The 57,671-nt window shown below is 55.5% G+C and carries 39 protein-coding genes (2 of these 39 running past the window's edge); 24 read left to right on the top strand and 15 right to left on the bottom strand.

Annotated features, from left to right (window positions below):
• From J2I47_RS09005 to J2I47_RS08990, 4 genes are all read right to left on the bottom strand, one after another.
• A protein-coding gene (locus tag J2I47_RS09005) for a SusC/RagA family TonB-linked outer membrane protein (RefSeq protein WP_207364227.1) crosses the window boundary here: on the bottom strand, window positions 1-2,758 show its 5' portion. 335 nt of this gene lie to the left of the window's left edge; the window shows 2,758 of its 3,093 coding nt (coding positions 1-2,758); its start codon is at window positions 2,756-2,758; the stop codon falls past the left edge of the window.
• Window positions 2,759-2,965: 207 nt separating this feature from the next.
• Window positions 2,966-3,658, bottom strand: a complete 693-nt coding sequence (locus J2I47_RS09000; protein WP_207364226.1) for a TIGR04283 family arsenosugar biosynthesis glycosyltransferase — start codon at window positions 3,656-3,658, stop codon at window positions 2,966-2,968.
• Window positions 3,659-3,850: 192 nt separating this feature from the next.
• Window positions 3,851-4,642 carry a ferritin-like domain-containing protein gene (locus tag J2I47_RS08995; RefSeq protein ID WP_207364225.1) on the bottom strand — a complete coding sequence of 264 codons (792 nt, stop codon included), beginning with the start codon at window positions 4,640-4,642 and terminating at the stop codon, window positions 3,851-3,853.
• A 28-nt stretch (window positions 4,643-4,670) separates the two neighbouring features.
• Window positions 4,671-5,411: a ferritin-like domain-containing protein gene (locus J2I47_RS08990; protein ID WP_207364224.1), complete on the bottom strand. Its 741-nt coding sequence runs from the start codon at window positions 5,409-5,411 to the stop codon at window positions 4,671-4,673.
• A gap of 414 nt (window positions 5,412-5,825) precedes the next feature.
• Between J2I47_RS08990 and J2I47_RS08985 the strand changes: the two genes are divergently transcribed.
• From J2I47_RS08985 to J2I47_RS08975, 3 genes are all read left to right on the top strand, one after another.
• Window positions 5,826-8,867 (top strand): SusC/RagA family TonB-linked outer membrane protein, encoded by a 3,042-nt coding sequence (locus J2I47_RS08985; RefSeq protein WP_207364223.1) that lies wholly within the window; start codon window positions 5,826-5,828, stop codon window positions 8,865-8,867.
• A gap of 93 nt (window positions 8,868-8,960) precedes the next feature.
• Window positions 8,961-10,646 carry a RagB/SusD family nutrient uptake outer membrane protein gene (locus J2I47_RS08980; protein ID WP_207364222.1) on the top strand — a complete coding sequence of 562 codons (1,686 nt, stop codon included), beginning with the start codon at window positions 8,961-8,963 and terminating at the stop codon, window positions 10,644-10,646.
• A 96-nt stretch (window positions 10,647-10,742) separates the two neighbouring features.
• Window positions 10,743-13,427 carry a YncE family protein gene (locus J2I47_RS08975; RefSeq protein ID WP_207364221.1) on the top strand — a complete coding sequence of 895 codons (2,685 nt, stop codon included), beginning with the start codon at window positions 10,743-10,745 and terminating at the stop codon, window positions 13,425-13,427.
• Between the two features lie 58 nt (window positions 13,428-13,485).
• Here J2I47_RS08975 and J2I47_RS08970 read toward each other — a convergent pair whose 3' ends face one another.
• The gene (locus J2I47_RS08970) at window positions 13,486-14,928 is read right to left on the bottom strand and encodes a DASH family cryptochrome (RefSeq protein ID WP_207364220.1); all 1,443 of its coding nucleotides are present in this window, start codon (window positions 14,926-14,928) and stop codon (window positions 13,486-13,488) included.
• 173 nt (window positions 14,929-15,101) lie between these two features.
• Between J2I47_RS08970 and J2I47_RS08965 the strand changes: the two genes are divergently transcribed.
• Entirely contained in the window at window positions 15,102-16,463 is a 1,362-nt protein-coding gene (locus tag J2I47_RS08965) for an OmpA family protein (protein ID WP_207364219.1), read from the top strand.
• A 130-nt stretch (window positions 16,464-16,593) separates the two neighbouring features.
• Here J2I47_RS08965 and J2I47_RS08960 read toward each other — a convergent pair whose 3' ends face one another.
• Entirely contained in the window at window positions 16,594-18,501 is a 1,908-nt protein-coding gene (locus tag J2I47_RS08960; RefSeq protein ID WP_207364218.1) for an amidophosphoribosyltransferase, read from the bottom strand.
• A 273-nt stretch (window positions 18,502-18,774) separates the two neighbouring features.
• Between J2I47_RS08960 and prfA the strand changes: the two genes are divergently transcribed.
• Together prfA and J2I47_RS08950 are read left to right on the top strand one after the other, a co-directional pair.
• Window positions 18,775-19,848 (top strand): peptide chain release factor 1, encoded by a 1,074-nt coding sequence (gene prfA, locus J2I47_RS08955; RefSeq protein WP_207364217.1) that lies wholly within the window; start codon window positions 18,775-18,777, stop codon window positions 19,846-19,848.
• A 46-nt stretch (window positions 19,849-19,894) separates the two neighbouring features.
• Window positions 19,895-20,683: a hypothetical protein gene (locus J2I47_RS08950; RefSeq protein ID WP_207364216.1), complete on the top strand. Its 789-nt coding sequence runs from the start codon at window positions 19,895-19,897 to the stop codon at window positions 20,681-20,683.
• Between the two features lie 117 nt (window positions 20,684-20,800).
• Here the strand turns inward: J2I47_RS08950 and J2I47_RS08945 are convergent, their stop codons facing one another.
• Window positions 20,801-23,776 (bottom strand): TonB-dependent receptor, encoded by a 2,976-nt coding sequence (locus tag J2I47_RS08945; protein ID WP_207364215.1) that lies wholly within the window; start codon window positions 23,774-23,776, stop codon window positions 20,801-20,803.
• 169 nt (window positions 23,777-23,945) lie between these two features.
• Here J2I47_RS08945 and J2I47_RS08940 point away from each other — a divergent pair, with 169 nt between their 5' ends.
• The 4 genes from J2I47_RS08940 to J2I47_RS08925 all read left to right on the top strand — a co-directional run bounded on the left by J2I47_RS08940 (window position 23,946) and on the right by J2I47_RS08925 (window position 27,065).
• The gene (locus J2I47_RS08940) at window positions 23,946-24,725 is read left to right on the top strand and encodes a DUF547 domain-containing protein (RefSeq protein WP_207364214.1); all 780 of its coding nucleotides are present in this window, start codon (window positions 23,946-23,948) and stop codon (window positions 24,723-24,725) included.
• 332 nt (window positions 24,726-25,057) lie between these two features.
• The gene (locus J2I47_RS08935; protein WP_207364213.1) at window positions 25,058-25,648 is read left to right on the top strand and encodes a LemA family protein; all 591 of its coding nucleotides are present in this window, start codon (window positions 25,058-25,060) and stop codon (window positions 25,646-25,648) included.
• Between the two features lie 132 nt (window positions 25,649-25,780).
• Window positions 25,781-26,206, top strand: a complete 426-nt coding sequence (locus tag J2I47_RS08930) for a TPM domain-containing protein (RefSeq protein WP_207364212.1) — start codon at window positions 25,781-25,783, stop codon at window positions 26,204-26,206.
• A 37-nt stretch (window positions 26,207-26,243) separates the two neighbouring features.
• Entirely contained in the window at window positions 26,244-27,065 is an 822-nt protein-coding gene (locus J2I47_RS08925; RefSeq protein ID WP_374759901.1) for a TPM domain-containing protein, read from the top strand.
• A gap of 81 nt (window positions 27,066-27,146) precedes the next feature.
• Here J2I47_RS08925 and J2I47_RS08920 read toward each other — a convergent pair whose 3' ends face one another.
• Together J2I47_RS08920 and J2I47_RS08915 are read right to left on the bottom strand one after the other, a co-directional pair.
• Window positions 27,147-28,712: a SusD/RagB family nutrient-binding outer membrane lipoprotein gene (locus J2I47_RS08920; protein WP_207364210.1), complete on the bottom strand. Its 1,566-nt coding sequence runs from the start codon at window positions 28,710-28,712 to the stop codon at window positions 27,147-27,149.
• Between the two features lie 93 nt (window positions 28,713-28,805).
• Window positions 28,806-31,844, bottom strand: coding sequence for a SusC/RagA family TonB-linked outer membrane protein (locus tag J2I47_RS08915; protein WP_207364209.1), 3,039 nt, complete (start codon window positions 31,842-31,844; stop codon window positions 28,806-28,808).
• Between the two features lie 683 nt (window positions 31,845-32,527).
• Between J2I47_RS08915 and J2I47_RS08910 the strand changes: the two genes are divergently transcribed.
• From J2I47_RS08910 to J2I47_RS08865, 10 genes are all read left to right on the top strand, one after another.
• Window positions 32,528-33,898: a neutral/alkaline ceramidase family protein gene (locus tag J2I47_RS08910; RefSeq protein ID WP_207364208.1), complete on the top strand. Its 1,371-nt coding sequence runs from the start codon at window positions 32,528-32,530 to the stop codon at window positions 33,896-33,898.
• A 1-nt stretch (window position 33,899) separates the two neighbouring features.
• Window positions 33,900-34,709, top strand: coding sequence for an MOSC domain-containing protein (locus J2I47_RS08905; protein ID WP_207364207.1), 810 nt, complete (start codon window positions 33,900-33,902; stop codon window positions 34,707-34,709).
• Window positions 34,710-34,749: 40 nt separating this feature from the next.
• A complete protein-coding gene (locus tag J2I47_RS08900; protein WP_207364206.1) occupies window positions 34,750-36,039 on the top strand; it encodes a sugar MFS transporter in 1,290 nt (429 codons plus the stop codon).
• Window positions 36,040-36,065: 26 nt separating this feature from the next.
• Entirely contained in the window at window positions 36,066-37,475 is a 1,410-nt protein-coding gene (locus J2I47_RS08895; protein WP_207364205.1) for a glycoside hydrolase family 27 protein, read from the top strand.
• A gap of 11 nt (window positions 37,476-37,486) precedes the next feature.
• The gene (locus tag J2I47_RS08890) at window positions 37,487-37,879 is read left to right on the top strand and encodes a RidA family protein (protein ID WP_207364204.1); all 393 of its coding nucleotides are present in this window, start codon (window positions 37,487-37,489) and stop codon (window positions 37,877-37,879) included.
• A 1-nt stretch (window position 37,880) separates the two neighbouring features.
• Complete coding sequence (locus tag J2I47_RS08885; protein WP_207364203.1) at window positions 37,881-39,185, top strand: aspartate aminotransferase family protein; 1,305 nt, start codon at window positions 37,881-37,883, stop codon at window positions 39,183-39,185.
• A gap of 16 nt (window positions 39,186-39,201) precedes the next feature.
• Window positions 39,202-40,203 (top strand): 3-hydroxyacyl-CoA dehydrogenase family protein, encoded by a 1,002-nt coding sequence (locus J2I47_RS08880; protein WP_207364202.1) that lies wholly within the window; start codon window positions 39,202-39,204, stop codon window positions 40,201-40,203.
• An 80-nt stretch (window positions 40,204-40,283) separates the two neighbouring features.
• Entirely contained in the window at window positions 40,284-41,786 is a 1,503-nt protein-coding gene (locus tag J2I47_RS08875; protein WP_207364201.1) for an Ig-like domain-containing protein, read from the top strand.
• Window positions 41,787-41,816: 30 nt separating this feature from the next.
• Window positions 41,817-42,872, top strand: coding sequence for an NHL repeat-containing protein (locus J2I47_RS08870; protein WP_207364200.1), 1,056 nt, complete (start codon window positions 41,817-41,819; stop codon window positions 42,870-42,872).
• Window positions 42,873-42,883: 11 nt separating this feature from the next.
• Window positions 42,884-43,987, top strand: a complete 1,104-nt coding sequence (locus J2I47_RS08865) for a dipeptidase (RefSeq protein WP_207364199.1) — start codon at window positions 42,884-42,886, stop codon at window positions 43,985-43,987.
• A 180-nt stretch (window positions 43,988-44,167) separates the two neighbouring features.
• Here J2I47_RS08865 and J2I47_RS08860 read toward each other — a convergent pair whose 3' ends face one another.
• Entirely contained in the window at window positions 44,168-45,055 is an 888-nt protein-coding gene (locus tag J2I47_RS08860) for an AraC family transcriptional regulator (RefSeq protein WP_207364198.1), read from the bottom strand.
• Window positions 45,056-45,387: 332 nt separating this feature from the next.
• Here J2I47_RS08860 and J2I47_RS08855 point away from each other — a divergent pair, with 332 nt between their 5' ends.
• Together J2I47_RS08855 and J2I47_RS08850 are read left to right on the top strand one after the other, a co-directional pair.
• On the top strand, window positions 45,388-47,919 hold the full coding sequence (locus J2I47_RS08855) for a M1 family metallopeptidase (RefSeq protein ID WP_207364305.1): 2,532 nt from the start codon (window positions 45,388-45,390) through the stop codon (window positions 47,917-47,919).
• 179 nt (window positions 47,920-48,098) lie between these two features.
• Window positions 48,099-48,938 (top strand): bacteriorhodopsin, encoded by an 840-nt coding sequence (locus tag J2I47_RS08850; protein WP_207364197.1) that lies wholly within the window; start codon window positions 48,099-48,101, stop codon window positions 48,936-48,938.
• Between the two features lie 64 nt (window positions 48,939-49,002).
• Here J2I47_RS08850 and J2I47_RS08845 read toward each other — a convergent pair whose 3' ends face one another.
• The 3 genes from J2I47_RS08845 to J2I47_RS08835 form a co-directional block, all read right to left on the bottom strand.
• A complete protein-coding gene (locus J2I47_RS08845) occupies window positions 49,003-49,839 on the bottom strand; it encodes an NAD(P)H-binding protein (RefSeq protein ID WP_207364196.1) in 837 nt (278 codons plus the stop codon).
• Complete coding sequence (locus J2I47_RS08840) at window positions 49,820-50,620, bottom strand: transglutaminase family protein (protein WP_207364195.1); 801 nt, start codon at window positions 50,618-50,620, stop codon at window positions 49,820-49,822. Before J2I47_RS08840 ends, J2I47_RS08845 begins: the two co-directional genes overlap by 20 nt.
• A gap of 211 nt (window positions 50,621-50,831) precedes the next feature.
• A complete protein-coding gene (locus tag J2I47_RS08835) occupies window positions 50,832-52,901 on the bottom strand; it encodes a M13 family metallopeptidase (protein WP_207364194.1) in 2,070 nt (689 codons plus the stop codon).
• An 80-nt stretch (window positions 52,902-52,981) separates the two neighbouring features.
• Here J2I47_RS08835 and J2I47_RS08830 point away from each other — a divergent pair, with 80 nt between their 5' ends.
• Both J2I47_RS08830 and J2I47_RS08825 read left to right on the top strand, forming a co-directional pair.
• Complete coding sequence (locus J2I47_RS08830) at window positions 52,982-53,563, top strand: hypothetical protein (RefSeq protein ID WP_207364193.1); 582 nt, start codon at window positions 52,982-52,984, stop codon at window positions 53,561-53,563.
• Window positions 53,564-53,752: 189 nt separating this feature from the next.
• Window positions 53,753-54,727: a hypothetical protein gene (locus J2I47_RS08825; RefSeq protein WP_207364192.1), complete on the top strand. Its 975-nt coding sequence runs from the start codon at window positions 53,753-53,755 to the stop codon at window positions 54,725-54,727.
• Here J2I47_RS08825 and J2I47_RS08820 read toward each other — a convergent pair.
• Complete coding sequence (locus J2I47_RS08820) at window positions 54,717-56,240, bottom strand: DUF1501 domain-containing protein (RefSeq protein ID WP_207364191.1); 1,524 nt, start codon at window positions 56,238-56,240, stop codon at window positions 54,717-54,719. The two genes, J2I47_RS08825 and J2I47_RS08820, sit on opposite strands and share 11 nt — an antisense overlap.
• A 171-nt stretch (window positions 56,241-56,411) precedes the next feature.
• Window positions 56,412-57,671, bottom strand: the 3' portion of a protein-coding gene (locus tag J2I47_RS08815) for a DUF1800 domain-containing protein (protein WP_207364190.1). Its footprint extends 387 nt past the window's final position; only the last 1,260 of its 1,647 coding nucleotides appear in the window; its start codon lies beyond the right edge, outside the window — the gene reads right to left on this strand; its stop codon occupies window positions 56,412-56,414.

The raw sequence follows: 57,671 nt of genomic DNA, 5'->3' as shown, positions 1-57,671 counted from the left end.
TGGGTGTAGGCGTGGCTGTGTTTTCCAGCCCATCTTTCAGCACCCCCCGGAACACGCGCGGCGTTTCGCGATCTAGTGTATTGCGGCTCAGACCCAGGTTGTACAAAAATGATTCGGTACCATTATATACATCGCCACCTTTGCGAATATCGAGCAATACGCTCAGGGTCAAGGCCTTGTAGGTAAGCGTATTCAGGAAGCCCATCACAAAATCGGGGTTGCGGTCGCCCACAATGCGCCAAACGGTTTCGGTTAGGGGCAGGCCTGTGAGCGGGCTTACCAGAATGTCGCCGTTGTTGTTGCGCACGTAGGTGTTGCCTGTCATGGTCGTCAGCGGCGACCCCAGCCGTACGCCATTACGTACGTTGCCCGACGCCCAGGTGTCGGAGTTGTAGTATTCCTGCAAATCGTTGGGCAGGGTTTCGAGCTTACTGTTGGTCTTGGCGAAATTCAGCGTCGTAAACCATGAGAAGTTGGGCCGACGAACGGGTTCGCCCGTCAGCGAAATTTCCACGCCTTCATTGTAGAGGCTGCCACCATTGATCGTTTTCAGAATAAAGCCGGTGCCGTAGCTGATACGCAGGTTCTGGATGATCTGGTCGCGGCTGGTAGTCTTGTAATAGGCCGCGTCGATACCCAACCGGCCGTTGAAAAACTTGGTTTCAAAGCCCGTTTCAAACGAGTTGACTTTTTCTGGCTTCAGATAAGGATTGGGAGCTGTGAAGCCATAGCTGAATCCACCACCTGTGGTAGTCTGGCTTTCGTAGGCTGCTGATGTACCGTATACCGGCGCTTCCTTGCCTACCTGCGCCATCGAAATACGGAATTTGCCGTAGCTCAGCGCCCGCTTAAGGCCACTGTCGGGAATAAGGTCGGTGAATACAAAGCCCAGGGAGGCTGAAGGGTAGAAGAACGACCGGTTGGCCGCTGGAAACGTGCTTGACCAGTCATTACGGCCCGTTACGGTCAAAAACAGCAGGTCGTTATAGCCCACTGTCACGTCGCCGAAGGCACCAATCAGCCGCCGTTGCGTCAGCGTCGAGAGCGATTTCTGGGTGAGCGGATCAGTATTATTGATCGACGTAAACTCCGGGTTTTGGAATTTTTCGCCCCGCGTGGCCAGTACGTTTGTTTCATTATCGTAGAGTGCTTGTCCTACCCGGAAAGAGGTACTCAGTTTGCCAAACTGCTTTTTAGCCGTTAGGAAATACTGACCTGTAAACACGCGCCCGTTGTCGGTAGCCTGATCCAGCGCACCAGCAATAACGCCACCCGCCCGGTTCGATTCGGGGTGGTATTTGATAAGGTAGTTGGCCGAGTACACGTCCAGCCCCACACGACCCGTGAAGGTCAGCCAGTCAGCAAAATTATAATTCAGACCAATGTTAGTAATAGCCCGGTTGATGCGATCACGCAGTTGGTTTTTATTGACATCGAAATAAGGATTCTCAATTTCCGAATTACCGGTAGTCACTTTCCTGCGCAGGCCTGTTACCGGGTCGATGTACTGGCTCATGTTGTCGTCGGCAGGCCAGGCCAGCATACCCAGCAAGAAGCTGTTTACGCCCTTCGACACTTTTACGTTGTCGGTGTTGATATACTGAATCGTTGATTCAAGCGAGAACTTATCGTTGAGCTTAGCCGTACCCCCCAGCGTCACGTTCAACCGCTTCAGGTTTGTGGTTGGGATCACGCCCTTGCTGTCCAGATACCCTACCGACAAACGGTAAGTGTACTTGTCGGTGCCTCCATCAAAAGCGAGATTATGCCGTTGCCCAATACCGGTGCGCAAAAAGCCTTCGGCGTTATTGTAGAGTGTGTCGGCTTCGGTGTAGCGCGGGCCGAAGGCGTTGAAGCTGCTGTTTTGCGTCACGCCGTTGTTGCCCTGCCCATAGATACGTTGCGTTTGTGGCAGCGGGCCAGTTTTTTGCACCGTCACGGCCGTACTGTAACTAATACGCCCCTGCCCGGCGCGGCCCTTTTTGGTGGTGATAATAATGGCGCCGTTAGCAGCGTCCACGCCGTAAAGAGCGGCAGCTTCAGGGCCTTTTAACACCGTAATTGTTTCAATATCATTTGGGTTAATATCCTGCGCCCGGTTCGAAAAATCGACAGTACGATTCTCGAATGACGTACCCGAATTTTTAGAGGCCACAAAGCTGTTGCTGGCAGCGGTGTTGTTGCTGATGGGCATGCCGTCGATCACGTACAGTGGCTGGTTGTTGCTGCTGATGGAGTTTACGCCTCGAATCAGCACCGACGACGACGAGCCGGGCATACCGCTGGACGTAGCCACTTGTAAACCGGCCACGCGGCCTTGTAATGCGTTGATATAATTGTCACGCTGCGAAGCGGCCAATTCATCACCTTTTACCTGCGCCACGGCATAACCCAGTTGGCGACTTTCGCGCTTGATACCCAGGGCCGTTACGACCACTTCGTTCAGGTTGCCTGCGTCGGGGGCCAGGCTCACGTCGATCACGTCGGCGTTGCCTACCAGTTTATCCTGCGATTTGCTGCCGATGAAACTAAACCGGAGCGTTTGCCCGGCGGCGGCCTGAATCCGATAATTACCCTCGGCGTCGGCGGTGGTGCCGCGCGAACTGCCCAATACAACCACGCTGGCACCGGGCACAGGGGCGTTGTTGTCGGCGGATGTTACTTTGCCCCTGATCTCGCGGTTTTGTGCCAGCGCCAATCCCAATGAGAGGCCCAGCATCACCACAAGCAGGAGGCATCGACGTAGCGATTGCTCCATAATTGATGAAGATTGGTTGATAGTTCTATTTTGCTTTGGCAGCAAAATTGCCGAGAAGCCCCGCTGATTGAAAGGATTTGGCCGAGAATATTAAATTATTCTTATAAATCGTAGAAAATTATCAGGTATAAATACAATAGCCTTACATAAGTTTAAGTATAAGTCGTTAGCACACACGCAAGGTCGCCAGCGCGGAACCAACCCGTACTACCGTAACAAACGTTTATAAGTACGCGCAATATGGATTGGCTGTACGTGGCAACTAAACAACATCACGGCCAGCAGGTTGGCCAATTGTACCCGCAGCCAGCCGTTTCGCTGGTATTTGCGTGCCGACACAATCACGTTTTTGGGTATAATCACAAACGGAGCGGAAATCGCTTCGATGCGGCGGATCATGTCGAAGTCTTCCATGATTACATACCGCTCATCGAATCCATTGAGTTGCTTGAACAGCGACCGCTTCATAAAAAGCGTTTGGTCACCCCCCCGACTGGCCGCGCCCCCAAACCGGGTAGCATAGCTGTTGAGCCGTAGCAGCCAGGGTAAGTCGGCATCGAACCGAAACCGGTATCGCCCCGCGCTGTAGCCATTAACCAGCGCATTGTGAATATCGACCACAAAATCGGGGTGCAGGCGCACATCGGCATGCACAAAGTAGAGTATATCGCCGGTGGCATGCCGGGCCCCCATGTTCATCTGTGCGGCACGTCCCGATTGGGGCGAATTGAGCACCGTAGCTTCCGCCCGCCGGGCAATAGCCACTGTATCGTCGGTGCTGCCGCCATCAACAACAATGACCTCTGCTACGTGTTCACCACCAAACGCACGGGCGTCGGCAACTACCTGGGCAATGGTGGTGGCTTCGTTTCGGGTGGGAATGATGACGCTGATGCGCATGGGAGAGGTGAGTGTATGGTGTTGAGTAGCTAGCGTATAATGCCTAGATACGAAGAAAGAGCAGGGGAATGAAACAACGAGTGAGAAACAGCAGATGGATAGCAATATAGACCGCTAATCATCAACCACCCCTGCTCATTGCTTCACCCCCCTGCTCTCTTCTGATTCCGGGTATCGGCAATCAACCCAGCATTACTTCGCCAGGAATGCGCCGGCAATAGCCAGCACCTGATCTTTTGACAGCGGCTCATCAAACGCTTCGGTTACTTCAGCGCGTGATTTACCCGTCAGACCAATGATCTCAATACCCAATTGGTGCGTGGTGTTTTCACCATCATAAATAGGCTGTGGCAGACCCGTAGCCTGGTTGTCGTTGATCCAGCCCTTGTTGCCGCGCACCATCCGGATACGGGCAGCGTGGCGAGCTTCAACCGAGTGGATATTCAGTGCCGCCTCCAAAATAGCGGGGGCATTGCGCAAATTACCAGCCTGACCTTTGTAGGCGCGAACACCCGTGTCTTCAAACGCCTGTGACACAGCCGCGTAGGTCTGGAAATTCGAGAATACATCTGGGAACGCCCCGCCCGCCGTGAAGTCGAACCTAGGCATGGCAATGGCCTGGCTACCCAATACCGATTTCAGCAGCCGCACGTGTGCATTTTCATGCTTACGAATTTGGGCAAACATTTCGCGGTATTCCATCGGTACCATCAGTGATGAACTGGCAGCACCCCGGTTGTAGAAATCCGATTCGGCATATTCCAGCAACAGGGCAAAATTCAGCACGTCGACTACGTTGCCGGGCAGACCTGATCCTTGGCCGTAGGCACTGGTTAGGGCCGAAGCCATCACCATAGGAGCCGCCGCTGCAACAGCTTTGCGGGTTAATGAACTAAACAAACCCCGGCGCGACACATGGGCCAGGCGGTCTGTGATTTCGCCGTCGACAGATTCGAGGTCGTTAAGGATATTTTGCAGATTCATCTGAATGTTTCTTTTAAAGGTTGAGCAATTAGGCCATTAAGCCCGATGTGATGGTTTCCTGGATAAATGGAGCCACTTTAGCCAGCACGGCACCTGGGTTCAGCGAACGCTCAAGGCCATTGCCATCAATTGGGGTATCACCCGCAAAGGCATTGCCGTTGGGGAATTGCAGTTCGCTCAGTACCGATGCGTGACGCGCCTCTACCGACACAATTTTGCCCGCCGTGATCAGATACGCCTCCGTTTGCAGAAACTTGCCGGCACCGTTATAGGCCGAAACACCCGTGTCTTCGAATTGACGAGCCACGTCAATTACCACCGAACGCTGGTTGAAGTTGATGCCGCTGAAATCGGGCGTCAGGCCCGGAATAGCTGCAGAACCCAGGGCTGCTTTGAAAAAGTCGCGGTGAATTTGCTCATGCGCGCGCAGGTCGTTGAACAATTGGCGCTCGTAGGCCGTCATCCCCGAATACGGGTTTTTCAGGACCATCTCGTAATAGGCTGCTTCGAGCTGCTCCAGGGCATAGGCGTAGTTCAAAATACCCAGTTCGCCCGAACCCAGATTAACCGTGATGCCGTTGCTTATCCGGGCACCAGCGTATTTCGACAGGTCGTTGGTGGGTGTCTTCGACACTACCTCGTCGGGTGCTGAGCAGGATGCCAGCACACTCCCAATCACGGCCACACCGCCCGCGTAACGCAGGAACGACCGACGGCCAAGCCCATCTGCCCGGCTTGGTGACTCAGATACTAAGTTAAGTTTTTCCATAATCGTAGGAACTAGTTTGCAGGTTAGCCCCGTCCGTTTGTTCGGACGAAGCAGAGGGTATACGCTTCTGGCAGACGTTTGGATTTTTTTATCGAGCAAAAAGCCGGGTTTTTTTTATATAACTATTTCGCGGTCCGGTTGCACCACTATAAGCACAAACTCACCTTTAGGTAGGCAATGGTATATACAAGTCTTCACGCTGGCGTAACACTGTCACTTACTTCTAGCGGAAAACAATAGTATTTTTCGGGGTACCCACACTTTGCGCATTGGGCCTCAAGACGTTAGCTGTTTCTGTGGAACCGTTCAGAGTCCGCATTACAACCCCTTTGTTACCATTCTTTTAAATACTGCGCCGATCGTTTGTCGGGTGGTATGTAGTTAGACCTTTGCCCCATTAATCAACACCCGGTTATGAAGCATCTCTATCTGTTCAGCGCACCGCGGCTGGCCTTGTCCATCTGGTGCACACTAGTTGGCTGCCTGGCCATTGCGGGCTCACCCGTTTTTGGGAAACCGTATCCGGCAGACTTCCCGCATGTATTACCTGTGGTCATTGATCGCACCGTTAGCGGCCGTGTCACCGACGCCACCACCAACGAGGCTCTTGCGGGCTGCACCGTGCTGCTGAAAGGCTCCAGCAAGGGCACCACCACCGACGCCAACGGCGATTTCCGCCTCGTTATTCCCGACGACAAACCGGCTACGCTCGTGATTGGCTTCATTGGGTTTGTGCAGCAGGAAATTGTAGTGGGTGCGCAAACGACTATCAATGTGTCGCTGAAGCCCTCGGCGGCAGAGCTGACGCAGGTGGTAGTGGTTGGCTATGGCACCGCTACCCAGCGCGACATGACCGGCTCAGTGAAATCGATCAAGAGCACCGACTTCAACCGCGGCATTATCAACTCCCCGGAGCAACTCTTGCAGGGCAAGGTGGCAGGCGTCAACGTGACGTCGGCGAGTGGTGAGCCGGGCAGCGCCCAGAGCATCACCATCCGCGGGCCGGGTGGGGTGCGCACAGGCAGCACACCCCTGTTTGTGCTCGATGGTATTCCGCTCGACAACTCCAGCACGGGTGGGGCCACCAACCCGCTGAACTTCCTCAACCCGCAGGATATCGAGGCCATCGACGTGCTGAAAGATGCCTCTGCTACCGCCATTTACGGTGCACGAGGTGCCAACGGGGTGGTCCTGATTACGACCAAAAAAGGCAAGGCGGGGGCATCGAGCATCAACCTCTCGGCCAACGTGGGTATCTCGAACCTAACGCGCCCCCTGGCCGTGTTTTCGGCCGACGAATACCGCAGGCAGGTAGTGGCCGTGGGTGGGGTGCTCGACGACCAGAAAGGCAACACCGACTGGCAGAAGGAAATCAGTCGGCAGGCCATTACCCAGAATTATAACCTGGCGTTTAGCGGCGGGGCCGATAAGCTCACCTACTACGCCTCGTTTGGGGTGCAGAATCAGGAAGGCATCCTGAAAAATAGCAAACTCAATCGCTACACAGGCCGGATCAATGCCACCCAGAAATTTCTGGACGACCGCCTTAGCCTCGACGTAAACCTGACGGCTTCGTATACCCTCAACGAACGTCCACCCATCGAGAGCCTCATTGGCGGGGCCATCTCGGCCAACCCGACGTATCCGGCCTACGACGCCACCGGTGCACCTTACAAATATCAGGGCGGCACCAACCCGCTGATTACGTTGGCCTTGCAGAAAGATTTGACCACCATAAACCGGGTTGTGGCCAACCTGTCGCCGTCGTATAAGCTCACCAAAGACCTGGTCTATAAGCTCAATCTGGGTGTAGACAATTCGAACTCGGTGCGCGATCTGCAGTCGCTGGCCAACGCGGTGCCGCAGCAGGATGGCCGACTGGAGAGCATCTACCTCACCAATCGCAACCTGCTGATCGAGAACTATTTCACCTACACAAAAGGGTTTGGCAGCCACAACCTGACGGCGCTGCTGGGGCATTCGTACCAGAATTTCTACATCCAGGGCCGTAGCTGGAGCGTGAACAAATTCCCCATCTCGCCCATCGAACCGATTTACAACCCCGGCCTGGGGCAGGATCTGTCGCTGGCCAACAACCGGCCTGGTGGCTACGCTATTCAGAATGAATTGCAGTCGTTTTTCGGGCGGGTCAACTACCAGTACAAAGACCGCTACCTGCTGACGGCCACGGTTCGCGCCGACGGGTCGAGCAAGTTTGGCGCGAACAATAAATACGGCGTATTTCCTTCCTTATCGGTCGGCTGGCGGCTGTCTGAAGAGCCGTTTATGCAGGGCAGTTTGTTCTCTGACCTGAAACTGCGGGCGGGTTATGGTCTCACGGGCAACCAGGAAATCCCATCCAAGATCACACAGGCCCTGTTTACGTCGCAGGTTGGCCCTACCACGAGCTACCCACTAGACGGCACCACGAGCTACCCGGCGGGTACGTCCTACACGCGCCTGGCCAACCCCGATATTCAGTGGGAAGTGTCCGGTCAGGCCGACGCGGGGCTTGATTTCGGCTTTTTCAACGGCGCCCTGTACGGCTCGGTCGATTATTTCCGTAAGGTGTCGAGCAAGATTCTGCTGGAAGTGATCCCCGCCGACCCTGTGCAGCCTGCGTCTACGTACTGGACCAACGTGCCCAACATGACCATTACCAATCAGGGCGTAGAAGTCGATTTGAACTACCGCTATACCAGTGGGCAGGGGCTGCGGTTTAGCATCGGCGGCAACATCACGTTCATCAACAACGAGGTCCGCAACTCGCCCTATTCGGTTATCACGTCGGGGTCGGCTACGGGATCGGGGCTTACCTCGGCTACCATAAACGGGTATGTAAACGGCCAGCCCATCGGCACGTTTTTCCTTAAAGACTTCACCGGTTTCGACGACAAGGGCATCAGCACCTACCGCGACGCCGATGGCGACGGCATCGTGACCGACAAAGACCGGATTTCGGCGGGGAGCGCCCTGCCCACGAAGCAGTTCAACATCAACGGTACACTGGCTTACAGGGGCTTCGACCTGGCGGTGAACTTCAACGGAGTGTCGGGCAATAAGCTCTATGACAACACGGCCAACGCCAACTTCTACAAGCTGAGGCTGTCGAAAGGCATTAATACCACGCCGGAGGCCATTCAGTTCGCCAACGAGTCGATCAACAACTCGGCCCCGGTGTCGACGCGCTTTCTGAAAGACGGTGGCTTTTTCCGGTTGAACAACGCCGCCCTGGGCTATACGCTCAACCCCAAGCGTATTGGCATCAACAAAGGCATTACGGGTATCCGGTTGTCGGCTACGGGCCAGAATCTGTTCGTGATTACGAACTACAACGGCTACGACCCGGAGGTAAACACGGACCGCACGATCAACGGCATTTCGTCGTATGGCATTGATTATCTGAGCTATCCCAAAGCCCGCACGTTTGTGTTTGGGTTGAATCTGACATTTTAATGGGGAAGGATGGAACGCGGATTTTTATGATCGTTATGATCTTAATTTCATCATAACGATCATAAAAATCCGCGTTCCATCCCCCACAAGACCATGAAAACGAAACTCATCTGCGCGCTGACTGGGGTTGGCCTGCTACTCTTTACTGGTTGTACGAATCTGGCCGAAAAAGTGCTGGACGAAGCCTCGGTGTCGGGGTTGACCGATAAGCAGGCTGCCGATGGCAACATTGCGCCGGTATACGCCCGGCTGCCGGACATTTTCCAGCACACTACCTATTTTGCCCTCCAGGAAATATCCACCGACGAGGCCATTCTGCCCTACCGCGGCGGCACTGACTGGGGCGATAATGGCATCTACCTGGCGCTGCACCAGCATACTTCCACAAGTACCGACCCCAATATCAGGAATACGTGGCTGCTGCTGTTGCAGGGCATTTCGCGGTCTATTACGGCCATCAACACCCTGCCCACGATCAACGACCCCGCCAGCAAAGTTTACATTGCCGAGGCGCGGGGCATGCGGGCGTACTACAACATGGTGATGCTGGACCTGTTTGGGATTGCGTTCCTGAAAGACGATCCACAGGCAACATCTGACATCCTGCGCGGCGAGGCAGCGGCCAACTACATCAAGGCTGAAATGCTGGCCGTAGAACCCGACCTGCTCACGACGGTGGGACCGGGCCGACTCTCGAAAGGAGCTTTGTGGGGGCTGCTGGCCCGGTTGCACCTCAACTACGCCGTGTACCGTGACCGCTACGCTGATACGTTTACGCATAAGCCCGAAGACATGGACAAGGTGGTGGAATACTGCGACAAGCTCATCAATTCGGGGCAGTACCAGTTGTCGAAAGATTATTTTCCCATCTTCAATTCCGACAATCATTCCAACCCGGAACTGATTTTCGCGGTAGACCAGCGGGCGGAGTTAAATGGGCACAACCGGCTGGCGTACTTTTCGCTGTCGGGCGATCAGTTTCCGATACCGGCCTATGTGGGGGCCAACGGCACCGACGGTCCGGCCATTACGCCCGATTTCTACCAGAGTTGGGTATCGGCATATGCGGGCAAAGATCCCACGGTTGATCCCCGCTTCTACAAACAGAACCTGAGTATCTACAGCAACCCTGGCGACTCGTGCGTGGCCGAATCGGCGTTTAATATCAACCGGGGCATTTTGCGGGGGCAGCAGTACGGCCTTATTCGGGTCAATGGCGCGTTTGTGAAGTGCCCGGACGGGAAATATAAAGTGGGTAAGCTCTTCAACACCACCCGCAACAAACCCACGCTGCCGGTAAACTTCACCGAGAAAATCGACTTTACCGTGGCGGGCAGCGACTACAGCACGGGCTACCGGGTGGAGAAGTATGAGTTTAGCAAAAAATCGGTGAGCGGCCGTAACCTCGGCGACGCCGACATCGTGATTGTACGCCTCGCCGATATCTACCTGATGCGGGCTGAGGCCAAACTCCGCAAAAGCAACGATGCCGCCGCGGCCCTCGCCGATGTGAACACGGTCCGGGCTTCGCGCACGGTCACTACGCCCCCGCCCGCCCTCACGAGCATGAACCTCGACCTGCTTTTCCGCGAACGGGGGTTCGAGTTCTACTGGGAAATGCTCCGCCGCACCGATATGATCCGGTTTGGTAAATACGAGGGCACCTGGACCGAAAAGACAAACACCGACAAGCAGAAACGCATCTTCCCCATCCCCCAAACCGCCATCGACGGTGCCTCGAATCTGCCGGGCTACCTGGTGCAAAACCCCGGATACTGATGTGTTCTGCTATTAACTTCGCGCGGTTTGGCTTCACGCTGGTTGCTATTGCGCAGTAGGTTGCTGACGCCTAGCCACTACACAACACATTACCTGATGTTACTCAACAAAGCCCTACTAGTCAGCTTGTTATTTGCCTCTTCGCTAGCCACGCTGGCGCAGGTAAAAACGCGTTCCCTGCATCGCCGGGCCTTGCCGGTTCGCCGGGTCGTTGCCGACACCCGCACCCTGGCCGATTCGCTACCCGCACTGATGCCCTACAACCGCACCATCGACGCGGCGGGAAAAGCCCTTTCGTTTGGCGACCCAAAACTGGAAAACCACGCCCTTGATGTAGCGGCTATTCCCGGTACACAGCTGGTCGTGATTGAAGATCGGTATGGCCTTGCCGTGCTGGACCGGGTAACGCAGACGATTACGTACCGGTGGAGCCTGCGCGACCATGCGGCAACGAGAAGCATGATGAGCACGTTTTCGGGCATCGAAGCGGTGGTTTTTCGGGAGAAAACGTACCTGATCTGGGGCGCATCGGAACGCGAAAAAGGTAAGTCGGGCGTGGTGGTGGCAACCTGGGCAGGGGGCAAAATTGAGGCAGTAGACGTGATCCCGTTTGCGCCCGTGGCCCCTTCGCCCCTGGCACTGCCCAACGACGTAGCCGTGCAGCGGGAAGGCGACGAAGCATTTTTGTACATCGCGCTGAACGGCAACAACCAACTCGTAAAAGTGCGGTTGTCGGATCGGCAAACCGTCTGGACTGTCCCCGTCGGCGTGGCTCCCTACGGCGTAGCGCTGGCCAATGGCCGGGCGTTCGTGACCAACTGGGCAGGGCCGGTACCGGTCGTGGATTCGACCAATTCGGCCAGCAAAGCCGAAACGGCGGGCGTTCCCTGGGGGCAGGCCTATATTGACCCAAAAACGGGGGCCATGTCGCGCGGAACGGTGTCGGTCATTGATCAGGCTACGGGCCGGGCGGAGGCAGAAATAAAGGTCGGGCTGCACCCAAACGCCATTTTAAGTAGTACCGACGGTAAAACAGTGTACGTTGCCAACGGCAACAGCGATTACATCTCTGTCATTGATCCGCAGACACGGCAGGTAACAGATTCCATCTTCGTGGGCCTGTTCGATTCGGCCAGGCAGTATGTGGGCAGCACCCCCAACGCCCTCGCGTTGGACTCTGCAGGCACCACGCTTTACGTATCGAACGGCCTTGACAATGCCGTTGCCGTAGTATCGCTGACCGCCCCCAAAACAGCCAGCCGGGTGCAGGGGTACATCCCGACACAGGCCTACCCCGCCGGGCTGACTTTGCTCGATAACAAACTGTTTGTCTGCAACATAGAAGGTAACGGTGCCCGTGCGCTAACACCCGTTGAGCAGGGTGGTCAGGGGCGCAATCCGCGTATCAGCCAGAATGCGTATACCGCTCACCGACAACTGGCGACGGTTTCCGTTATCCCCCTGCCAGCCAACGCCCAATTGCCGATCTATACCGAGCGCGTTCGGCAATCGAGCATGCAATTCCGGCTGGCCCTGGCGGCGCGGTTGCCTCGTCCCGGTGTTCGGCCCCGACCTGTGCCGGAGCGCATCGGCGAACCGTCGGTGTTTAAGCACGTGGTTTATATCATCAAAGAAAATCGCACGTATGACCAGGTGCTGGGCGACATGCCCGAAGGTCGCGGCATGCCTTCACTCTGCGTTTTTGGCGACAGCACTACGCCCAATCAGCACCGGCTGGCGCGGGAGTTTGTCTTGCTCGACAACTACTATGCCTCCGGAAAATCGTCGGCCGAAGGCCACCACTGGGTCGACGCGGGTATGGTGACGGACTACACTGAAAAGAGCGTGCGGGCGTGGTTCAGGAGCTATCCGCATGTGCTTTACGATGCCCTCGTCTACAACAAAAACGGTTTGATCTGGAACAACGCCCTCGACCACGGCAAGTCTGTTCGCATCTATGGCGAAGCCTGCACCTGCCAGTTCGACAAGAAGCAGTACAACTGGCAAAAACTCTACCAGTTGCGCGAAGCCGGACAGCCTTTTTCCTATACCAATACCACCACAATCTCGCGGGTAAGGCCCATTCTTGCCCCGAACTTCCCCGGCTGCGACGACGAAATCATCAACGACCAAATGCGGGCCGACGCCTTCATTCGCGAGCTAAACGAGACCGCTGCCAAACCCGGCGACACCTGGCCCAACCTGATGGTGATGTCATTGCCCAACGACCATACGTCGGGCCTGAGTCCAGCGTTTCCAACGCCCCGCGCCATGGTAGCCGACAACGATCTGGCTGTCGGACGCATGGTGGAAGCAATTCAAAAAAGCCGGTTTGGGGCCAATACGGTTATTTTTATCACCGAAGACGACTCGCAGGCGGGGTGGGATCATATCTCGGCCTACCGAACCACGGGCTTTGTGATCAGTCCGTATTCACGCCTGAAACGCACGGTTACGACCAACTACAACCAGACGTCGATGCTGCGGACGATTGAACAAATTTTGGGTTTGCCGCCCATGAACGTGATTGATGCCACCGCCCAGCCCATGTTCGATTGCTTCGCTGACCAGCCTGATCTGGCCTCCTACACGGCTCTGCCGAACCGGGTGCCGCTCAACGAAATGAACAAGCCGCTGACGGCCCTGCGCGGCAAGGCCAGACAGTACGCCCGCGAGTCGATGGAGCAGGCCGAAGAGGGCATTGACACGGGCGAAGATGCCAAAACCAACCAGATTCTGTGGTTCTGGGCGCGGGGCAATAAGCCGTATCCGAAAAAGTGAGTCGTGGACAATGGCAGTAGGCAGGCTTCGCGTCAGCACTGCCTACTGCCATTGCTCACTATTTTTTTACCCACTTTGTGGGATTCACCACCGGCATGGGGTAATTGTCGCCTAAAGCAACCTCGTAATCAGCCTGTTGCTGCCGGGTTAATGTCGACACCATGTGCACCCGTTCGGCGGGGACATGGGCTAGTTCGGGGAGCCAGTGCTTTACGTATTCGCCACGTTCGTCATAGCGGCTGGCCTGGCTCAGAATATTGAAGTAGCGATCCTCGCGGGGGTCATTGCCCACACCGGCCACGTAGTTCCAGTTGCCCCAGTTGCTGCACGGGTCATAATCGACCAGCATACTCTCAAAATAGGCCGCGCCCCAGGTCCAGTCGATACCCAGGTCTTTGACCAGAAAACTGCCTACGTTCTGCCGCCCCCGGTTGCTCATGAAGCCCGTGTACTTCAACTCACGCATGTTGGCGTCGATGAACGGGATACCCGTTTCACCCTCAGCCCAGCGTTGAAACAGGTCGAAATCACGCCGCCAGTGTTTGTTTAAATCATGTTTTATCCCGCTTGGCTTGAACAGGCGCGTACCGAATTTGAGGGCCACAAACCGGAAAAAGTCGCGCCAGATCAACTCGAAAATGAGCCAGTAGGTCGAGTCGTTAGCCACGCGTTCCTGTTCGTAGTACTTTACCTCATAGTAAATCAGCCGGGGCGATAAACAGCCGTGTGCCAGCCAGGCCGAGAATTTGCTCGAATAATCTTCGCCCAGCATCCCGTTGCGGGTGTCTTTGTAGGTTTGGATGAGGTCTGTTTCCCAGATATACCGCTCCAGCCGATCCATTGCCACAGTCTCGCCACCTTCAAACGGAACCGCTGCCCGAACATCGGCAGTCAGGGCGTCGGGAAAGCCAAACGTGGCCAGCGTAGGCATCTCGCCGGGGTCAACGTCGCTGATCATGCTGATGTCATCAGAAAAGCATACCAGTTCGCGCACTGGTGCGTATTTCTCTACCCGGTTCCGAAACTGAGTGAAAATGTCGGGCAGTTTGGCAATCTCGAACGGCAGGTCCCGCACGTGATAAAGAGTGCTGGTCCAGAACAGTTCAAGGTCGATGTTGAGTGGCTTCAATCGTTTCGACAGGGCCGATTCCACGTCCGTTTCCTCCGATGTAACCTCTTTGCTGGCATAAATAGCCTGCGCGTCGATGGTTTCGGCCAGGTTGGCCAGAATAGTGACGGGATCACCCACGCGGATGATCAGTTCGGCTCCACGATTACGTAGGTTGTTCCGCAGGTCGGCTACGCATTCGAGCAGGAAGTTTGTGCGAAAAATGCCCGTCTTCTTCACCCCAATCGCGGGTAGTTCGCGAAACTCATGGGGATCAAATATGTAGACAGGAAGCACTTGGACATCCTCCTGGCAAGCAGCAGCGAAACCGGCATTGTCGTGCAGGCGGAGGTCATTTCGGAACCAGTAGAGGATACGGGTGTGAGCAGGCATGATAGTCGATAGAATCTGTCAACTTAGACAGGCGCGAAATGTTACGCTTCAAAAAGCGTACCAATATCCAGACGATACATCCTGCTACCGCTTACTCATCCACACGGTGTACCCTACCAGTATGCCCTTTACTTTTAATAAAATTAGCACAATTCATTAGATCACAGATCCTTATGAGAACGATTACTTGTCTATATTTTTGTTTAACTTATTTCTTCACTGCAGGCAGTTACGCCCAGATACGTATCTACGACCCTGCCCGTGCGGTAGAGCGTAGTGTGGAATACCGTGCCAACAGCCGGGTGAACCAGGGCATAGACCGCGGGCTGGATAAGGTGGAAGAAGGCATCATCAACGCGTTCAAAAAGAAGCCCGCCAAACCTCAGAATTCGGGCCAAAACGGCCAAACGAACGCCACTGAGGCCGTTTCTACCGACGAGACCTATGCCAGACCGGCTAACAGCCGCACGGTTACAGAGGCACCCACCACGCTCCGCGCCTACAGTCGGTTCGACTTTGTGCCGGGCGAAAAGCTACTGGTGGCTGACGATTTCATGCAGGACGCCGTGGGTGATTTTCCGGCCAAATGGAATGCCACCGGGTCGGGCGAGATCGTGACCATCGAGGGGGTACCGGGGCATTGGCTGGCGCTGGGCAAGAAAGGGCAATACCTGCCCGAATACATCAGCAACCTGCCCGAAAACTTCACCCTGCAGTTTGATTTGGCCTGTTCCAATCCGTTTAATTTCTATTCCACGTCCCTCCTTACCACGTTTGCCGCCCTGAAAAACCCCGCCAAAGAGTTTGCCGGTTGGGGCGTTTTCAAGCATAACATCGGCACTGGCACCTCGTTAGGCCTGCACCCCATGGCGGCGGGCAACAAAACCGGCAGCAGCCATATGGACGTGTTCGAGAACGGCGAACGGATCATGAACAACGATTTGATTGTAAACCAGTTCTGGGCTGGTGGGCGCAATCTGGTGAAGGTGTCGGTGTGGCGGCAGCGCCAACGGTTACGTGTATACGTAAACGAAGAAAAGATCTGGGATCTGCCCCGCGCCTTCCTGCCCGACGTGGCCTACAACTCGGTGGTGTTTGCGCTGGGCGACATGCACCGGCCCACAGACAGCTATTACCTCAGCAACCTGCGTCTTGCCGTGGGAGCACCCGACACCCGCAACAAACTCATCACCGAAGGCAGGTTCGTTACGCGCGGCATCCTCTTCGATGTGGGGCAGGCCACCATCAAACCCGAATCGTTTGGTGCGTTAAAAGACATTGCCAACGTGCTCACCGAAAACGCCGACCTGCGCGTACTAATCGTGGGTCATACCGATGCCGACGGCGACGATGCCACCAACCTGACCCTCTCCAAACGCCGCGCCGAGGCTGTCAAAGCGGCTTTGGGTAGCGAATTCGGTATCAACGCCAGCCGCCTCACCACCGACGGTAAAGGCGAAACCCAGCCCGCCATGCCCAACACCACCTCCGAAGGCAAAGCCAACAACCGCCGCGTGGAGTTTATCAAGCAATGAGGAATTGCCCCGTCAGGGACGTAATAGCGCAGCGTCGGTAGAGCTAGATGACGGGACTTCTCGTTGTCAACTCGTCATCTAGCTCTACCGACGCTGCGCTCCTACGTCCCTGACAGGACGACAAGTACCATCAATACGCCCGAACCACCTTGCCTTCCATAAAATTGACAAAGGCCTTGTTGACTACTTTGTTGCCGCCGGGGGTGGGGTAATTACCCGTGAAATACCAGTCGCCGGAGTGGTTGGGACAGGCAATGTGCAGGTTTTCAACAGTTTGGTAAATCACCGCCACGTCAGCTTTCAGGTCTACCACGTCATTGCGGCGGGGGGTGATGATGTCGGCTACTTTGCGCGAAATTTCGTCGTGGGTGAAGGGGGCAAACAGGGCTTTTACGTAGTTCTCCTGCATGGCATTGCCCGACTCAATAGCCGCTACCGCCTGCGCATACACCTCATCGGCGATGTGGTTCAGGCCGCGCTCATTGAGCAGTTGCAACACCGCCCGGAACGCCACGAAATCCTTCACTTTCGACATGTCGATGCCATAGCAGTCCGGGAATCGAATCTGCGGGGCCGACGACACAATCACGATCTTTTTGGGTTCCAGCCGGTCCAGCATCCGTAAGATGCTTTTTTCCAGTGTGGTACCCCGCACAATAGAATCATCAACTACCACCAGCGTATCAACGCCCTTTTTGATCACCTCGTAGGTCGTGTCGTAGACGTTGGCCACCATCTCGTCGCGGTGGGCGTCGTCGGTGATGAAGGTGCGGAGCTTAACGTCTTTGGAAACGAGCTTTTCTATCCGGGGGCGGAACGAGAGTACCCGTTCCAGGTCTTTCTCGAACAAAATGCCCTCCATGATAGCCTTCTTGCGCTGCTTGGCGAGGTATTCTTCAATGCCCTCGACCATACCGAAAAAGGCGGTTTCGGCAGTATTCGGTATGTAGCTGAAGACCGTGTTTTCGAGGTCGTAGTTCACTTCCTCCAGAATCTGCGGTACCAGCAGGCGACCTAGTTTTTTGCGCTCGTTGTAAATATCGGGGTCAGTAGCGCGGGAGAAATAAATGCGCTCAAAACTGCACGACCGCTTCTCGATGGGCTTGATAAACTCGTATTCGCCGTATTCGCCATACTTGTCGATGATCAGCGCATGGCCGGGCTTAACTTCCTGTATTTCGGAGTATTCGATATTGAACGCTGTCTTAATAGCGGGCTTTTCCGAAGCCACGACCACAACCTCGTCATCGGCATAATAATAGGCGGGACGAATGCCCGCGGGGTCGCGGGCCACAAAGGAGGCGCCAAAACCGGTCATGCCCACCATGGCATAGCCCCCGTCGAAGTCGCGGCACGAGCGGTGAAGCACACGCTGCAAGTCGAGGTTGTCTTCGATAATGTCGGAGAGGTCCGGGTTTTCGTAGATGCCCTTGAACCGGTCGAATACGCGCTGATTTTCTTCATCCAGAAAATGCCCGATTTTCTCCATCACCGTCACCGTGTCGACAAAGTCTTTGGGGTGCTGCCCCAGTGAAACGAGCTTGTTGAACAGTTCGTCGACGTTGGTCATGTTGAAATTGCCCGCCATAACCAGGTTGCGGCTGCGCCAGTTGCTTTGGCGGAGCATGGGGTGACAGTTTTCAATGTCGTTGGCCCCGTGGGTACCGTAGCGCAGATGGCCCATCCAGACCTCGCCGGTGAAGGCTACGTTTTCCTGGAGCCATTTGGCATCACTGGCCTTGTCTTTATTTTTCTTCAGCGCCTTGGCAAATTTCTTATTGATCTTGCCAAACACGTCGGCCACGGGCTGACTTTCAACGGACCGGTAGCGGCTGATGTAGCGATGGCCGGGCGGCACGTCGAGCTTAATGTTGGCTACGCCTGCCCCATCCTGACCCCGGTTCACCTGCTTCTCCATCAGTAAAAGCAGCTTATTAGCCGCGTAGAGGGGGGTGCCGTACTTGTCGATGTAATATTGGTAGGGCTTGCGAAGACGCAGCAGGACAATGCCGCACTCGTGTTTAATGGCGTCGCTCATAAGAAGCTTTACCCGTTTGGCACTGGCGCAAACCAGCGCAGTTGGAAGTGTACGTAAGCAGTAGGTTAACGCCGCCACAGACCAGAATCGTTCGGCGCGGCGGCAGTTCCCGAATTATAAAGGTATAAAAGAAAGGGGACCGCAGATGACGCAGATCAGACTGATTCAAGCTGATCTTATATTTCGGTCTGCGTTGATTAATTCAGAAAATTCGCGCCAATCCGCCTGATCTGCGCCATCCGCGGTCCCCTGCCTTCCCCTTATCTTTGTGCTATGATTGAGCAATTGGAATCGATACGCGAACGCTTTGACGAAGTGGCTCAGCAGATTGTGCAGGCCGAGGTGGTTTCTGACCCCAAACGCTTCATGAAGCTGAGCAAAGAATATAAGGAACTTGAAAAGATTGTGCAGCAGTACATGGCCTACCGCCAGACGCTGACCGAAATCGAGAATGCCCGCGAAGTGATCGCCACGGAAAAAGATGAGGAGTTCCGCGACATGGCCAAGGGTGAACTTGATGAACTGGTGCCCCGCCGCGACGAGCAGGAAGCCATCCTGAAAGAGATGCTGATGCCCAAAGACCCCAACGACAGCCGGAACATCATTCTGGAGGTACGCGGCGGCACCGGCGGCGATGAAGCCGCCATTTTTGCGGGCGATATCTTTCGCATGTACCAGCGCTTTTTCGAGAAGATGGGCTGGAAAATGACCCTTGTCGATTTCACCGAAGGCTCGTCGGGGGGGTACAAAGAAATTGTGGTGGAAGTGGAAGGTGAAGACGTCTACGGCAAAATGAAGTTCGAGTCGGGTGTGCACCGGGTGCAGCGTGTACCCGCCACCGAAACGCAGGGACGCATCCATACATCAGCCGCCAGCGTGGCGGTACTGCCTGAGGCTGAAGAGGTTGACGTGGAAATCAACATGAACGACATCCGTAAAGACACGTTCTGTTCGTCGGGGGCGGGTGGTCAGTCGGTAAACACAACGTATTCGGCGGTGCGGCTTACGCACATTCCGACGGGCCTGGTGGTGCAGTGTCAGGATGAGCGATCGCAGCTTAAAAACTTCGACAAAGCCCTGACGGTGCTGCGGTCGCGGCTGTATGAGATCAAGCTCAAAGCCCACAACGACGCCATCGCCTCGCAACGCAAAACGATGGTGGGCAGCGGCGACCGGTCCGACAAAATCCGCACCTACAACTACCCCCAAAGCCGTGTTACCGACCACCGCATTGGCCTGACGGTGTATAACCTCCCTGCTGTCATGGAAGGCGACATCACCCAGTTCATCGAGCAACTCCGCATCGCCGAAAACGCCGAACGGTTGAAGGAAGGCGCGGGAGTTTAGGGCTGTTTTTTTGTATGTTTCGGGTAGTCAAATCCCTACCTGAACCATGCTACCTAACCAAACTCTGGATTCCCCCACTGCCACTGTGGTAACTACGCGTGGCCTGACTGTCAATTCCGTTGCGCTGATCATCCTGACTAGCCTGCTCACTACGGTGCTGCACGAATGCGCCCATTACGTGCCCGCCTACCTGTACGGGTTCAAGCCGGAGCTGCACCACAATTTTGTGGCTTACAATACAGCCGGGCGCGCAACCAATCAACTTGTGGGCATTGCCGCCGCCGGACCGGTTTTTTCGCTGCTACTGGGGGTAATCTGTCTGCTGGTGTCTGTCCACCTGCCGCGCAAGGGTTTTGTATCCCTGTTTCTGCTTTGGATGGGCTTACAGGGCCTGCTCACGTTTTTCGGTTATTTGTTTATCGCGCCTTTTTTCACCTATGGCGACACAGGGTTTGTCTTCGCAACGTTGGGGCTGCCTACGTGGCTGATCATCAGCATTTCGGTAGCCAGTTTTGTCCTGCTCAACGTGGTCTTCAAACGGCTGGCGGGTGAATTTGGCCCTTATGGTCGTGTGGGCCAGTCGATTCCCCAACGGGCTAATGCCCTGCTGCTCTTTCCGATACTGGCATCGGTGGCCTCGGCAGTAGTGCAACTGCCCGTGCCTACGTTTCTTAGTTTATTGGCCCCGGTGATGATGCCGATGGCGTTTCTGAGCATCTACGGCACCTTCCGCCGCACCGATCGCAACCAGCCTACCGTGCCACTAGACCAGATTTCGTGGCTGCTTATTGGCCTGACCCTAGCCATGATCACGCTGTTTCGGCTACTTAGTTAAGTTTAATGTTTAATGTCCAACGTCTAAAGTTGCTCCGCGAGCTACACAGTTCGCGGAGCAACTTTAGACGTTGGACATTAAACATTAAACGTCAAGCCTTAAACATTAAACTCCCTTTTACAACGACACCGTAACGCGGCCGAAGACAAAGCGGCCATTGTAGCCACCCTGGTTGGGCTGATAGAGCAACCGGCCCCGGTTCGAAGCATCGCGACCCGAGTTGTAATCAATCGAACCCGGTGCGTTGCGGGGGTCGATATAGATCTGGTCGGGATAGACGTCGAAGATGTTGTTGGCCCCGATAGAGATGTTCAGCATCTTGTTGAGGCGGTAGCCCAGCACCAGGTCCGTAATCCAGACGGGGTTAAATGTCTGATCGATGAAGGCGTTACCGTCGGCGTCGCGGGCAAACTGGGTGTTCCAGTAGGTACCATCGGCCTTTTTCACGGTTGGGTCGACGTTGTGGATGTATCTGATTTCGCCAAAACGCACCGTCCTGGCCGTAATGTCGAACTTGCCGATGCTGTAGCTCGCGCTCAGGTTCAGCTTGTTCTGGGGCTGAAACACCTCAATGCGTGACCGTTGCTGCCGGTCGAACAGGAGCGTGCGGAACCACTGATCCGGGCTGCGGCCAGAGGCTTCGTTCTGCTTCGGATCGTCGATGAGCGGGGTTGAATTGATGGCCGTCACTTCGTTTTTGTTGAAGTTCACCGCCCCGGTCAGCGTCAGGGTGCCGCTACCCACGTTCAGCCGTTCGTTTAGCACAATGTCGATGCCACGGGTACGGGTATTGGCCGCGTTGGCGAAGAAGTTGACGTTGTTTACGCCTACGTAGTCATTGGCCCCAAAGCCCAGCAACGCCCGCGAAAACGCCCCCGAATACACAATCCGGTTGGTGATGTCGATCTGGTAGGCATCAATGGTAGCCGAGAACCTGCCGAATTTGGCCGTGGCCCCCACCGTCATGTTTACCGACGTTTCGGGCTTCAGCGCGTCTACGCCAATAAACGTCCGGGCAATGGGGTTCTCGTTGTTTACTGTCAGCGTGTTGGATGGGTTACCGCTTACAAACTGCGTACTGGTATTCTGGAAATAGCGCTGGTGCAGGCTCGGTGCCCGGAAACCCGTGCTGATGGCAGCCCGCAGGTTGATACCTTCCAGAATGCCGTAACGAGCCGCCACTTTGCCGTTGATCGTCGAGCCAAAATCGCTGTAATTCTCGAAACGCCCGGCCAGATCAACCAGCAACTTACCGATCTCACTCTCTACGTCCACGTAGAGCGACTGGCTCGTGCGTGACTTGTCGATGGCATCGGTGGGCTGGAAACCTGGAAACACCTGTGAACCGGGCAGGGCCAACGCCGTACCGTTGGCGGGTCCACTGATGAGCAACGGAGCCGCCGGTACTGATTTCTTTAAATCACCACCGATGTACGAATTAGGTTCACCCGCCGTGATGGCATAGTTTTCAAATCGGGCTTCGGCACCAAACGCCAGGTTGACCGACGAGAACGGACCCGGCTTTGTGAACAGCCGTGAGAAGTCAAGGTTCACCGTATTCTGCGTGAAGTTCAGCTTACCCGCGTCGAATGTGGTTTGGGGGCTGCTGTTGTTGGGTAGCGACGCATTGCCCGAATTAAAGACCGAAAACGCGAATGAATTATGGCCGTAGGTGTTGCTCAGGTCCATGGTGAGCGAACCCAGTTTGGTTTTGAACCCGGCAATCAGCGACTGGTCCTGCACGGTTGAGCCAATACCCGGCAAAAAGCCGTCTGGGTAATACAATGACCCGTCGGCGGTGAGGGGCTGCTGCGCCCGCGACACCGGAATCCGGTTGTTACCATAGCCCGTGCCTTTGCGATAGGTTACGCCACCGGCGGCATAGACTTCACTGACGTTGCCCACTGGCAATGAGCCGTTGATAAACACACCCACGTTTTGCGACGCCGAGTTGCCGATGATCATGTTCTGCCGGTTATAACCTCGCTGCTGCACCAGCGTGGCATCGTCGGCGATGAGCTTGGTGCGGAAATCGTTCTGTACCTGCCCCGTGGGCGTTCCCGGAAAGCCGCCCGACGCACCGAGGTAGATCGTGGGGGCGTTGTCGTAACCACTGCGGTTGCTCCGGCCCCGGTCGTTATACTGTCCGCTTACGGTAAGGTAGCCCCGCTGCCCCAGCCGGAACCCTTTCGAGACGTCGAATTGCAGCACTTGTCCGTCGGTGATACTTTGGCTGATGTTTCTTGAGCCACCACCCAGCACCGGCACGTTATAACTCAGGTTGGTCATATTCTGCCCACCCGTGAGCGAAGCCGTCAGGCCCGTATAATCTTTCTTGAGCACCACGTTGATCACGCCCGCAATGGCATCGGAGCCGTATTGGGCCGCCGCACCGTCGCGCAGCACTTCAATGCGCTCGATGGCCGCCACCGGAATCACGTTCATGTCGGTACCCACCGAGCCGCGACCTACCGTGCCGTTGATGTTGAGCAGAGCCGAGGTGTGGCGGCGTTTGCCGTTCACCAGCACCAGCACCTGGTCGGGACCCAGGCCACGCAACGAAGCGGGGTCAACGTGGTCGGTACCGTCGGCAACGGTTTGGCGGTTGGAGTTGAAGGAAGGCGCGACAAAGTTCAGAATCTGCCCCACATCGATCTGCGAGAAACTTTTCATTTCTTTGGCGGTGATCACGTCGACGGGGGCTACCGTCTGCACGTTGGTGCGGGCGGTGGCGGCGCGTGAGCCAATGATGACCACTTCGCTCAGGTTATCGGTCGATTCGGCCAGGGTAGTGTTGATTTCCACGTCGCCGGTGGCGGGCACTGCGGCGGGTTGGGTGGTCGTTTTGTAGCCAACAAAGCTGGTGGCAATGGAATAATTGCCCGCGGCAACCTTAATCTGGTAGTTACCGTTGGCGTCGGTTGTGGCTCCCGTATTGGTACCGACCACTACGACGGTGGCACCCGGTATGGCCGCGCCGCTGTTTTTGTCGGTCACGCGCCCCCGAATTCCCTGGGCCAGCAGCGAAGATATGGTGAGCAAACAGGCAACCAGAAAGAGACCTCCCGTTTTAGTTGTAAATGAAATGTGCATAGGTAATATTGGTTAGTTCAATTCAAAAATAGAATAATATTTGCTCTATGGGTACAATTACAGAGTAATGTGCTGAAGATACCCGTCAATCTTCTCTTCATCTACTAAGCAAATGATCAAAACTTTACCGGCGTTAATGACGTATATCTCCCAAAAACGATCACTACTCATGAAGATCCTACTCGCCCTGGGCCTGGCTGTTTGCCTGTGCTTCGGCTTCGTTTCCTACAAAACCAATGTGAACCTGCCTGTGGGCACGTCAGCGGCAGCACCCAGCCACGCCATATTCAATAAATTGCTGAAAGAACACGTCGACAACAAAGGTATGGTCAACTATAAGGGCTTCGCCAAAGACAAGGCCGAACTAAAAAGCTACCTCGATCTGCTGAGCAAAAACGCCCCCGTCGATAGCTGGAGTAAAGACGACCAACTGGCTTACTGGATCAACGCCTACAACGCGTTCACGATTCAGCTTGTGTTGGATCACTACCCCGTGAAAAGCATCAAAGACATTGGCGCGAAGATCAAAATCCCGTTTGTCAACACGCCATGGGATGTTAAATTCATCAAAATCGGGGGTGAGACCTACGATCTGAACAACATCGAGCACGGCATTATCCGCAAGAAGTTTTCGGAGCCACGCATTCACTTCGCGCTGGTGTGCGCGGCCAAATCGTGCCCCCGCCTGCGCAATGAGGCGTTTGAGGGTAGCCGCCTCGATGCCCAACTCGACGATCAGGGTAGCGACTTTCTGAACAACCCCGCCAAAAACTCGATCACGGCCAAGCAGGCCAGTCTCTCCAAAATCCTGGACTGGTATGGTGGTGATTTCAAGAAAATGAAAGGCATGTCGGTGAAAGACGTAGTGAACAAGTTTTCGAAAACCAAAATCACCGACGACACCAAAATCTCGTACCAGACCTACGACTGGGCACTGAACGAGCAGTAGAAGCGATAGGAACCAGCAGATAAAAGCCAGGAGGCTGCCGCGCACATAGCTTGCGGCAGCCTCCTGGCTTTTTGGCTATGTAGCCCTCTACCCACCACCAGGTCAATTACCTGTGAGGTTCATAACGTATTGGCACGAGGGGTTCGGGACCCGGACCAATTCATGTTGCCGTATGGGCGAATGAATAGGTACAGCAGACATGGAATGACAAAAACGCCGGTAATGCGCTGCAAATGACCACCCAACACCACTGTGTGCCGAAAACTGATAACTGTTATTAGCTTTGAGCCGTTTACGAACCACAAACCAGTTTCGATCAAACCGTAAAAATCATGTCAAGAGGACTAATCATTTTCATTGTTATAGCCGTCATTTTGGGCGTGGCAGGCTGTAGTTCATACAACGGACTTGTGCAAAAAGATACTGCCGTTGAGCAGTCATGGGCCGGTGTACAAACCCAATACCAACGCCGTGCCGACCTGATTCCGAACCTGGTGAAGACGGTGCAGGGGGCTGCCAATTTTGAGAAAAGCACCTTGCAGAGCGTGATTGAGGCGCGCGCTAACGCAACCAGTATCAAACTCACCGCCGACCAGCTTACCCCCGAAAATCTTCAGAAATTCCAGGCGGCACAAGACCAGCTGGGCGGTTCGCTGTCGCGACTGTTAGCCGTGTCGGAAAATTATCCGCAACTACGCGCCACCGAAGGCTTTAGGGAATTGCAGGCGCAACTGGAAGGCACCGAAAACCGCATTGCCGTATCGCGCAATGATTTCAACGGCGTGGTGGGTAACTACAACGTGGCCGTGCGGACGTTCCCGGCCAGCATTTTTGCAGGCATCTTTGGGTTCCAGCGCAAAGGCTTCTTCCAGGCTAGCCAGGCTGCGCAGAGTGCACCGAGCGTGAATTTTGACAGCAAATAGAAAGGAATGAACACTGTATAATGAACAATCGGTCCGCCGATGCGGTACAAGAGTGTTTACTGTGGCGTAAGCAACATTGTGCCGCATCGGCGGACCGATTGTTCATTATACAGTGTTCGTTCAAAGAAAGCCATGCTCCTCACTCCCGAACAGCAACAGCAGTTGATTGCCGCCATCCGGCAGGCCGAACAGGAAACATCGGGCGAAATTCGGGTGCATCTGGAGGCTAACTGCCCCAACGGCGACCCCATGCAGCGGGCCATCGAGGTGTTCAAACACCTGGGTATGCACCAGACGCGCCAGCAAAATGGTGTGCTCTTTTACCTGGCCCACGACGACCGCAAATTCGCCGTACTGGGTGATTCGGGTATCGACGCCAAGGTGCCCGCTGGTTTTTGGGATACCATCAAAGACCTGATGCGGCAGCATTTTGCCAAAAATGACTATGTAGAGGGCCTGAGCCGGGGTATAGAGCAGGCGGGCCGTCAACTGAAACAGTATTTCCCCAGCGTTGATGATGACCAAAACGAGCTATCGGATGATATTTCGCTTGGCTGACCCCTCGGCGCACCTTGTGCCAACACCCTCCGTTCCCGTGATCCACGTTCCCTCTTTTTCTCGTCTTTTGCGGCTGGCTCTTTTTGGTAGCTGGGTTATCGGGCTATTACTGTCGGCACCTCTGCTGGCGCAGACTGTTCCTGACGACAGCCTGCCCAACCGCCCTAACCCACCCCGACTGGTCAACGACCTTGTGGGTATGCTCTCGCCAAGTGAGGTGCAGCAACTGGAGCGAAAACTGGATACCTACAACGATTCGACGTCTACCCAGATTACCATTGTTGTGGTGAAATCGACGGGGCAATATGAAGCGGCCGACTATGCGTTTTCTATTGGCCGGAAGTGGGGCGTGGGGCAGAAAGGGAAGAACAACGGCCTGGTGCTGCTGTGGGCCCCCGGCAACCGCAAGCTCTATATCGCCACGGGCTATGGTCTGGAAGGAGCTATTCCGGATGCCATTGCCAAACGCATTATCAGCCAGATTCTGGCACCCAATTTTAAGCAGCAACAATATTTTCAGGGCCTCGACCAGGCCACTACCGAGATCATCCGTCGGGCCAGCGGCGAATACAAAGCCGACCCACGCGACAGTAACGGCGATACATCGCTGAGCGACATTCTATTCTGGGTGTTCATTGCCGCACTAGTTATCTTCTTTATCTCGCGCCGATCGGGTGGGGGTGGCCGCGGGGGAAGTGGCTACCGGGGCGGCGGTATGTTTCTGCCCTACACCACGTTCTCGGGCTGGGGTAGCTCGTCGGGCAGTTGGGGCGGCGGTGGCGGCGACAGCGGCGGCGGTGGTTTTGGCGGTTTCGGCGGTGGCAGCTTCGGCGGTGGCGGTGCCGGAGGCGACTATTAGCGCGACAACCCGGCCAGCGCACAAAAAGGCCCGCCAGTTCTCTGGCGGGCCTTTTTGTGCGCTGGCCGGAATCCAGACCACCTATTTGTTTTTATCCCACCATAGCGGCGTACTGGCTTTGTCGGGGCCGTTCAGCAAACTTTCGGCGGCCTTCACGGCATCGCCATTTGTTTGCTTTTCCAGGTCCAGGAAAGGAATTCGCCGGATGAACGTGCCCGATGGCAGGTCGGCATTGTCTGAATTGGCAATGGGGTACAGCTTTGGATACCTCGACCGGCGGAACTCGGCCCAGGCCTCCATACCATCGGGGAAAAGGGCCAGCCATTTTTGCGTGCCGATCTGCTCCCGCTGCACTGCTTCTGTGCTGCCCCACTTTACGGGAATGTTGGACAGGGCGGGTGAATTGAGCGCGTCGCCCGGTGCAACCGGCGTTTTGGTGCTGCTAACGTAAGCCGCCACTTTAGCCGCGTCGGTAATGCCCCACTGCTTCATCGACATTTCGATGCCTTTTTCGTACAGGGCCTGCGCCGTGCCGCCCATGGTCCAGCCGTTGAGTGCTCCCTCGGCCCGCAGCAGGTACGCTTCCGACGCATGCATGATATCCTGGGGGGTAGTCTTCTGTGAATCCCAGGCCGAGCCAGCCCCTTTCACCCATCGTTCGCCAATATTCGAGTTGTTATCGTTCGAGTTGGCGGGCTGGTTTAGCTGGGCAGGTAACAATCCGTTGCGCAGGCCCTCATAGGTTTTGGTGCCGCTGGCAGGTTGGAAATACACCCCAATGCGCGGATCGTCGTATCCCTTCAATAGCGATTCGGACGAAGCACTCATCCGGAACTCGTTCCAGACCGAAATGCCAGCCAGCCCGTTGAAGTCATCGCCGTTGAGGGTTTTCACCATCAGTGCGTCGTCAGCGGTGTCGGTCATGACGCCGCCCGCCACGGCGGCTTCGGCTTCGGTTTTGGCACGGGCGGGGTCGACTTTTGAGATTCGCAGGGCCAGCCGCAACCGGAGCGTGTTGGCAAACTTGATCCATTTGGGTACGTCGCCGCCGTAGATCAGATCGAACGTGTTGTAGGGCTTGGCCGACGTTTTGGTCTTCAGCACCGCTGTTGCCGCGTCGAGGCGCTTAAAGAAGTCGTCGTAGATCTTATCCTGCGCGTCGTAGGGCACCGAAAAGGCCGGTTCGCCTGCTTTGAAATAGGGGATGGGCCCATAATAATCGGTGACGCGGTGGAAGGTGTAGACCCACATAATGCTGGCCAGTGCGTTTTCGGGCGAGGCCTTGTCGGTCTGGTCGAGCAGGGTTTTCAACTGCGGCACCACCTGCGTGTAGGGTTGGTACCAGTGCGCCGTGAGCCAGTCCATCCTGACAACGTACCGGTCAGACGGGAAATAGGTTGCCGTGGTGGCGTAGTACTGCGCGTAGAGGTCGGCAAACAGGTTCTGCGCCACCTGGTACTTGTCGAATGGATAGGACGACGCCGATTGTGCTTTGGAAAACAGATAGGGGTATTCTGTTGCCCCCAGCGTTGTCAGCTTGGTCTTGTTGGTATTCAGTTCGGCGAACTTATCTGTGCAACGTGACAGACCCAGCACCAACAGGGCCGCCAACCCACAATAGAGCGTATTTTTTAGTATAGCGTTCATGTCTTTTGGAGAAATGAGAGGCAAAAGGCGAGAAGCGAGAGACAAGACGGCTTCTGTTATCTTGCCTCTTGTCTCTTACCTCTTGCTTCTTGGTTAAAATGCCAGTTTCAGATTAAGGCCCAGGGTGCGGGTAGAGGGCAGGTTGCCGTTTTCAATGCCCTGGAAATTGCCCGCGCCGAGATTCACGTCGGGATCGTACTGAAGCTTACGCTTGTCTACCCCCGGAATATCCAGGATGGCATTGCCGCGGTAGAGGAAAAACAGGTTCCGTGCCACCAGCGACAGCCGCGCCGACTTGATGAACGTGCCGGGTGTGTTGATGGTGTAGCCCAGTGTCAGCTCCCGAACGCGTACGTTGGTGGCGTCGTAGGCAAAAAATTCACCCCACGAATACCGCCCGCCCGATACCGTGGTCCAGAACGTTTCGGCGTTGATGGCTTTGGTGTTGGCTTCGCCGGTGGGCGTCACGGCGGGTAGTATCCAGCCCCCGTCGCGGTTGGCGGTGGTGTAGGCTGCCGTGCCGTCGAAGGCCGAGTTGGCATCGGTACCTGACGCCAGCACGCCGCCAAACTTACCGTCGATCAGGAAGCCGAACGAGAGGTTGCCGTAGGTGAAACTGTTGTTCAGACCCAGCGAAAAATTGGGGTTGAAGTTGCCGATATACTCTGCTTCCTTGCTCGACAGGGGCTTGCCGTTGGCGTCGACAACAAACCGATTCTGGGCGTCGCGCTGCCAGCGGAATGCATACAGGTCACCATACGAGCCGCCCTCCCGTACCACTGGTGTGGCCAGCCGGCCAAAGCTGCCGCCCAGAAAAGACTGCTTGATGTTGGGGTCCAGCGCCACGATCAGGTTTTTGTTGCGGGCGGCATTCAGGGTCAGATCCCATTGCAGGCGGCTACTGGCGGCCAGTGGTTTGGCCGTCAGCGACATTTCAAAACCGGTGTTCTGTACGTTACCGGCGTTGATAAACTGGTCGGAGAAGCCCGATGCCGGTGCCAGACCGAGCGTGAGCAGTTGGTTGCGGGAGTTGGTTTTGTAGAACGTAAAATCCAGGCCCAGCCGGTTGTTGAGAAAACGCACGTCGGCCCCGATTTCGAGCGAGGTTGTAATTTCAGGCTTCAGGTTCTCGATGGGCTTGGTGCCGTCGCGGCTGACAAAGCCCCCCGTGCCGCCCTGCCCGAATGAGTAGGTCTGGGCCAGCCGGTAGGGGTCGGGGTCATTACCCACCTGCGCATACGATGCCCGGATTTTGGCAAACGAGATGGCGTCCGGCAACGTAGTCATGTCAGACACAACGGCCGTGACGCCCACCGACGGATAGAAATACGAGTGCGGCGCGGGCAGGGTGCTCGACCAGTCGTTGCGGGCGGTGACGTCCAGAATCAGGTAGTCATTCAGCGACAGGCTGGCCGTTCCGTATACTGACTCTAACTGCCGCTTCACCAGACCCGTGAACACCTGGAGGGTCCGGGCAAATTGCAGGTCGAACTTGTTGGGCACCAGCAGCCCATTGGCGTTGGTTTGGGTGAAAATGTTGCTGCGGTCATTCACCGATCCGCCAAGGTTGTAGGCTAGTTTTAGCCCGCCACCAAGGCCATTGTTTCCCTGAAACAGGATGTCTATGTTCCGCTCAATGTTCTGGGCGTTGGCTACCTGATACGTACCGCCCGTCTGTGCGTAGAGTAAGGTACGGTCGGCGTACTGATACGTGTTTGCATCGTCGTAGCGGTCGTAGCTGGCCCGGCCCTGCACGCTCAGCCAGTCGGTGAGTTCGTAGCGGGCCGATCCCAGCAGCAGCACCCGGTTGCGAAGTTCGTTGTTGGCAATCCGGTCGACCGTCCAGTAGGGGTTCATGTACACCGACGACGTGGTCCAGTAGCGGGGGTTTCCAGCTTCATCGGCCACGTTCTTGTAGTCGGCCAGGTCTACCGAGCGGGGCACCTTGTAGGCGTTCAACACCACGCCGCCTTCGCCAACCCTGACCTTATTATCAATCGACTGGTTGATGTAGGTGATCTTGGCGTCGGTGGTGAGGCGGCTGCTGATCTGCGTATTCAGCCGCAGGTTGAGCGTATGGCGCGTCAGGTCGTTTTTGGGCACAATGCCCTGGTTGTAGTTGTGGGTGTAGGATACGTAGGACTGGATTTTTTCCGACCCGCCCGTGATGCCCACGCTGTTGTTGGTCGAATAGGCATTCCGGAAAAAATTGGCCACGTTATTCGGGTACGTCGTCGCCCCTTTAACGCCCCAGCTGCCGTTGGATTTGTCGGACGCCACACCGCCGTTGCCCTGCCCATAGTCGTTTTGAAACTGCGGCAACAACGCCGCCGATTCCATGGCCACACCCGAGTTGACGTTCACGTCGACCTTGCCCGATTTACCACGTTTGGTGGTGATCATCACTACGCCGTTGGCCGCCCGCGACCCGTACAGCGCCGAACCCGCCGCCCCTTTCAATACGCTGATGGAGGCAATGTCGTCGGGGTTGATGTTTGATGCCCCGTCCGACCCGTTGAAGCCCCCGAAATCGCTCGTTACCTGTCCGCTATTAGAGTTGTCGATAGGCACCCCGTCGACCACAAACAGGGCGCTGTTGTTGCCCTGGATGGAGCGATTGCCCCGCAGAATCACCCGCGAAGCGCTACCGGGACCGCCCGCGCCCTGCGTCACCACCAGGCCCGCCACCTTGCCGTTGAGGGTGTTGGTAAAGTTGGCGTCGCGCACGTCAGTCAGCTGTCTGCCTTCTACGCGCTGGGCGGAATACGTTAATGTTTTGGCGTTTCGGTCAATACCGAGCGCCGTGGTGATGGTCACTTCCTGAAGCTGCCGGGCATCGGCAGCAAGGACTACGTTGAGTTGGTTTTGATCCGTCCCTACGGTCACTTCTTTCGATAGGTAGCCTACCGACGAAATCGTGAGCGTGGTGCCACCGCTGGGTATCTGAAGGCGAAACTCACCCACCGCGTCGGTCGACGTACCCCGCGACGTACCCTTGATCACTACGTTCGCGCCGGGCATGGGCTGCCCCTGTTCATCGCGCAGGGTGCCGGTTAGCTGCCGATCCTGCGCCCAGAGCGAGGTAATCGACAGCAGAAAAACCCCAAAGCAGATTAGTACGTATTTAGCCATAAAATAACAGGTTTAACGGAAAATTGACGTCAATAGAGATGCACACGTTTAATCGAAATAAAGCCGACCAGTCGCCGCTATAAACCGCCAGGCGACGTATATAATATGGAGCAGAAAATAGAGCAGTTGCCGTATAAAATTGGCTACGAGCTACGGGGCGTTGCGCAGAGAAATACTTACATAAAGGTATAGCTGTAATAGCATCGCTGGACAATACTTTTGATCGCATTTATAATACTATTTTACTGAAATTAACTGATCGTTAAGCGTCGAATAGAGACGCTTTTTCTGCCCGGTATGAAGCGTTGACATAGTGACTGGTTAAACTATTTATGCCTTTCTGCATTGGCGAGAATAAAGAAATTTACACTGAATCATTGATTTTCAGTTAATTGTAAAATGATAATATTGATAAGTTTACGTATATAGTTTGTCTCATACACATCGGTATATTGAGCCTATTGCAGCTGACTAGTGTGTGTGAAGTGAAAGTTAAAACCACTTTTTTGTAGATTAGTATCACAAACGGCTTTTGCCTGTCAACACGTAGACTAGATGAACAAACCTCTTTTCTTAATAGCTTTGATATAAATACTTGATAAAGTTAAAAGCGGCGGCTTCGTAGAGACCGGAAAAATAGTATTGTTAATTACGTGTACTTAATCGCCATTTGATCACACAGTATGGAACATACATCTACTTTTTTGGCCGGGGCTGCACAGGTCGATATTACACCACCGCTGGGTACCATAGTAGGTGTCGATTTTTTGCCGCACTATGCCCGCTTCATTCATGATCCGCTGTACGCAAAAGCCCTGGTAATGCAGGACGGGGCCACCAAAACGGCCATCGTTGTGGTAGACATCTGTATCATGGCAACCGACTATATGGCGGCCATCAAAACCGACATTCACCAGCAAACGGGTATCGAGCCGGCGCATATTTTGCTGGCCAGCAACCACAACCACGCCTCCGGGGCGGTGGTTGGGCTGCTGGGCGGAGCCGCCGACCTGACCTACAGAGCCCGGTTGTTTCCCCAGATTGTAGCGGCGGTCGTGACAGCCAACAGTCGGCTGACGCCCGCCAAAATGGCAACGGGTTCGGTGGATGCACCTGAGTTTGTGGTGTGTCGCCGTTATCAGATGCAGCCCGAATTTGTGGCCCACAATCCGGTAACGCGCCAGCCCGATCTGGTAAAAACCAACCCGTTTGGCGGTGAGCATCAGATCATTGGACCGGTGGCCGTGCCCGATCCTGAACTATGTTTTCTGGCGCTCAGGGGCCTGGACGATACCTGGATTGCCCTGCTTGCCAACTACTCGCTTCACTACGCCGCCGACTGGCCCGACGATTCGATTACAGGCGATTATTTCGGTCAATTTGCCCAACACCTCACCCAGGAACTGCCTGCTGGCGAGTGGTTTGTGGGTATAATGAGCAATGGCACGAGTGGCGACGTCAACATCTGGGATTTCAGGCATCCTGACCGCCTGCCAACCGAACATTACGCCAAGTCCAAACTCATCGGTACAACGCTGGCGCAGCGGGTGATCGGCGCCCTGCCCGACCTACGCTGGTCTGAAAACCCCGCGATTGGCGTGGCCTGTGACGACGTGACGGTGGGTGTTCGGAAGCCATCAGAAGCTGAACTGGCGGTGGCCACGCAGGCATTTATCGACAACGATTTCGACAACCTGAGCCTGAAAAAAGACGTCACCCAGCGCATCTATGACCGCGAACAGGTGCTGCTGAGTCACTATCCCGATCAGCTGCCGCTAACCGTGCAGGCCATCCGAATCGGTGAACTGGTTATTGGCGCGCTGCCGGGTGAGTTTTTTGCCGAAACGGGGCTACGGCTTAAAGAAGCGTTTGCTCCCCGGCCTTATTTCTCCATCTGTCTGGCCAATGCCTATGGCGGCTACATCCCCCCCGCGCACGAACTGGACCGGGGCGGCTACGAAACCTGGCGCGCCCGCAGTAGCTGCATGGCGCGCGATGCCGAAGCCCTAATCAGCGCAAAAATGGAGGAACTCGTTTTTCAACTCACCAAGTAACATGTTGACAGTAAGTCAGTTGTTTGTTTTTCCGGTAAAATCATTGGCCGGGTTCCCGGTGCCGGCCGCGGTAGTAACCGACCGGGGGCTACAGCACGACCGCCGCTGGATGCTGGTTGATGCCCATAATCAGTTTCTGACGCTGAGGGAGTACCCGAAGATGGCCCTTTTGCACACGGCCCTCATCGACAACCAACTGGTGGTAACGTCTGGTGAACAGCCTGCCAGTCCACTCACGATTCCGATTCGGGACGACAATGGTGATGGGGAGGACGTGACAATCTGGAACGCCACAGTCCGGGCCAGGAGCGAGGGGAAGGAGGCTGCCGACTGGTTTTCGGATGTACTCGGCGGCTACTGCAAGCTGGTGTTTATGCCCGAAAGCAGCAACCGGCCCGTAGATACAACGTCGGGCTATCACCCGGCGGGTAAGTTGACCTCCTTTGCCGATGCGTACCCTTTTCTATTGCTGGGTGAGGCGTCGATGAACGAGTTGAACAGCCGGCTGCCCGAGCCTTACTCCATCCTCCGGTTTCGGCCCAACATCGTTTTTGCGGGTGGAACGCCCTACCAGGAAGACGAGATTGAGCACTTCACCATCAATGGCATTTCGTTTACGGGCCTCGAAAACTGCGCCCGCTGCAAGATCCCAAACGTAGACCCGGCCACCGGTATGGTCAGCCCCACCAACCAACCGCTGAAGACACTGGCGGGCTATCGAAATGTGAACAGAAACATCATTTTCGGCCGCAACACGGTGCATAGCGGTACAGGTACCATTCGCGTTGGTGATGCACTTATTCTGCAGTAAATCAGCGCATTACAAATAGTCACGTAATCAGCAAGCCCCGATGAAACAGACAAAATCTTACCTGGTTTCCCTGACAATTATTTGTGCGTTGTTCTTCTTTTTTGGCTTCATCACCTGGGTAAACGGCGTCCTGATCCCTTATTTCCAGATCTGCCTCGAACTGACCAACTTCCAGGCATCGCTGGTGCTGTTTGCTTCCTACAGCGCCTATTTCGTGATGGCCCTGCCCTGCGCCTGGATCCTGAAACGCACGGGCTACAAGAAAGGCATGGTGCTGGGATTGATTGTTATGGCGGGTGGCACCATCCTGTTCCTGCCCGCCGCCTACACCCGTACCTACGGCCTGTTTCTGGCCGGACTCTACCTCACCGGCACCGGGCTGACCCTGTTGCAGGCTGCCGCCAACCCGTACATTGCCGTGCTGGGCCCCATAGAAAGTACCGCCAAACGCGTCGGGTTTCTGGGCATTTCCAACAAAGTGGCCGGTATGATCAGCATTACGTTACTGGGGTCTATTTTTCTGCTAAATGCCGATGAAATTATCGCAAAAACAGCCAACCTGAATCCAGCACAAAAATCGGCGATGCTGGATGAGTACGCATTGAAAATAGTGAACCCATACATAGCTATTACGGGTGCACTTTTATTGATGGCGGTTTTCATTTATGCATCGGGTCTCGCTGAAATTGATGATACCCAGTCCAGCACGCAGCCCGGTGGCAAAAGCCGCCAGCAGAAAGGTAGTGTGTTGCAGTACCCGCACCTGCTGCTGGGGGTACTGGCCTTGTTCTTTGCCTCTGCCTGTGAGATGATCCCGGTCGATAGTATCATTATCTACAGCCGGGCGCTGGGCCTGTCGATGGCCGAGGCCCGTCAGTTTCCGACCTACGGCCTCTGCGCCATGTTGTTTGGCTATCTGAGTAGTATCCTGCTGATCCCCAGGTACGTATCGCAGCAGCAGGCGTTGCAGTTTGCGGCAGTGCTGGGCGTGGTGCTGGCCACAATTGCCTACGTGAGCGGGGGAATGACGTCGATCTACTGCCTGGTGCTCACTGGCTTTGGCACGGCCCTGCTCTGGGGAACGATCTGGGGCCTGGCCCTGCGCGAACTGGGCGAACACACCAAAGTAGGCGGGGCTTTACTGCTGATGGCGGTGATTGGCGGAGCTGTTTTCCCCCTCTTGTTTGGTCGATTAATTGATGCCAATCCACTGGCACCGCAGCGATCTATCCTGATGCTTATTCCACTTTATCTGGGTATTCTGGCCTACGCAACCTGGGGTCATAAACTGGCCGGATGGTCGAAGCAGTCAGCCAACGTATTAAGTTGATTTACCACCATTTTTTTAGTGCTACCATGAAAAAACAGTTGCTTGATATAGGCAAAATTGGTCTGTTGCTCGGGACATTGGTGCAACTGGCGGCCTGCACATCGAAACAGGCCGACGTCCCCACCCAAACCGCCGCCGACACCCTGCCGCCCCTGGACCGGTCGGTTGCCCTGAAGCCACCCATGGGCTGGAACTCCTGGGACTGTTTCGGCTGGACGGTGAACGAAGCACAGGTACGTGCCAACGCCGAATACCTGGCCAAAAACCTGAAAAAACTGGGCTATGAGTACGTCATCATCGACCAGTGCTGGTACGCCAACGCCAAAGACAGTGATTTCGAGGCATTTGTCCACGAAACGATCAGTACCAAACCCAATTACACCATCGACCAGTACGGTATTTTGCAGCCCGACACCGTCAAGTTTCCGTCGGCGCGGGGCGGGAAGGGATTCAAGCCGCTGGCCGACTACGTGCACAGCCTGGGTCTGAAATTCGGCCTGCACCAGCTTCGGGGCATTCCCTGGAAAGCAAGTGCCGATAACCGGAAAATAAAGGGTACTGACCTGCTGTGCGCCAGCATTTCGCAGCCCGACAGCGGCTGTGTGTGGTATGACGGCTTCTACGGCGTGGACATGAAAAAGCCGGGTGCCCAGACCTATTACAATTCTGTCTTTAAACAGTATGCCGATTGGGGTGTCGACTACGTCAAGGTCGACGACGTGGTGAACGTACCGGAGCTGGAAGGCATCAGCCGGGCCGTTCGCAGTTCGGGGCGGCCCATGGTGCTGAGCGTAGTGCCCGACAACCTGCCGCTGGACGTGGTAAAGAAAAACGCCCACATGGCCCGCACCGGCAACGATTTCTGGGACGTGTGGGAGATGCTGAAAAAAGGATTTCCGGTGGCAAGCAAGGTCGTGAAAGACGCCGAACCGGGCTACTGGCCTGATCTGGACATGCTGCCCGTGGGTAAAATCGGCATCGGCCTGTCCTACAAAGGTCCTGATCCGCGTATCTCCAATTTCAACAAAGACGAACTGCACACGCTGCTGACGCTCTGGTACATGTCGAGAATGCCGCTGATGTTTGGCGGCCACCTGCCCGAGACTGACCCGCTGACGCTGCAACTGGTGAGCAACGAAGAAGCGCTGAGTGCCAACCGCAACAGCCTGCACAACCGGCAGATCAAATTCAAAAACGCCATGATTATCTGGACCGCCGACGTGGCCGAGTCGCCGGATAAGTACCTCGCTTTTTTTAATCAATGGGAGTCCAAAGAGCCGGTCAGCCCCAGGGTTACCTGGAAGCAACTGGGTTTGCCGGGCAACCAGTATAAGGTCAGAGACCTGTGGGCCAAAAAGGAGCTGGGTACGTTCAGCGACGGGTTCACGTACCCCATCAGCGCGCATGGTGCGGGCCTCTACAGAATTCATCAATAACCACTTGCTTTATGTCGAAACAAGCTATCCATCACCCCGACCGCGACCCGGCGTTCGTGACCGGCGCCTATTCCGACGGCGTCCTGATCGACGGTTTTCTGTTTGTGAGCGGCCAGGCCTCCGTCGATTTCAGGACGTCGGCGTTTGTGTTGGGAACCATCGAAGAAGAGACCACCCGCACCCTGGACAACATCAGGGCCATCATTGACGCGGCAGGCGGTACGCTCGACGACATCGTGAAGTGCACCGTTCACCTGGCCGACATTGCCGACTTTGACCGGTATAACCAGGTGTATGCCAGCTACTTCCAGGGCATACGCCCGGCCCGCACCACGGTACAATCGGTGCTGGCCGAGGGTTTGAAAGTAGAAATTGATGCCATCGTTAAGCTCCCCAACCGCTGATATGAGATCATACGAGCAGTCGGCGGCCCTGCTGGCACGGGCCCAAAATGCACTGGCCGGGGGCGTGTCGTCCGAATTCAGGAAGTACAACCACCCGCATGCCATCTTCTATTCGCACGCCGAAGGGACCCGAATTTATGACGTCGACGGCAACGAGTACCTGGATTTCACCCTCAGTCAGGGGCCGCTGCTGGTGGGGCACAATCACCCGCACGTAACCAAGCGCGTAGACGACTACGCCCGCCTGGGGCAACTGTATGCCGGGCAGCATATTCTGGAGGTTGAACTGGCCGAAAAGCTACAGCAGCTTATTCCCTCGGCGGAGTTGATGCGGTTTTGCCTCGACGGGTCAGAGGCTGTTCAGACGGCGTTCCGGCTGGCGCGGGCCAAAACCGGCAAAGCCAAATTTCTGCGGTTTGAAGGCCATTACCACGGCTGGCTCGACAACGTAGCCTGGGGCCTGTCTATGCCGTCTGTTGACGCACTGGGCAGTCCCGAACACCCCAACGTCTTTCCCTGGACGGCCGGTTTGCCCGACCGCGTGAGCGATGAGTTTATCACCCTTCCCTGGAACAACCTGGACCTGCTGCGGCAAACCGTAGCGGCGCATCACCACGAGCTTGCCGCTATCATCACCGAGCCGGTCATGTGCAACAACGGCTGCATTTTGCCCCAGCCGGGTTTCCTGGAAAGCATTCGCGACCTGTGTACAACCTATGACATCACCTGCATTTTCGACGAAGTAATTACGGGTTTCCGCGTGGGGCTGGGTGGTGCGCAGGCCCATTTCAACGTTGTACCCGACCTGTCTATTTTTGCCAAAGCCATGGCGAGCGGCTATCCGATTTCGGCCATTGTGGGCAAACGGGCATGGATGGACCTGATTACAACCGCCAAAGTCATTCACGCGGGCACGATGAACTCCAGCAACTCGACCGTGGCTGCCGCCCTGGGTACGATTGAGGTGCTGGAACAGCCGGGGGTCTACGACCACATCTACCAACTCGGCGGGCAGCTGATGGACGGTCTGCGCGCTATAGGTCGGCACTACAACCAGAACCTGCTGGTGCAGGGCATGGGGCCTATGCTGCACACCGGCTTCACCGACCTGAAACAGGTCAACGACTTCCGCGACGTGCAGGCCTATGACAAAGTCAAACTGGGTCGGTTTGTGGCGGGCCTGCACGACGAAGGCATACGGATTATTGGGCGGGGCTTGTGGTACCTATCAGCCGTGCACACCACCGGCGATATTGACATGGCCCTCCGGGTAGCTGACCGGGTGATGAGCAAACTGGATTCATAATCAAGCAGTAAACAACATGAACGAGACAAGACAACCTGGTGAGGTGGGCGTAGTGGGTTTAGGCCTGATGGGGTGCAGCATCGTGTCGGCCTTACTGATTGCGGGCAACAACGTGGTGGCGGTGGCGCCCATCCCGGCTGATCTGGACAAGGCCCTCCCCAAAATAACGCACCACCTGCGCGAAGCCTACCGGCAGGGCCTCTCGGCCTACACACTGGCAGAAAACCTGGCCCGGCTGACGCTCACGGAAGACTACAGCCAACTGGCTTCCTGCGACCTGGTGTCGGAGTGCGTGACGGAAAACCTGGAGATCAAGAAAAAAGTATACGCCAGCGTGGAGGCGCACATTGGGCCCGATGCCATCCTGACCACCAACACGTCGGCCATTCCCAACACGATATTGAAGGATTTTGTTAACCGTCCGCACCGGTTTATGGGCATGCACTGGGCCGAACCGGCGTTTACGACCAAATTTCTGGAGATCGTCTGCAACCCCCTCACCGACCCCGCCCTGGCCGAAAAGCTCTATGAGCGGGCCACCACCTGGGGCCGGGAGCCCACGCTGGTGCGGCGCGACATTCGGGGCTTCATCACCAACCGCATCATGTACGCCATGTACCGGGAGGCCTTCTACCTGGTCGAAAACGGCTACGCAACTGTGGAAGATGTAGACCGCGCCTGCCGCAACGACGGGGGCCACTGGATGCCCTTCTGTGGCCTGTTTCGCTACATGGACCTCACCGGGTTGCAGGCCTATTATACGGTGATGAAAGACCTGTTTCCAACGCTCAACAACCAGGCGCACGTACCCAAACTCATCGAGGATATTGCCCGGCAGGGGGGCAACGGCATTGTCAACGGCAAGGGTTTCTACGACTACACACCCGAGGAAGCAAAGGAGTGGGAAAAAGCCTACGAAGAGTTTGCCTTCGACATCAGCCGACTGTCGGCCAAGTACCCCGGCGACCTGGTCAAAAAACGGCTGGAAGCCGAAAAGCTGAATGGAACGGTCGTGTAACGCTTGTTGAGCAGACCAGCGCAACCGCAGCGCGTTGGTCGTGTCTTTTTTGTGGAAATTAACCGGCCACAGCCACTACTATGAAAACACAAGGTGTAAAGAGGCTATCATGGCTGCTAAGCAGCTTTTTTCTTTGGGTGGCCGGGCCTGCTGTTGCCCAGTATGTGATGGACAGAAAGACTGTGCCCGGAAGCAGCCTTTTCCCCGCCGTTCATCAGTCGACAGACAAAAAATTAATTCAAACGAGTGCCAGTTTACAGTGGGCCTATGTAAACGATAATATCGCCGCTATGCAGGCCCGGCATCCTTACCTCGATGGCGTTGCGGCGTCGATGAACGGAAACTTCGCCAAAGACTATCTGATGCTGCGTGGCGACCGGCTCTGGACAGAAGACGATGTTCAGCTGAAGACCGTGTCGGCCATAAAATGGGGTAGGTATACAGACAATTTTGTCATCCTCTATTTCGGCGATTCACTGTCGCTCGATTTTTTCGATGACCGTAAGTGGTCCATAATCACGCAAAACGCCGGCATGGTGTCAAAAATGATTCGTGCTGGTGGTTTCAAGGGTGTTTTTCTCGATAACGAAAACTACTACGAGGGGTCGCACGGCTGGAAATATGACCCTTCCTGGTATCAGGGGCACAGCTTGGGGCAGGTCAAAGCAAGGTGCAGGCAGCGGGGTCACGACTTCATGACCGCACTCCAGGCGCACGTACCGAACCCCCTGACGGTGCTCGATTTCATCTGGTTTGGCGACCACTGGAACAACTACGACACCACGGCGGGCAGGCAATTGCTTTGGTTATCGTTTAAGGACGGTATGCTCGATGCGGCCAGACTAAACGACATATTGGTCGATGGTAATGAGATGGCTTATTACTACCAGGAATCGACCATGTTTACCGATATCTATACCGAATTCAGGCGGCATAGATTTCCTGCCTATGGCGCAACGGATTTGCAGGATAAATACAAAAAGCAGGTTCAGATCGGCCACGGAATTTATCCGAGTTTGTATTATGGCGTTTATAAATGGCCGCACACGTATTCGCCAGCTGAGCACGATAGGTGGTGGGAGAATCAATTGTATAATGCCCTGCTGACAACCGACAAGTACGTGTGGATCTGGACAGAACCCGACGAAAACTGGTGGAAAGAAGGCCCTCCGCTGTTTACGCCAGCGTTTACAGACATAGCAAAAAGGGTAAGAGCAACCCTAAAAAAACAACAGGGGTTATCGTTCGATTTGGTGAAATACGGTGCCAACTGGCAGGGTAATCTGGTCACGCCCGCCGAGAAATGGCACGTGTCCCGTTCGCCAACAATTACCATTACCGCGCCTTCCGCCACGGCTAAAACAAACGGCACGTTCACCATCAGCACTGCCGTGTCCGGGCAAACCAGTCGGGTGGAATTTTTCATTAACTCGATGCGGGTGGGTATCGACAGCACTGCCCCCTACACGACCCGTGTCACCCAGCTGGCTCCAGGTACGTACACGCTGTTTGCCAGGGCATTTGACCGTGCTAATGAGCATACAACAGCTGCGCCAGTCATCATCACAGTTCGGCCTAAGTGAGCCATGAAACCGAGACAGTATCTTCTGCCCATGCTACTGCTGTGGGCCTCCTGGCATGCCGTTGCGCAGGTACGTTACCGCTTCGATACCTACGCGGGTAGTGTGGATGGTTTTCGGGATGGCGACCGCAAAACGGCCCTGTTACGCTCACCGGAGGGCATTGCCGCCGACGATGCCGGTACGCTGTATATTACGGAATACAAATCCAGCATTGTTCGAAAAATCGACAAAAACGGTACGGTGTCCTTGTTGGCAGGGCAACCCATGACCACCGGCTATGCCGACGGCCCCGGCAACCAGGCGCTCTTCAACCGCCCCCACGGCCTGACCGTCGATAAGGTCGGCACGGTATACGTCTGCGACATGAAAAACCACCTGATCCGTACTATTTCGCCCGACGGGCGCGTGGGTACGCTGGCGGGAAAGGCGGGCGTGTCGGGAACGGCAGATGGGGTGAGCGATCAGGCCCGGTTCAACCAACCCGAGGGGGTGGCCGTCAACAGCCGGGGCGAGGTGTTTGTGACCGACACTTATAACTACACCATCCGGAAAATTGACCCGCACGGCCGGGTAACGACCCTGGCCGGGCTGGGTGGCGTGAAGGGATACGCCAACGGCCGTGGTCGCCGGGCACGGTTCAACAAGCCCATCGGTATTGCCATTGACAAAGCAGACAACCTCTACGTTACCGACGCCGATTACGACGGCAAACCCAGCGGCAACTGCGTGATCCGGAAAATTGACCCACGCGGTAACGTGACAACACTGGGCGGTATTCCGGGCCGGGCGGGGCACAGGGACGGCCCGATTGGCGAAGCCCTGTTCAACCGGCCCGCCGGGGTTGCTGTGGCCGCCGACGGCACCGTTTTCGTGGCCGATACCGAGGCCGACCTGATCCGGCAGATCAGTCCGGCGGGGGCTGTGACCACGCTGGGCGGGCAGTACTTGATTGAAAAAGCCCAAGACGGCGTGGGCAGTGCGGCGGCATTTTTCGACCCACAATCGCTCGTGGTGTTGCCCACGGGCACCCTGTTCATCACCGACACGCTAAACAACCGGATTGTGGTGGGTCGGAAACTGGATTAACCAATAACCCCATGTTTATCATCGACGCGCACCTCGATCTGGCTACCAACGCTCTGAGCCTGAATCGGGACCTGAAACTACCCGTGCAGGCTATCCGTGACAAAGAGCGTTTTCTGGAGCTGACCGACACGCAGGACCGGGGCAACGGCACGGTGTCGCTGCCTGCGTTGCGTCAGGGGAATGTGGGGCTGGTAGTGGCTACCATCATTGCCCGTTTTTCGGCCGTGGGCCGCCCCATCCCGTCGCTGAACTTGGTGGGCTGGCATTCGTTCGAACAGGCCTACGCCTTTGCGCAGGGGCAACTGGCCTGGTACCGGGTGATGGAAGATCAGGGCGAGCTGACGCAGATTACCAACCTGCCCGAACTGGATGCACACCTGGCGCTGTGGGCCGACGTCACCATCCCGAACGAAACGAAGCCAGTCGGGTATATCCTCAGCCTGGAGGGCGCCGACAGCATCATCGATCCCAGTTACCTGCACCGCTACTACGAAAACGGCCTGCGCGCCATTGGTCCCGCCCATTTCGGGCCGGGGCGCTACGCCGCCGGAACCCACAGCGACGGCAGCGGCCTGACATACCCGGGCAGGGAACTACTGCGCGAAATGGACAACCTAAACCTGATTCTGGACCTGACGCACCTGACCGACAAAGGATTTTTCGAGGCGATAGACTTGTTTCGAGGCACCGTGTGGGCAAGCCATCAGAATTGCCGGGCGCTGGTTCGGGGCGAGCGGCAGTTTAGTGATGATCAGCTACGGGCCATTATCGAGCGCGATGGCGTCATTGGCGGGGCGCTGGATACGTGGATGCTGCACAACGACGTGAAGCTGGGCGGCCACGATAGCCCCCGGGCCCTGGGCATTAACCTGGAAAAGCTGGTCGATCACTTCGACCACATTTGCCAACTGGCCGGCAACGCTAACCACATCGCCTTCGGAACGGATCTGGACGGGCTATTTGGCCTGGAACAATCGCCTTACGATCTGGATACCATTGCCGACTTACCGAAATACGAATCGATTTTAAGCCGCCGGGGCTATAGTCAGGCTGATATTGACAAGATTTTTAACGGCAACTGGCTTCGCCTGTTTCGACGTACCTGGGGGAAATGATTATAACGTTTGTTGTGGCTACGCTTGCTGTAGGCTTCGCGCTCTGCTGCCCTTCGACAGGCTCAGGGTGACAGGAAACCAGAATCAACTCAAGAATCTGTCTTATTAGCCTGTCACCCTGAGCCTGTCGAAGGGCCTACAGCGCGAAGCCTACGGCAAGCGTAAAAGCAATACACTACTTCACACATAGTAGTCATCAAAGCGTTCGTTTTCCAGTGCCTTTTTTCTGAACTCTTTCGGCGTATTTCCTTTGACTTTTTTGAACAGGCGATTAAAATTAGACAGGTTGTCGAAGCCAGCCTGCAATGCTATCTGCGCGATACTTAAGTTATTGTCTGTCAGCAAACTACAGGCATAGCCAATACGCACTTTCAGGACATATTCCTGAAACGTCATGTTGTATGTTTTCTTGAAATAAACGCTGAACGTAGTGCTCGACATATTGGCCAGTTCGAGCATCTTTTTCATCTGAATTTTTTCGTGGAAATGCTGCATAATATACTCGATTACTTTCCTGATCGAGTTGCCGCCATCCGCCTGAAAGGATACCGTAAAATTAGGACTGGCCAGTAAGGTATATTCTTTCGTTTTCGACAATAATCTGAAAATAGTGAACAAGGTATAAAAGCGATCTTCAGCGTCCATCGAAATCATTTTCAGCATCAGTTCGGTAATGGTTTCTTTGGTTTTACCCGTCAGCATACAGCCCTGCGTGGAGCTGTCCAGCATTTTTCGCAGCCGCTTGTTTTCGTGGAGTTTAAAGAATTTATCACCCAGGAAATTCTCGGTAAACTGGATCACGATGCCTTCACCGGCAAACTGCGCTGGGGGACTGAAAAAATGGTCATCGCACAACCATTCGTGGGGCAGGTTTGACCCTACAAAGACGAGGTCGCCTTCGTCGAACCGGTCGATGCTGTCGCCCACCATACGCTTGCCCGTACCCTTGTGAATCAGTACCAGTTCATATTCAGGGTGATAGTGCCACCTCGAAAACGGGTTCTTTTCGTGGTAGAACGTGAAGGATTGGTTGCTGTCTTTGATCAGGCTAATCTCTAGAGCTTTCATGGGCGTAAAGCGAATGATAAGGTACCGAACAGGGTCGCTGATTAAAGCTGTACCAGCCTCAGCGGGTGGTATTGTCGAAGAAACATAAGCGAAAAATTACCCAATATATACGCATCTGCCAAGTGTGAGAAGGATAGGGCAAGGCTAGTTTTGGGTGAATGGCCAGGGCGACAATTATAATTGGTCGCCAGCCACGTTTCGTTGTAAAGCTGTACTATCAGGCCAGCGAACCCGACAGTACAGCTTACCCATAACTCGTTCATCTGCTTTATATGCGATCACCGCTTTCCGTCTTTCACTATCCACTATTACAGGCCTTTTGCTTTATCCCGATGCTGTTTACGATGGTCTGTTTCGGACAACATAAGCCAGCTTTGGAAACGGGCGTGTCGAAAACGCTGGCGATGCACCGTAAGCAGACAATCGATAGGCTGACCTACGCGCTTCAGTTTACTATTCCCGCCCAAAAGCAGCAACCCATTTCGGCTTCGGAAACTATCGGCTTCAACTGGAAAGGCGATAATCAGCCCGTACAGCTCGATTTTAAAGAACAACGTGACCACCTTCAGCGCCTCTCGGTAAATGGCAGAGACGTACCCATTTCATTTGAGAAAGAGCATATCCTGCTATTGCCAAACCAGCTGAAAGCCGGGACCAATCAGGTTGTTATCCAGTTTACGGCGGGGAATCTGTCGCTCAACCGCAATGATGATTTCCTCTATACGCTGCTGGTGCCCGACCGGGCGCGGACCGTTTTTCCCTGCTTCGACCAGCCCGATCTGAAAGCCTCGTTTCAACTGACGCTAACCATTCCCGCCACCTGGCACGCCATGACCAATGCGGCCCTGCTGGACTCGAGCCGCACCGCCGACCAGCAAACGCTACGTTTTGGCACCACCGAACCCATCAGCACGTACCTGTTCTCGTTTGCCGCCGGGCGATTTGACCGTATCACGCAGCAACGTAATGGCCGGACGATGCATTTTCTCCATCGCGAAACCGATTCGACAAAACTGCGGCTGAGCCTGGAACCCATCTTTGCTACCCACGCCAATGCCCTTACGTTTCTGGAAGCGTACACCCAGATTCCGTATCCCTTCGCCAAGTTCGATTTTGTGGCTATCCCCGATTTTCAGTACGGCGGCATGGAACACATCGGGGCCATTCAGTACCGGTCTGCCAGCCTGTTTCTCGACAACGGTGCTACCCGCGACCAGATGCTGAGCCGCGCCACGCTTATTGCCCATGAAACAGCGCACATGTGGTTTGGCGATCTGGTGACAATGCGCTGGTTCGACGACGTTTGGATGAAAGAGGTATTTGCCAATTTCATGGCCGACAAGATCACCCAGGTCAGTATGCCGGGGGGTAATTACGACCTCGAATTTCTGATTGCCCATTTCCCGGCGGCTTACGATGTAGACCGTACCGAAGGGGCCAACCCCATTGGGCAACCGCTGGCCAATTTGCAGGAGGCGGGCACGCTCTACGGCGGCATTATTTACCATAAAGCACCCATCATGATGCGGCAGCTGGAACGGTTGATGGGTAAAGAGGCCCTCCGCGACGGTCTGCGGGCTTACCTCAAAAAATATGCGTTCGGTAATGCATCGTGGCCCGATCTCATTGCCATACTGGACGCCTACACCCCCGCCGATTTGCAACGCTGGAACCAGGTGTGGGTGAATAAAACCGGTCGGCCCCGGTTCTCATACCAGCTTCAGGCCGCCAATCACAAGATCACCCGGTTGTCATTGTCGCAGGTGGCCGAGGCGGGGCCAAATCAACAGTGGCCTCAGTTGTTTGAGGTGGCCCTGGTGTACCCGGATCATGTCGACGAACTGACCGTCAATATGAACGAGCCAACGGTGATGCTGCCTCAGGCCGTTGGCAAGGCCGAGCCGCTGTTTGTGGTGTTCAACGCATCGGGGCAGGGGTACGGGCTGTTTCCGGTTGATGAGCGAATGCTGCCAAATTTGGCAAAACTTGTTAACCCGGTTACGCGGGCGGCGGCGTATATCAACCTGTATGAGAACATGCTGAGTGGCATGTCGGTCACGCCCGCGCAACTGGCCACGCTGTATCAGCAGCAGGTAGCCCAGGAACACGAAGAATTAAACGTGCGGCTGCTCACCACACAACTGTCTGACATTGTGTGGCGATTCACGCGCCCCGAAAACCGGGCTGCGCTGGCTGCTTCGGTGGAACAGGCTGTTTGGCAGGCACTGCAGCAGGAGCCCAGGGCCGGCAACAAAAAACTGCTGTTTCGCTGCTACCAGAGCATTGCGCTCAGCACCGAAGCCCGCGACCGGCTCTACGCGATCTGGAAACAGGAGCAGCCCCCCGCCGGCGTCACCCTCACCGAAGACGACTACACAAGTTTGGCCCTTGCCCTGGCCGTACGCGATTACCCCGCCGAGGGTTTGCTTCAACAGCAACTGGCCCGAATTAAAAACCCGGACCGCAGAAAACGATTGCAGTTCATGATGCCCGCCCTATCGGCCAATGAGCAGGAACGGGATGCCTTTTTTGCTTCGCTTTCCGACGTAACCAACCGCGAACGCGAAGCCTACGTTACGGCAGCGCTGGGCTATTTGCATCATCCATTGCGGGCAGGTACGTCGGCTAAATACCTCCGTCCCAGCCTTGACTTGCTCGAAACCATTCAGCGCACGGGCGATATCTTTTTTCCCGAATCGTGGCTGCGGGCCACATTGGGCAGTTACCAGACCCCGGAAGTAGCTGGCCTGGTACGCACATTTCTGACCGAACGACCCGACTACAACCCCCGCCTGAAAGCCAAACTGCTACAGGCCGCCGACACTCCTTTCCGGGCGGCAAAGCTGCTATACCCGGGCAGGTAACCGGGGCTACGGCCGCAAGTGGGATGTTGTCTGTTGGATAAGCAGGTACGAACGGCATTGCCCGCAGGATAAGAGCGTAACTATTTAGATTAAAATCATATAAAAAATGGGGCCACGTTGTCCGCGAGTGGGTTAAGGGGGCATTATGTGCGTGTTTAACCTGCTTTTTAGCCAACGTTATGCAATTCGATAATCAGTTTCTACCCCTCGCCGGGGAAGTCGGCCTTTTACCCGTGCTCACCTGGTTTTTTATGCTTGTTACGTTCTATGCGTTTGTGGGCAACTTCATTTTTGCCCTGGCAACCCGTAACAGCGTAGCGCCCGTTCACCGCGATTCGCGCACGCTGACGGCCATTATCGCGGCCGTGGCGGGTTTGTCGTATTTCTTTATTCAGGATTACTACCGCCATATGCTGACGCAGGTAGCGGCCACAAATGACCCTTTGGCGGCGGGTTTGTTACAGGAAGGTTCGTTTACGGCCATCAACCAACTCCGTTATATCGACTGGGCTGTGACCACGCCGCTGCTTTTGCTGAAAACGAGTCAGATGTTGCGAATTAAGTTTGTGCAGGCTCCGGGAGCCATCACGATCCTCCTGTTAGCCGATTTTCTAATGGTGGTTACGGGCTACGTGGGTGAGCAGCAGGTACTGGCCAACGGCGCTGTCATTGTAGGAGCCAAACTATTCTGGGGAGCCATTTCGACCATTTTCTACTTCATTATACCCATCATTCTGTTTCGGTTCTGGCAGCGGTACCGGCAGCAGGCACTACCCGAAGAGCAGCGTGCCTTCAGGCTTATGGCGCTGACGTCGGTTACGACCTGGGGCATTTATCCTATTGGCTATATCCTTTCGGTTTTCCCGCTGGTCGATAACGACTGGATACACATTAGTTTCTCCGTGTTCGACGTGATCAACAAAGTGGGTGTAGGCATCATTGCGTTCATGGCCTCGTCGGAGGTGCTGGCCCGCAGCGTTTCCGAAGAAAGTGTATCGAAGGAGTATGGGGTACTCTGAGGTAAGAGCCAGGAAGTGAGTGGGCCTACTCTTGGTTCTTGGCTCTTACTTCTCTGCTCTTACCTCAGTTGTACGTGAAAAAGAGTGGATCAGGATACTGGAAGACGTAGCCTGTGGCGGCGGTGAGTTTGTCGCCGTTGATTTGTTTGAAGGGTACGGGTTCGGTGGGTGTTACGAAGGTGGGTAGGGCATAGCCAAAGTCAGCGCAGCTTTTCCGGTAAATGGCCTCACGAGTAGGATGTTGCGGGGCTACGGCGTTGAAGGTACCCCGCATGGATTCATCCGTTAATCCCTGCTCGATAACCGCCAGTAATAACCCAACGGCATCTGTCTGGTGGATATAATTGACTGGCACTGCACCGCTATCAACCTGCTTTCCCGCTACATATTTTCCCGGAATCCGCTGACCGCCCATAAGGCCACCGCAACGCACAATCGTAATCGTTTTCTGTGCCGATAAGGCCAGCCAGTGCTGTTCGGCCTCTACCAGCCGTGGCGCTGCCGATTGCTCGGGCGTGACCACATCTGCCTCGAACAACTCGCGGTTTAGTTCGGGATAAACCGACGTGGAACTCACGTAAATCACATGCCCCACCCGCGACTGGGCCACGGCCTGCGCCAGCAGCCGCATCTGTTCGGGGTGAAACGCATCGCCGTGCTGCCCTGCCTTTGGGGGAACGTTTACCACCAGCACATCTGCATCGAGCAGCGGGGCTAACCCGCCATCGGGCTGCGGATTCAGCGTGAGTTGGTGGGTTAAAATGCCTTTTTGGCTCAGTAAAGCCACTTTTTCGGGCGTGGTTGTGCTGCCCAGCACCTGATACCCCGCAGCCAGGAGGGCCTCGGCAAGGGGTGTGCCCAGCCAGCCGAGGCCAATAATACTACTCGTCGGTGCCATCATCAGTGCGTACCCACACGTCCATGCGGGTGAGGGTCATGGGGCCAAATTGGGTCATAAACGCCACGTCGGCAGCGTCGCGTCCATAGGCTACGGTGATACGGTTGCCCTTGGGTTCGGTCTGGGTGGCATCGAAAATATACCAGCGTCCACCCACATAAGCTTCGAACCAGGCGTGGAGGTCCATGGGTTTCAGGTCGTACAGATAACCTACTACCATGCGGGCGGGAATGCTCAGGCTACGACAAAACGAAATGCCCAGATGCGTGAAATCGCGGCATACACCCTTACCGTGTTGCAGCGTATCCAGCGCTGATGTGGTGGCGTCGCTCACGCCGTACTGGTACGCTATGTTCGTGTTGATCCACCGTCGGATAGCTTCGGCCTGATCGTAGCCGGGGGTCACGTCAGCCACGATCTCCATCGCTTTTTTGCTGATGGCAGGCTGGTCGGACGGGCAATAGCGGCTGGGAATCACAAACAAAAGGGCATCGTCGGGCAGGTCCTGCACCAGTGTCAGCGGCGCACCGGGGTCTACGTCGATGTCTTCGGCTGTTTGTACCGTGGCTTCGGTGTGAATCTCGAATGGCCCCGGCAGGGCGGTCATGCGCTGGCACAGGTTGCCGTAGAGGTCGGTATACTCGACTACCGGCACAGGCGGCACCAGGTCGTAGGTTTCGCTGATGATCCACTGACCAGCACCCGACCGGGGCCGCAACATCAGCACCAGGGGCGATTCGTCCTGTACCTCGAAATGGAGCGAGCAGCCGGCCACTAATTTCATGATGCTGGGTATTGAAGGTGGTTGAGACTTGTTAAGGGAAACAAAAAGCCACTGTCTGTTGGGCAGTGGCTCCTCTTACGATTAAAGGTAGCAATCATTTGAACTGAGGTCAATCTGGATGGCCAAGGTACGTTTCAGTATGCCTGGGGTATTCTCAGGGTGGGATAGTTTCCCGCCCTGAGAATACCCCAGGCATACTGAAGCTACGCGATTACCACACCCGAATGCGTTGATCGGGGGCTTTGTAGAGCTTGTTGCCGGGCTGCACGTTGAAGGCCTGGTACCACGCGTCGAGGTTGGTAATCGGGCCGTTGCACCGGTATTGGCCGGGGGCATGGGGGTCGGTGAGGATCAACTGCGCCTGCGTTTCTGGCCTAACCTTAATGCGCCAGATCTGTGCCCACGACAGGAAAAACCGCTGATCGGGCGTGAATCCGTCAATGGCCGTGTTGCCCTTGCCTTGGGGGGTTTTCTTAAACGCATCATAGGCAATGGCCAGCCCGCCGAGGTCAGCGAGGTTCTCGCCGAGGGTCAGTTTACCATTCACGGCCAGTGTATCGAGTACTTTGTAGCCGAAAAACTGGGCCTCCACCTGTCCGGCGCGCTGCTTAAACTTCGTCGCGTCGTCTGCCGTCCACCAGTCGCGGAGGGTGCCGTCGGCATCGTATTGGCGGCCCGAATCGTCGAAACCGTGGGTCATTTCGTGACCAATCACCGCGCCAATGCCGCCGTAGTTGATGGCATCGTCGGCGTCAGCATCGAAGAAGGGAAACTGCAATATGGCTGCCGGAAACGCGATCTCGTTGTTGACGGGGTTGTAGTAGGCATTCACCGTCGGTGGCGTCATGCCCCATTCCGTGCGGTCAACGGGTTTGCCCAGGCGGTTCACCATATACTGGTAGGCCCACTGCCCGGCAGCTTCTACGTTACCGTAGAAATCGTTGCGCCGGATTGTCACGCCGTCGTAGGTCTTCCACTTGTCGGGGTAGCCAATTTTACGTTTGAACGACACGAGCTTGTTCAGGGCTTTCTTTTTCGTATCGGCACTCATCCACTCCAGCCCCGAAATGTGCTCTTTAAACGACGCTTCGAGGTTATCAACCAGCGTAAGCATTCGCTTTTTGGCTTCGGGCTTGAAGTTATTCTGCACATACAGTTGCCCCAGCAGATCGCCCAGCGTACCGTCGATGAGGCTGCTCATGCGCTGCCAGCGGGGCGTTTCCTGCTTTTGCCCGGTCAACTCTCTGGTAAACACAAAATTCTGCTTCACGAACGGCGAACTCAGAAACGGCGCGGCTCCCTTTAGCAGGTTCCAGCGCATATACGTTTTGATGTCATTGATGGGCGTAGCCACCAGCAGGCTGTCGACGGCTTTGAAGAAATTCAGGTTACTCACCAGCACCGTGTCTTGCCCCGTAGCACCCAGCTTGGCCATGTGATCGGTCCAGTTGATGTGCGGCGTAATCGCATTAAAGCCGCTAATAGTCAGCTTATTATACGTTTTGTATGGATCGCGCATGTCAACGCGGGCCATCTGCGCACGGGCCAGGGCCGTTTCAAGCTGAATAATTTTGTCGGCATCCTGCGCCGCCTGTGCATCGTCGATAAGACCAAACATCTTGGTCAAATGGTCGCGGTAGGCAGCGCGGATTTTGGTGCTCCGGGCGTCGTTTTTCAAGTAATAGTCACGGTCGGGAAGCGTGGTGCCGCCCTGCCCGAATTGGGGCAAATACTTGTTGACGTTTTTGCGGTCCTGCGCCACAAAAAAGCCAAACAGCATGCCGTTGCTCTGCCGACGTTGCAGGGCCAGTTCATCCAGCACGGCGGGCAGCGAGTTGAGTTTGTCGATGCGGGCAAAATCACCTTTGAGGGGTTCCCAACCGCGCTTTTCAATCGTGACGCTGTCCATGCCGCTGGCGTAGAAATCGCCCACCATTTGCTGCAAACGACCTTTTTGTGGATTTTTCGCCGCCTCGTCGAGCAACGTGCGCATGGCTTCCACACTGCGTTCGCGGAGTTCGGTGAAGCTCCCCCACGAGGTTTTCGAGTCGGGAATTTTACTGGTTTTGAGCCAGTTGCCGTTGGCATATTCGTAGAAATCGTCGCCCGGCTTCACCTGCTTGTCCATGTTGGCCGGGTCGATGAATTTGCGGACGGGCGCAGCCGATGACGTAGCGGCTGATCCGGCGGGTTGCGGCTTGCGGACCGGTGTTTTGGGCGGCGAGGCTACACCGCTCACTGCCGAAGCAAAAGCGGCAGCCAGAAGAAACTGTTTTTTCATAAACGGGACGTAAGAAATTCGGTTTACTTACCAAATTTACAAACAAATCCGGCCCCCTGTGCCGCCCTTACCCACACGTTATGCGCTACCTAATTTTCTTTCTTCTGCTGATCACCGGTACGGCCAAGGCTCAATTGTCGTTTCCCAAAAGCCATCTCGGTGTTTGGCAGGGCACACTTCAGATCACACCGGTGGGTAGCCCAAATCCGCAACAGGTGCCCATGCGCATTATACTCGACTCATTGCGGGGTGTCCAAAACCGATACACGTTCACGATTCAATATGGCCAACAGGCCGCCCGGCTTTATGAACTCGTAGCCGTTGATGCCGCCGCTGGTAAATATCAGATCGACGAAAAAGATGGCATTGTGTTGGAAGCCAGTAAGATAGGCGATCAGTTGACAACGCAATTTTCGGTAGAGAATAACCTGATCACCACCATCTATACCTTCCTGACCAACCCCGACCGCATTGGCTTCGCGCTCTATTTCTCCGACGTGCGCCCCGGCAAAACCGGCGGGCAAGGCACCACGCCCGTGCTAACCTACGCCATCAAAAGCCGCCAGCTCGCCACGCTGGCAAGAGTACCCGAACCCAAAGCCGTTCCGCAGAAAAAGGAGCCGGTAAAGAAGCGAAAGGGGCTGTTCGGGAAACGGGTGTGAAAGGTTGACGTCAACGTCTAATGAGACGGGTTTCAATGTTGTGAAATAGGCTTCCCTCGTTATCCCTACGGGACTGTTTGGGGGGGCATTCGCCTTCAAGTACTGACAGGCATCGAGAGAAAGGTGTACTGTTGTTTCATAGACTTTACAGGTGTGGTAGAGGCGGAAAGCTAAGCGAGCTGATTTGCCATGGCGGTTGATGACCATGAGCATCCGGGCAAAACTATTTGCCTGACTACCGGCAGGTATGTATGGCTTATTCCTATTTTGTTCCTTTTTTTATTCCTTCTTTATACCCGCACCCGAAATCTGATTTACATGACTGATAGTGAAATGCTTATCCTGACAGAAGGCATCAGGAAAAAGTACGAATCGTACCGTTTGGCGAAACCGGGAAAGTACCCGGTGCTCAAATTCAATAGTTATCCGGTACCCTACGAGCACTTACGCAAATCCTTCCAGGAAGAGTTAAGTAGTCATGGGCAGGCTGACATGCAGGAGGCGATAGCGGCTATTCCCAGCACAAAAGTATTTGCCAAAGTTTTCCACGAAGGGTATATCCTTAAAGACGAAAAGGTCATCAACGCCTGCTATTTATACGCCTGGGGAAAGCCGAGAAATATAACCACCGAAACGGCGCGCCCCCATATAGTACCAGAGGAACCTCAGCCAGCGACAATACCCACAGACAAGCCTTTCATCGGCCGGGTTAGCCGGCGTAACCTGCTTGTGGCTGCCTTGGTAAGCGGTGCGGGCCTGCTTGCCTATGCAGCGGTTAAATACTACCGCTCAACGTTGTCGCCGAGTGGCCTGGTCATTACCAGCCCAACCAGTGGTATGACCGTCCCCCGGATTATGATTGCTCAAGGAAAAGTAGCTCATGCGGAGCTCGTTTGGCTTGTCATTCGCAACCCAAAACATCCTGAGTATTACGTTCAGGATCCGGCCATGGTGTCCGATGATGGTACTTGGAGAGTCCCGATCTATACCGGTAACAGTGATAAAAGCAGTATAGGTGTACGGTTTCAGATACGCGCTTTTGTCAATCCGGTCAAGCCGTTACTGGAAGGACAGATGATCTATGCCTGGCCCGAAGCTGAACTCTCGTCTGGCATTGTCGACGTTATCAGAGGCCCCCAGGATATACAGGCTCTTACCCCGTAATACGTAACCGTACCCCCGGCGAATAAGTGATTTTGCCGTAGAGCTTCAGTGAGCGGACAGTGGTGTTTTGGCCCAGCGTGACTACGTGACCCGCGTTGACGCGGATGTTTTCAGTGGCGGTGGGTACGCGGCCCACGGTCCAGGTAGCGGGGTTGGTCCAGGCACCGGAGGCCACGGTTTCGCAGACGTCTGAGAAGATGGAGAGTGTGGGAAAATTGTGGAGCAGCAGCGAATCGGTTTTGGGCTGCCCCGCGCCGAACCAGTCCTTCAGAATGTCGGCGTAGATGCGGCGGAAATCGATTTGCATTTTGATGTCTTTGTTGTTGCCGTAGCTCACAATCAGGTCCGAGAGGTTGGCATTCTGGCCCAGGGTGCGGTGCTTCATGGCCGTGCCAAACATAAATTGCGGAGCCGCCACGCCGTGGTCTGTACCCGCCGAGGCGTTGGAGTTGGCTCGCCGCCCGAAGTCGGAGAAGGTCATGCCTACCACCCGATCCTGAGTGCCCTGCAAACGCAAATCTTCCTGAAACGACCACAGTGCCGCCGACAGTTTGCCCAGCAAATCAGCGTGGGGGCCAATGCGGGGGTCGTTATACAGAATCTGCCCCGAGTGGGTGTCGAAACCGCCCAGCGAGACGAAGTATATTTTGGTTTTCAGGCCTCCGTGAATCAGCCGCGCCACGATCTTGAGCTGGTCGGAGAGGTCATTGTGTACCGATTCGGCGGGGTATGTGCTCAGGTTTTGCCCCGCGTCGAAAGCATTTTTTATTTCGCCTGCGTAGCCTACTGCCAACGCCTGTTGCCGCCGGATGAACGTGATGAGATTGCCCGCCTCACCACCTGGCACGTCGGCGGGCGATACGCTGCCGCCTGCGCCCACCAGTTCATAAAAACTCTTCGGGTCGTTGATGGCAATGCCCATCGACTGCTGACTGCCCAACAACGCCGTAGAGACGTTGTAGCCGATCTGAATAGCCAGCGGGTCTTCCATCTGCGTGTTGGGGTAGCCCACCGGATAGCCTGGAAACCGATCTTCCAGATACCGCCCCGACCAACCCGTGGTCAGGTTTACGTTGGCGTCGGCGGCTGTCATCCAGATATCCGTCGACCGGTAGTGCGACTGATCGGGGTTGGGGTAGGAGACCGAATTAAGTACCGTGAGCCGCCCCGAATTATACAGGTCGCGCATGCCGGTCATGGATGGGTGGAAGGCCATCGTAGACGTGCCATCTAAAGGCAGCAGTGTATTTTGCGGCAGGGCAATGTTACTCCTAAGCGATTGATAGGTGGCATATTGGTCAACGGGAATGACGGTATTCAGTCCATCGTTTCCCCCGTTTAGGTACACAATCACCAGCACCCGGTCAGACACGAGGCTATCCTGCACGGCTCCACTCGCCATCAGCGATTGCACCAATGCCGACTGCCCGGTCATGGCCTTTAGCTCAAAGCCATTGAGCATCACCGGCAGCGTATAGGCCGACGCAGCGGCGAGGAAGTTTCTACGATTCATGAGAAGGAAAGGAAAAACGGAGGAAGGGGGAGAGGAGGAAGGGTTGTAACACGGAGGATTCACGGAGGCACATAGAGCTTTCTAATATTCGGGTCAAAAAATAAACCTCCGTGTGCCTCCGTGAATCCTCTGTGTAGCTCCGTGTTACAACCCTTCCTCCTTTCCTCCTCCTTAAAACACATGATACTCCGCCATGCGGAGGAGGTAGCGCAGTAGGTTTTGCAATCGCCAGGTAGGCACGTTGCGGCGGTATGAGTTGGTAGGGTCAGCGCGGTAGGCATTCCATTCGAAATTCCAGGACGTACGGGGGATTTCCTGCATCATAATTTTGTCGATCAGAAAGTCCTTCTGGGTCTGAAAGAGGCTGGTAGCAAACAGGTTAACCAAGAAGGCGTCCAGTACCTGCACACACGAAATGGGGTCGGTGCCGGTGGGGTTGGTGGTCGATTTTACGTTGGCGAAGTCGGGTTGTAGTGACGTAGCCCAGGCCAGCACATCCACGCCCAGATTGTAGCCGGGCTTCACCTCATACCACCGCCAGATGAGCGCGTCGGTGAAATCGTTGCGCAGGGCCACGGTGGTGGTGTTCATCCAGTTCTTGGTGTAGCCCGTCTGGAAATACGGCTCAAACCCAAAGACCGTGGGCTGGTCGAGCGTATTCATTTGCAGATTCTGCATCCGCCAGTGCAAAAACTCGAATAGTTTCCGAAAGGCCACGTAGTCGGTAGTCATATTGGGCACGGGCTGATTGAAAAACCGCACCGAACCCAGCAGCAGTTCAGCGGGCGATTTCACGATGGCTCCCCGGTTAGCTTCGTCGAAAAAGGCCTGGCTGTTCAGCAGCTTCACTACCACCGGCTGAATGGCCCAGTTGTTGCCCGCCGAGGCGAAAAATTGGGCCAGTGGCTCGATGATGTTGGTCTCGATGTCAGGCGTAACGTTGGGGTTTACATACCATCGGTAAAGCTTGCGGCAGATGAACTTGGCCGTTTGTGGATGATTCAGCAGCATCGTCACCAGGTCGGCCAGTTCCAGATCGCCCGCCGTGGCTCCACTTCGGCCCGCAATGGTGGTGCTGTTGTATTTGGCCGAAAACGTCTTGGCCGTTGTGTCGTGCTTGGCGGGCACGAACACAGTATCAAACGAAGTAGAGCCCACCGTCCAGAAGTTGGTATACTGCCAGCCGGTCAGCACGCGGGCGGCGGTTTTCACGTCGTCTTCGGTGTAATTTTTGTTGCCCGCCGGGTCGAACGCACCGCAGGTAAACAGCTCCTGGAGTTCACGGGCATAGTTTTCGTTGGGTTTACCGGCCTCGTTCTCATTGCCGTTTAAGTACCGCAACATGGCCGGGTCTTTGGTAACGGCCGTCACAAACGTGCGAAAATTACCCAGCGCATTGGCTCGCAAGAGCCGCAGGTAGCGATCCACGAA

This window comes from Fibrella rubiginis, from assembly GCF_017353185.1.
Classification (GTDB): domain Bacteria; phylum Bacteroidota; class Bacteroidia; order Cytophagales; family Spirosomataceae; genus Fibrella; species Fibrella rubiginis.
This window is presented reverse-complemented; position numbering and strand designations above follow the sequence as displayed.

What these genes read in the sequence shown, in the direction of transcription:
- J2I47_RS09000 (WP_207364226.1), bottom strand. Translation starts at nt 3,658, where the DNA reads ATGCGCATCAGCGTCATCATTCCCACCCGAAACGAAGCCACCACCATT.
- J2I47_RS08995 (WP_207364225.1), bottom strand. Translation starts at nt 4,642, where the DNA reads ATGAATCTGCAAAATATCCTTAACGACCTCGAATCTGTCGACGGCGAA.
- J2I47_RS08990 (WP_207364224.1), bottom strand. Translation starts at nt 5,411, where the DNA reads ATGGAAAAACTTAACTTAGTATCTGAGTCACCAAGCCGGGCAGATGGG.
- J2I47_RS08985 (WP_207364223.1), top strand. Translation starts at nt 5,826, where the DNA reads ATGAAGCATCTCTATCTGTTCAGCGCACCGCGGCTGGCCTTGTCCATC.
- J2I47_RS08980 (WP_207364222.1), top strand. Translation starts at nt 8,961, where the DNA reads ATGAAAACGAAACTCATCTGCGCGCTGACTGGGGTTGGCCTGCTACTC.
- J2I47_RS08975 (WP_207364221.1), top strand. Translation starts at nt 10,743, where the DNA reads ATGTTACTCAACAAAGCCCTACTAGTCAGCTTGTTATTTGCCTCTTCG.
- J2I47_RS08970 (WP_207364220.1), bottom strand. Translation starts at nt 14,928, where the DNA reads ATGCCTGCTCACACCCGTATCCTCTACTGGTTCCGAAATGACCTCCGC.
- J2I47_RS08965 (WP_207364219.1), top strand. Translation starts at nt 15,102, where the DNA reads ATGAGAACGATTACTTGTCTATATTTTTGTTTAACTTATTTCTTCACT.
- J2I47_RS08960 (WP_207364218.1), bottom strand. Translation starts at nt 18,501, where the DNA reads ATGAGCGACGCCATTAAACACGAGTGCGGCATTGTCCTGCTGCGTCTT.
- prfA (WP_207364217.1), top strand. Translation starts at nt 18,775, where the DNA reads ATGATTGAGCAATTGGAATCGATACGCGAACGCTTTGACGAAGTGGCT.
- J2I47_RS08950 (WP_207364216.1), top strand. Translation starts at nt 19,895, where the DNA reads ATGCTACCTAACCAAACTCTGGATTCCCCCACTGCCACTGTGGTAACT.
- J2I47_RS08945 (WP_207364215.1), bottom strand. Translation starts at nt 23,776, where the DNA reads ATGCACATTTCATTTACAACTAAAACGGGAGGTCTCTTTCTGGTTGCC.
- J2I47_RS08940 (WP_207364214.1), top strand. Translation starts at nt 23,946, where the DNA reads ATGAAGATCCTACTCGCCCTGGGCCTGGCTGTTTGCCTGTGCTTCGGC.
- J2I47_RS08935 (WP_207364213.1), top strand. Translation starts at nt 25,058, where the DNA reads ATGTCAAGAGGACTAATCATTTTCATTGTTATAGCCGTCATTTTGGGC.
- J2I47_RS08930 (WP_207364212.1), top strand. Translation starts at nt 25,781, where the DNA reads ATGCTCCTCACTCCCGAACAGCAACAGCAGTTGATTGCCGCCATCCGG.
- J2I47_RS08920 (WP_207364210.1), bottom strand. Translation starts at nt 28,712, where the DNA reads ATGAACGCTATACTAAAAAATACGCTCTATTGTGGGTTGGCGGCCCTG.
- J2I47_RS08915 (WP_207364209.1), bottom strand. Translation starts at nt 31,844, where the DNA reads ATGGCTAAATACGTACTAATCTGCTTTGGGGTTTTTCTGCTGTCGATT.
- J2I47_RS08910 (WP_207364208.1), top strand. Translation starts at nt 32,528, where the DNA reads ATGGAACATACATCTACTTTTTTGGCCGGGGCTGCACAGGTCGATATT.
- J2I47_RS08905 (WP_207364207.1), top strand. Translation starts at nt 33,900, where the DNA reads ATGTTGACAGTAAGTCAGTTGTTTGTTTTTCCGGTAAAATCATTGGCC.
- J2I47_RS08900 (WP_207364206.1), top strand. Translation starts at nt 34,750, where the DNA reads ATGAAACAGACAAAATCTTACCTGGTTTCCCTGACAATTATTTGTGCG.
- J2I47_RS08895 (WP_207364205.1), top strand. Translation starts at nt 36,066, where the DNA reads ATGAAAAAACAGTTGCTTGATATAGGCAAAATTGGTCTGTTGCTCGGG.
- J2I47_RS08890 (WP_207364204.1), top strand. Translation starts at nt 37,487, where the DNA reads ATGTCGAAACAAGCTATCCATCACCCCGACCGCGACCCGGCGTTCGTG.
- J2I47_RS08885 (WP_207364203.1), top strand. Translation starts at nt 37,881, where the DNA reads ATGAGATCATACGAGCAGTCGGCGGCCCTGCTGGCACGGGCCCAAAAT.
- J2I47_RS08880 (WP_207364202.1), top strand. Translation starts at nt 39,202, where the DNA reads ATGAACGAGACAAGACAACCTGGTGAGGTGGGCGTAGTGGGTTTAGGC.
- J2I47_RS08875 (WP_207364201.1), top strand. Translation starts at nt 40,284, where the DNA reads ATGAAAACACAAGGTGTAAAGAGGCTATCATGGCTGCTAAGCAGCTTT.
- J2I47_RS08870 (WP_207364200.1), top strand. Translation starts at nt 41,817, where the DNA reads ATGCTACTGCTGTGGGCCTCCTGGCATGCCGTTGCGCAGGTACGTTAC.
- J2I47_RS08865 (WP_207364199.1), top strand. Translation starts at nt 42,884, where the DNA reads ATGTTTATCATCGACGCGCACCTCGATCTGGCTACCAACGCTCTGAGC.
- J2I47_RS08860 (WP_207364198.1), bottom strand. Translation starts at nt 45,055, where the DNA reads ATGAAAGCTCTAGAGATTAGCCTGATCAAAGACAGCAACCAATCCTTC.
- J2I47_RS08855 (WP_207364305.1), top strand. Translation starts at nt 45,388, where the DNA reads ATGCTGTTTACGATGGTCTGTTTCGGACAACATAAGCCAGCTTTGGAA.
- J2I47_RS08850 (WP_207364197.1), top strand. Translation starts at nt 48,099, where the DNA reads ATGCAATTCGATAATCAGTTTCTACCCCTCGCCGGGGAAGTCGGCCTT.
- J2I47_RS08845 (WP_207364196.1), bottom strand. Translation starts at nt 49,839, where the DNA reads ATGATGGCACCGACGAGTAGTATTATTGGCCTCGGCTGGCTGGGCACA.
- J2I47_RS08840 (WP_207364195.1), bottom strand. Translation starts at nt 50,620, where the DNA reads ATGAAATTAGTGGCCGGCTGCTCGCTCCATTTCGAGGTACAGGACGAA.
- J2I47_RS08835 (WP_207364194.1), bottom strand. Translation starts at nt 52,901, where the DNA reads ATGAAAAAACAGTTTCTTCTGGCTGCCGCTTTTGCTTCGGCAGTGAGC.
- J2I47_RS08830 (WP_207364193.1), top strand. Translation starts at nt 52,982, where the DNA reads ATGCGCTACCTAATTTTCTTTCTTCTGCTGATCACCGGTACGGCCAAG.
- J2I47_RS08825 (WP_207364192.1), top strand. Translation starts at nt 53,753, where the DNA reads ATGGCGGTTGATGACCATGAGCATCCGGGCAAAACTATTTGCCTGACT.
- J2I47_RS08820 (WP_207364191.1), bottom strand. Translation starts at nt 56,240, where the DNA reads ATGAATCGTAGAAACTTCCTCGCCGCTGCGTCGGCCTATACGCTGCCG.